Source organism: Chryseobacterium sp. 22543 (genome assembly GCF_052044565.1).
In the GTDB taxonomy this organism is placed as follows: domain Bacteria; phylum Bacteroidota; class Bacteroidia; order Flavobacteriales; family Weeksellaceae; genus Chryseobacterium.
This window is the reverse complement of sequence record NZ_JBQENH010000003.1, coordinates 475,569-533,239: the sequence shown is the minus strand read 5'-3', so window position 1 is coordinate 533,239 and position 57,671 is coordinate 475,569. Positions and strand designations below refer to the sequence as shown.

47 protein-coding genes (1 of these 47 only partly in view) are annotated in these 57,671 nt (G+C 37.1%); 39 read left to right on the top strand and 8 right to left on the bottom strand.

The features are described 5' to 3' along the window. Positions 1 to 23: 23 nt before the first annotated feature. Positions 24 to 1,220, top strand: a complete 1,197-nt coding sequence (locus ACTJIP_RS13215; RefSeq protein WP_077417419.1) for an MFS transporter — start codon at positions 24 to 26, stop codon at positions 1,218 to 1,220. A 93-nt stretch (positions 1,221 to 1,313) separates the two neighbouring features. Here ACTJIP_RS13215 and ACTJIP_RS13210 read toward each other — a convergent pair whose 3' ends face one another. After that, positions 1,314 to 1,691: a winged helix-turn-helix transcriptional regulator gene (locus tag ACTJIP_RS13210; RefSeq protein WP_180563737.1), complete on the bottom strand. Its 378-nt coding sequence runs from the start codon at positions 1,689 to 1,691 to the stop codon at positions 1,314 to 1,316. 155 nt (positions 1,692 to 1,846) lie between these two features. On the opposite strand from ACTJIP_RS13210, the gene ACTJIP_RS13205 reads away from it, so the two are divergent. From ACTJIP_RS13205 to ACTJIP_RS13175, 7 genes are all read left to right on the top strand, one after another. Continuing rightward, entirely contained in the window at positions 1,847 to 2,791 is a 945-nt protein-coding gene (locus ACTJIP_RS13205; RefSeq protein WP_257468908.1) for an alpha/beta hydrolase, read from the top strand. Further along, complete coding sequence (locus ACTJIP_RS13200) at positions 2,791 to 3,957, top strand: MFS transporter (RefSeq protein WP_440704692.1); 1,167 nt, start codon at positions 2,791 to 2,793, stop codon at positions 3,955 to 3,957. Before ACTJIP_RS13205 ends, ACTJIP_RS13200 begins: the two co-directional genes overlap by 1 nt. A gap of 74 nt (positions 3,958 to 4,031) precedes the next feature. Next, the gene (locus tag ACTJIP_RS13195) at positions 4,032 to 4,733 is read left to right on the top strand and encodes a DsbA family oxidoreductase (RefSeq protein WP_180563739.1); all 702 of its coding nucleotides are present in this window, start codon (positions 4,032 to 4,034) and stop codon (positions 4,731 to 4,733) included. 110 nt (positions 4,734 to 4,843) lie between these two features. Further along, positions 4,844 to 5,425 (top strand): 5'-methylthioadenosine/S-adenosylhomocysteine nucleosidase family protein, encoded by a 582-nt coding sequence (locus ACTJIP_RS13190; RefSeq protein ID WP_180563740.1) that lies wholly within the window; start codon positions 4,844 to 4,846, stop codon positions 5,423 to 5,425. Between the two features lie 17 nt (positions 5,426 to 5,442). Next, a complete protein-coding gene (locus ACTJIP_RS13185; protein ID WP_219072682.1) occupies positions 5,443 to 5,964 on the top strand; it encodes a GNAT family N-acetyltransferase in 522 nt (173 codons plus the stop codon). A gap of 67 nt (positions 5,965 to 6,031) precedes the next feature. Then, positions 6,032 to 6,607: a Crp/Fnr family transcriptional regulator gene (locus ACTJIP_RS13180; protein ID WP_077417410.1), complete on the top strand. Its 576-nt coding sequence runs from the start codon at positions 6,032 to 6,034 to the stop codon at positions 6,605 to 6,607. A gap of 128 nt (positions 6,608 to 6,735) precedes the next feature. Next, complete coding sequence (locus ACTJIP_RS13175; RefSeq protein ID WP_219072683.1) at positions 6,736 to 7,548, top strand: alpha/beta hydrolase; 813 nt, start codon at positions 6,736 to 6,738, stop codon at positions 7,546 to 7,548. Positions 7,549 to 7,877: 329 nt separating this feature from the next. Here the strand turns inward: ACTJIP_RS13175 and ACTJIP_RS13170 are convergent, their stop codons facing one another. After that, positions 7,878 to 8,975 carry a TauD/TfdA family dioxygenase gene (locus ACTJIP_RS13170; protein ID WP_219072684.1) on the bottom strand — a complete coding sequence of 366 codons (1,098 nt, stop codon included), beginning with the start codon at positions 8,973 to 8,975 and terminating at the stop codon, positions 7,878 to 7,880. A 217-nt stretch (positions 8,976 to 9,192) separates the two neighbouring features. On the opposite strand from ACTJIP_RS13170, the gene ACTJIP_RS13165 reads away from it, so the two are divergent. The 9 genes from ACTJIP_RS13165 to ACTJIP_RS13125 are packed head-to-tail and all read left to right on the top strand — an operon-like array spanning position 9,193 to position 22,882. Continuing rightward, entirely contained in the window at positions 9,193 to 10,719 is a 1,527-nt protein-coding gene (locus tag ACTJIP_RS13165; RefSeq protein ID WP_440704691.1) for a pyridoxal phosphate-dependent decarboxylase family protein, read from the top strand. Beyond that, a complete protein-coding gene (locus ACTJIP_RS13160; protein ID WP_440704690.1) occupies positions 10,691 to 13,093 on the top strand; it encodes a GNAT family N-acetyltransferase in 2,403 nt (800 codons plus the stop codon). Before ACTJIP_RS13165 ends, ACTJIP_RS13160 begins: the two co-directional genes overlap by 29 nt. Continuing rightward, positions 13,086 to 14,402: a lysine N(6)-hydroxylase/L-ornithine N(5)-oxygenase family protein gene (locus ACTJIP_RS13155; protein ID WP_077417400.1), complete on the top strand. Its 1,317-nt coding sequence runs from the start codon at positions 13,086 to 13,088 to the stop codon at positions 14,400 to 14,402. Before ACTJIP_RS13160 ends, ACTJIP_RS13155 begins: the two co-directional genes overlap by 8 nt. A 7-nt stretch (positions 14,403 to 14,409) precedes the next feature. Then, positions 14,410 to 16,221, top strand: a complete 1,812-nt coding sequence (locus ACTJIP_RS13150; RefSeq protein WP_440704689.1) for an IucA/IucC family protein — start codon at positions 14,410 to 14,412, stop codon at positions 16,219 to 16,221. Further along, on the top strand, positions 16,218 to 17,621 hold the full coding sequence (locus tag ACTJIP_RS13145) for an MATE family efflux transporter (protein ID WP_219072689.1): 1,404 nt from the start codon (positions 16,218 to 16,220) through the stop codon (positions 17,619 to 17,621). The genes ACTJIP_RS13150 and ACTJIP_RS13145 overlap by 4 nt, the downstream gene beginning before the upstream one ends. A 1-nt stretch (position 17,622) precedes the next feature. Continuing rightward, complete coding sequence (locus ACTJIP_RS13140) at positions 17,623 to 17,868, top strand: acyl carrier protein (RefSeq protein ID WP_047374822.1); 246 nt, start codon at positions 17,623 to 17,625, stop codon at positions 17,866 to 17,868. 4 nt (positions 17,869 to 17,872) lie between these two features. Beyond that, entirely contained in the window at positions 17,873 to 19,261 is a 1,389-nt protein-coding gene (locus ACTJIP_RS13135; RefSeq protein ID WP_440704688.1) for an AMP-binding protein, read from the top strand. Then, positions 19,248 to 21,692, top strand: coding sequence for a TonB-dependent receptor (locus ACTJIP_RS13130; RefSeq protein ID WP_180563748.1), 2,445 nt, complete (start codon positions 19,248 to 19,250; stop codon positions 21,690 to 21,692). The genes ACTJIP_RS13135 and ACTJIP_RS13130 overlap by 14 nt, the downstream gene beginning before the upstream one ends. Positions 21,693 to 21,694: 2 nt before the next feature. Further along, a complete protein-coding gene (locus tag ACTJIP_RS13125) occupies positions 21,695 to 22,882 on the top strand; it encodes a PepSY-associated TM helix domain-containing protein (protein ID WP_440704687.1) in 1,188 nt (395 codons plus the stop codon). A 360-nt stretch (positions 22,883 to 23,242) separates the two neighbouring features. Here ACTJIP_RS13125 and ACTJIP_RS13120 read toward each other — a convergent pair whose 3' ends face one another. After that, complete coding sequence (locus ACTJIP_RS13120) at positions 23,243 to 24,733, bottom strand: aminotransferase-like domain-containing protein (protein ID WP_180563750.1); 1,491 nt, start codon at positions 24,731 to 24,733, stop codon at positions 23,243 to 23,245. Between the two features lie 66 nt (positions 24,734 to 24,799). On the opposite strand from ACTJIP_RS13120, the gene ACTJIP_RS13115 reads away from it, so the two are divergent. The 5 genes from ACTJIP_RS13115 (at position 24,800) to bioA (ending at position 29,782) form a co-directional block, all read left to right on the top strand. Then, positions 24,800 to 25,423: a hypothetical protein gene (locus ACTJIP_RS13115; RefSeq protein ID WP_077417391.1), complete on the top strand. Its 624-nt coding sequence runs from the start codon at positions 24,800 to 24,802 to the stop codon at positions 25,421 to 25,423. Further along, a complete protein-coding gene (locus tag ACTJIP_RS13110; RefSeq protein ID WP_180563751.1) occupies positions 25,416 to 26,525 on the top strand; it encodes an aminotransferase class I/II-fold pyridoxal phosphate-dependent enzyme in 1,110 nt (369 codons plus the stop codon). The genes ACTJIP_RS13115 and ACTJIP_RS13110 overlap by 8 nt, the downstream gene beginning before the upstream one ends. Before the next feature lie 77 nt (positions 26,526 to 26,602). Further along, complete coding sequence (gene bioD / locus ACTJIP_RS13105; RefSeq protein ID WP_180563752.1) at positions 26,603 to 27,217, top strand: dethiobiotin synthase; 615 nt, start codon at positions 26,603 to 26,605, stop codon at positions 27,215 to 27,217. Beyond that, positions 27,217 to 28,200, top strand: coding sequence for a biotin synthase BioB (gene bioB, locus ACTJIP_RS13100; protein WP_077417385.1), 984 nt, complete (start codon positions 27,217 to 27,219; stop codon positions 28,198 to 28,200). Before bioD ends, bioB begins: the two co-directional genes overlap by 1 nt. A 289-nt stretch (positions 28,201 to 28,489) precedes the next feature. Then, positions 28,490 to 29,782 carry an adenosylmethionine--8-amino-7-oxononanoate transaminase gene (gene bioA, locus ACTJIP_RS13095; protein WP_440704686.1) on the top strand — a complete coding sequence of 431 codons (1,293 nt, stop codon included), beginning with the start codon at positions 28,490 to 28,492 and terminating at the stop codon, positions 29,780 to 29,782. Positions 29,783 to 29,902: 120 nt separating this feature from the next. Here bioA and ACTJIP_RS13090 read toward each other — a convergent pair whose 3' ends face one another. The 3 genes from ACTJIP_RS13090 to ACTJIP_RS13080 form a co-directional block, all read right to left on the bottom strand. After that, a complete protein-coding gene (locus ACTJIP_RS13090; RefSeq protein ID WP_440704685.1) occupies positions 29,903 to 30,454 on the bottom strand; it encodes a hypothetical protein in 552 nt (183 codons plus the stop codon). 39 nt (positions 30,455 to 30,493) lie between these two features. Further along, positions 30,494 to 31,945 carry a T9SS type A sorting domain-containing protein gene (locus ACTJIP_RS13085; protein WP_440704684.1) on the bottom strand — a complete coding sequence of 484 codons (1,452 nt, stop codon included), beginning with the start codon at positions 31,943 to 31,945 and terminating at the stop codon, positions 30,494 to 30,496. A 123-nt stretch (positions 31,946 to 32,068) separates the two neighbouring features. Beyond that, positions 32,069 to 32,383 carry a winged helix-turn-helix transcriptional regulator gene (locus ACTJIP_RS13080; protein WP_077417377.1) on the bottom strand — a complete coding sequence of 105 codons (315 nt, stop codon included), beginning with the start codon at positions 32,381 to 32,383 and terminating at the stop codon, positions 32,069 to 32,071. A 92-nt stretch (positions 32,384 to 32,475) separates the two neighbouring features. Between ACTJIP_RS13080 and ACTJIP_RS13075 the strand changes: the two genes are divergently transcribed. Then, entirely contained in the window at positions 32,476 to 33,246 is a 771-nt protein-coding gene (locus tag ACTJIP_RS13075) for an MBL fold metallo-hydrolase (protein ID WP_077417374.1), read from the top strand. Positions 33,247 to 33,302: 56 nt separating this feature from the next. Further along, positions 33,303 to 34,010: a DUF421 domain-containing protein gene (locus ACTJIP_RS13070; RefSeq protein WP_440704683.1), complete on the top strand. Its 708-nt coding sequence runs from the start codon at positions 33,303 to 33,305 to the stop codon at positions 34,008 to 34,010. A 12-nt stretch (positions 34,011 to 34,022) separates the two neighbouring features. Here the strand turns inward: ACTJIP_RS13070 and ACTJIP_RS13065 are convergent, their stop codons facing one another. Continuing rightward, positions 34,023 to 35,228 carry a CynX/NimT family MFS transporter gene (locus tag ACTJIP_RS13065; protein WP_232538951.1) on the bottom strand — a complete coding sequence of 402 codons (1,206 nt, stop codon included), beginning with the start codon at positions 35,226 to 35,228 and terminating at the stop codon, positions 34,023 to 34,025. Positions 35,229 to 35,299: 71 nt separating this feature from the next. On the opposite strand from ACTJIP_RS13065, the gene ACTJIP_RS13060 reads away from it, so the two are divergent. From ACTJIP_RS13060 to ACTJIP_RS13015, 10 genes are all read left to right on the top strand, one after another. After that, the gene (locus ACTJIP_RS13060) at positions 35,300 to 36,082 is read left to right on the top strand and encodes a helix-turn-helix domain-containing protein (protein WP_440704682.1); all 783 of its coding nucleotides are present in this window, start codon (positions 35,300 to 35,302) and stop codon (positions 36,080 to 36,082) included. Positions 36,083 to 36,664: 582 nt separating this feature from the next. Further along, complete coding sequence (locus ACTJIP_RS13055) at positions 36,665 to 37,273, top strand: hypothetical protein (protein WP_077417366.1); 609 nt, start codon at positions 36,665 to 36,667, stop codon at positions 37,271 to 37,273. Between the two features lie 85 nt (positions 37,274 to 37,358). Then, positions 37,359 to 38,534, top strand: coding sequence for an MFS transporter (locus ACTJIP_RS13050; RefSeq protein ID WP_077417364.1), 1,176 nt, complete (start codon positions 37,359 to 37,361; stop codon positions 38,532 to 38,534). A gap of 2 nt (positions 38,535 to 38,536) precedes the next feature. Continuing rightward, entirely contained in the window at positions 38,537 to 39,286 is a 750-nt protein-coding gene (locus ACTJIP_RS13045) for a siderophore-interacting protein (protein WP_440704681.1), read from the top strand. 53 nt (positions 39,287 to 39,339) lie between these two features. Beyond that, complete coding sequence (locus ACTJIP_RS13040) at positions 39,340 to 39,909, top strand: Crp/Fnr family transcriptional regulator (protein ID WP_077417360.1); 570 nt, start codon at positions 39,340 to 39,342, stop codon at positions 39,907 to 39,909. A gap of 123 nt (positions 39,910 to 40,032) precedes the next feature. Next, the gene (locus tag ACTJIP_RS13035; RefSeq protein WP_139348540.1) at positions 40,033 to 40,395 is read left to right on the top strand and encodes a hypothetical protein; all 363 of its coding nucleotides are present in this window, start codon (positions 40,033 to 40,035) and stop codon (positions 40,393 to 40,395) included. A gap of 270 nt (positions 40,396 to 40,665) precedes the next feature. Next, positions 40,666 to 45,003, top strand: a complete 4,338-nt coding sequence (locus ACTJIP_RS13030; protein WP_440704680.1) for a CusA/CzcA family heavy metal efflux RND transporter — start codon at positions 40,666 to 40,668, stop codon at positions 45,001 to 45,003. 7 nt (positions 45,004 to 45,010) lie between these two features. Next, a complete protein-coding gene (locus tag ACTJIP_RS13025) occupies positions 45,011 to 46,162 on the top strand; it encodes an efflux RND transporter periplasmic adaptor subunit (RefSeq protein WP_180563760.1) in 1,152 nt (383 codons plus the stop codon). 444 nt (positions 46,163 to 46,606) lie between these two features. Then, positions 46,607 to 48,415 carry a hypothetical protein gene (locus ACTJIP_RS13020; RefSeq protein ID WP_440704679.1) on the top strand — a complete coding sequence of 603 codons (1,809 nt, stop codon included), beginning with the start codon at positions 46,607 to 46,609 and terminating at the stop codon, positions 48,413 to 48,415. 539 nt (positions 48,416 to 48,954) lie between these two features. Beyond that, positions 48,955 to 49,899 (top strand): aldo/keto reductase, encoded by a 945-nt coding sequence (locus ACTJIP_RS13015; RefSeq protein WP_077417352.1) that lies wholly within the window; start codon positions 48,955 to 48,957, stop codon positions 49,897 to 49,899. Positions 49,900 to 50,060: 161 nt separating this feature from the next. Here ACTJIP_RS13015 and ACTJIP_RS13010 read toward each other — a convergent pair whose 3' ends face one another. Then, the gene (locus ACTJIP_RS13010) at positions 50,061 to 51,908 is read right to left on the bottom strand and encodes a chloride channel protein (protein WP_077417350.1); all 1,848 of its coding nucleotides are present in this window, start codon (positions 51,906 to 51,908) and stop codon (positions 50,061 to 50,063) included. A gap of 172 nt (positions 51,909 to 52,080) precedes the next feature. Between ACTJIP_RS13010 and ACTJIP_RS13005 the strand changes: the two genes are divergently transcribed. The 5 genes from ACTJIP_RS13005 to ACTJIP_RS12985 form a co-directional block, all read left to right on the top strand. Then, positions 52,081 to 52,755: a response regulator transcription factor gene (locus ACTJIP_RS13005; RefSeq protein WP_077417348.1), complete on the top strand. Its 675-nt coding sequence runs from the start codon at positions 52,081 to 52,083 to the stop codon at positions 52,753 to 52,755. Positions 52,756 to 52,821: 66 nt separating this feature from the next. Beyond that, complete coding sequence (locus tag ACTJIP_RS13000) at positions 52,822 to 53,157, top strand: four helix bundle protein (protein ID WP_262484618.1); 336 nt, start codon at positions 52,822 to 52,824, stop codon at positions 53,155 to 53,157. Between the two features lie 53 nt (positions 53,158 to 53,210). After that, positions 53,211 to 54,497 (top strand): sensor histidine kinase, encoded by a 1,287-nt coding sequence (locus ACTJIP_RS12995; protein ID WP_440704678.1) that lies wholly within the window; start codon positions 53,211 to 53,213, stop codon positions 54,495 to 54,497. 77 nt (positions 54,498 to 54,574) lie between these two features. After that, positions 54,575 to 55,330: a COG4705 family protein gene (locus ACTJIP_RS12990; protein ID WP_440704677.1), complete on the top strand. Its 756-nt coding sequence runs from the start codon at positions 54,575 to 54,577 to the stop codon at positions 55,328 to 55,330. A gap of 51 nt (positions 55,331 to 55,381) precedes the next feature. Next, on the top strand, positions 55,382 to 57,671 hold the 5' portion of the coding sequence (locus ACTJIP_RS12985; RefSeq protein ID WP_440704676.1) for a TonB-dependent receptor domain-containing protein. It continues 131 nt past the right edge of the window; the window shows 2,290 of its 2,421 coding nt (coding positions 1–2,290); it begins with the start codon at positions 55,382 to 55,384; the stop codon falls past the right edge of the window.

The following is a 57,671-nucleotide window of genomic DNA, read 5'->3' as shown; positions in this document are numbered from 1 at the left end:
TTCAAATAAAAACTTTATACGTAATGCAGGAGAGTTCTTCCCAAGGTATTTCCCGGACTGTTATCTGGCTTATGGCCGTTATTTCCGGACTGGTAGTTGCCAACAATTATTATAATCAGCCTTTACTGGCACTTATTTCAGAAGAGCTGCAGGTTTCTGAGAGCGCAGCAAGTAAAATTTCTGTACTTACTCAGATCGGTTATGCATTGGGACTGTTGCTGATTGTCCCGTTGGGTGATAAGTTTTTCCGTAAGAAATTGATTTTAATAGACTTGTTTCTTGTTTTTGGATCCCTTTTGTGGATGACCTTTGCCACTCAATTGTGGATGCTGTATGCTGCCAGTCTGCTGATTGGAGCTACATCGGTTATTCCACAACTGTTTGTTCCTATTGCAGCAGAACTTTCATCAGATAAAGAAAAATCGGCCAATATCGGATTGGTAATGTCCGGACTGTTACTGGGAATTCTTCTTTCCCGTTTTGTAGGAGGTATAGTAGGTGAAGTCTGGGGCTGGCGAGCGATGTTTGGTATTGCGGCAGGACTTATGATCCTGGTATGGCTGGCTGTATATAAAATGCTTCCTGAGCTTTCACCTAATTTTAAAGGAACTTACAAAGAGTTGATGCGTTCTGTTGCTCAACTTGCCAGAACACAACCCGTTCTTCAGCTGGCATCTTTCCGCGGGGCAATGGCATTTGGGTCTATGTGTGCATTGTTTACAACTTTGGTTTTTCACATGGAGAAACCACCTTTTAATGCCGGATCATCTGTTGTAGGAAGTTTTGGATTAGCAGGAGCTGTAGGTGCTTTAGCTGCCGCAAAAGTGGGAAAGCTTCAAAAATATCTGGATATTAACCGCATTATATTATATTCTTTATTGATCGTTATCGGAAGCTGGGGCTTTACTTATTTTGCCGGAGAAACCTATTGGGGACTCATTGTAGGAGTAATTCTTGTAGACCTTGGGGTGCAGTCCAGCCATATTATGAACCAGACCAATTATTTTCTGATCAAATCAAATGCTGTAAACAGACTGAATACAGTGTATATGGTGTCTTATTTCATCGGAGGCTCACTCGGAACCTGGCTGGCATCCGTTGCATGGCAAAAGGCTCAATGGAGCGGCGTATGTCTTGTAGGAACGGTATTTGGGGTATTGGCTTTGATCGCTCATATTTTGTTTTCAAAAAGGGTAAATAGAGCAAACGCAGAGATGTAATTGTTATATTTCTAAGACGTTTAAGGATCGGGATTTTATCTTTGATAAAATCCCGATCCTTTTATTTTCAAACCTATTTAATTTCGAAATCTCTTATTCTTCAATTGTTTCCAGTGCAAGCATCATTTCCCTATGCTTTCCTCCCCATTCATCAAGCTGTTTCCATATAGGGATCAGCTCCCGGGCAATATCTGTAAGCTCATAATCTACTCTTGGAGGAACTTCTGCATAAACAGTCCTTTTTACTAAGTTTTCTTTTTCCAATTCTCTCAGCTGTAGGGTAAGCATTCTTTCCGTTATTCCTGAAATAGAGTTCCTAAGTTCGCTGAAACGTAATTTTCCGTCTTTTAGTTTGTTTAAAATAATCAGTTTCCATCGGCCTCCGATTTTACATACAGCATAGCTCAGGTCACATCCTTGTATATACTGTCTGTTGATATTATTCGTCGAATTTTCTTTTAGCTTTCCCATTACTTACAAATTTGTTAGTACCATACATTTAGCTGTATACAGTGCAAATGTAAGGTTTGAGATTTAATTTTGCACGTAGAAAGCAGAAAATATGCGGCAGTAAGGAACAATAGCGCTCACGTTCCCTGCAAAAACAATAGTAACTTAAATAAAAAATGAAAATGCAGTTAACCTCTAATATAACACAGATTTTAAATCATTTAGAAAAAATACAACCTTTCAATTCACAGGATTCTTTAGACGGAGCCCGTAAATACCTTGAAACAATGTCTCTTCAGCTTAGTGGTAAGAAAGAATCCGTTTCAATGATCGAAGAATTGGATATCCAACAGGAAAACCATCAGATTCCCATTCGGATTTACCGTCCTAACGGAAAGGATGTTCAGAATTCATCGGCTATTATTTATATTCACGGAGGCTGGTTTATAGCTGGAGGATACGAAACCCATGATGCGGTAGTCCGTAAACTGGCTAATAAAACCGGATCTGTGGTTATTTTTATAGATTACCGTCTTGCTCCGGAACATCCTTTTCCAGCGGGCTTAAACGATTCTCTTGACGGTATAAAGTGGGTAATAGCCAATGCAGAATCTTTAGGAATAGATCCTGACAAAATAGGAATTATAGGAGACAGTGCCGGCGGAGCATTGGCTACTGCTGTTTCTACCCAAATGGGCAAACATTTGAAATTTCAGGTGTTAATTTATCCTGCAGCCGATAATCAGCTTAGTTCAAAATCATGGGAAACGTATGAAAACGGACCGGTTCTTAATAAACAGGGGGGTATAGAAGCATGGGACTGGTATCTTCCCAACGAAGAAAAAGATAATCCTTTGGCGATTCCTGTCTTAATACAAGATTTTAAAGAAACTCCACCTACTTTAGTCATTCTTGCAGAACATGATCCTTTGCTTGATGACGGAAAACAGCTTTCTGAAAATATGAAAAATGCAGGCGTTGCACTTACAACAAGTTTCTACAAAGACATGGTTCACGGATTTATGCATATGGGAGAAATTCTGGAAGAAGTAGAGTCTGCCGTAAGTGAAATGGCTGCTTTTGCTCATCAAAATTTAAATTCTGTTGGAGAAAAAGTATAATGAAAAAATACGCATACATTGGATGTCTGGGGTTTATAGCCGTTATTACAACAGAATTTGGGGTCATCGGAATTCTTCCACAAGTTGCAGAACATTATAAAATCAGTATAGACAAAGCGGGGTATCTGTTGAGTGCTTTTGCATTAATTATCGCTCTTACAGGACCTTTCATGACCTTACTTACCTCAGGTTTTGATCGTAAAAAAATAATGCTTACAGCCATTTTCATGTTTCTGATAACAGGATTTGTGTCTTCTTTTTCACCTCCTTTCTGGCTACTGATGCTGGTTAGGATTTTACCGGCATTTCTCCAGCCTGTATATATTGCAACAGCGTTATCTGTGGCCGTCTCCCAGGCTGATGACCGGAAAAAAAATGAACTGATGGGAATTGTATTTAATGGAGTTGCCATTGCTATGGTTACAACGGTTCCTTTTGCCACATGGATTGCGGGGCTTTGGTCCTGGGAGTACTCATTTATGATACAGACTGCAGTAAGTCTGATTGCTTTAGCAGTCATTTACTTTCTTCTTCCTGCGATGCCTGTAAAAGAGAAAAAATCTTATGGAAATCAGGTCAGAATCCTGAAGCAGCTTCCATTTATTCTGAGTACACTGGCTAACTTTTTCATGATTACCGCATGGTTTTCTACCTACAGCTATTTTGCAGATTATCTGAATAAAGCCAAAGGGATGGATATTTCAATGGTAAGCTATATGCTTTTGTTATTTGGAATTATTGGAGTGATAGCTAATGGAATTGCCGGGAAAATGCTTAATAGAAATGTGGCAGGAACTACCGCTATCTTTCTTTCCGGAACCATTCTGGTACCCATTCTTCTCTATTTTTCTGATGGAAATTTATGGGCAACGATTGCCGTTATCGGAATCTGGGGATTTCTGTATTCACCTAGCTTTCTGAATGCATCTACCTATATGATCTCTTCAGCACCGGAATCACTGGAATTTGCTAATAGTCTTGCCACATCGTTCGGAAATCTGGGTGTGACAGTGGGAACTACAATCGGAGGATGGATAATCGTTACAAAAGGAGTAGAGTATATTCCATGGATAGGTGTTGTTTTCGGGCTTCTTGCATTTCTGATGATGATCTTAAGAGGGATATTCGAAAAGCGCAGCCAGGTATTGTCCAGCTGTCAGAATTAAACTGTAATAATTTTTGTTACATTAAATAAAATACATTACCTTTGTTCTATTAATTTGAATTAAAATTAAATACAATGAAAATAGAAATCTGGTCGGACGTAATGTGTCCGTTTTGTTATATCGGAAAAAATAATTTTGAACAGGCTTTAAACAAGCTGCCTTTCAAAGATGAAGTAGAAGTGGAGTGGAAAAGTTTTCAGCTGGATCCAACTTTAGATCAAAAAAAAACTCAGGATACTATTCAATATTTTAGAGAAAAGAAAGGAGTTCCTGAAGCTCAGGCTACACAAATGCTTAGTCAGGTTACCCAGATGGGAAAAGAAGCCGGAATTGATTTTGATTTTGGAAAAACTCTGATTACCAATACTTTCAGTGCCCACAAATTGCTTCATTTGGCTAAAAAGCACAATAAGTCCAATGAAATGGAAGAGGCATTATTTATCGCTCATTTTATTGACGGAAAAAATGTAGGAGATACTGAAGTTTTGGTTGCTCTTGCAGAAAATTTAGGAATTGATAAAGAGGAGGCAAAACAGGCGGTTACAACAGATAATTTGGATTATGAAGTCAATCAGGATATTCAGGAAGCAAGAAACAATGGGGTTTCCGGAGTTCCTTTCTTTGTTCTGAATGGTAAATATGCAGTTTCCGGAGCTCAGCCTGTAGAAGCGTTTGAAAATGCACTTCAGCAGACTTACAAAGAAACCGTAAGTCCATTTAAGGATCTTTCCGGTGGCAGCGGAGCTTCCTGTGATGCTGACGGATGCAGTATTTAAGATAACAGAACCCCAAAACAAATAAATTGTTTTGGGGTTTTTAATCTAATATATTAGAAGAAACGTATCTTTGTAATGCAGTGCCACAGCTGTATAAATCTGATTTCTCAATGATAAAAATTAACAACGAAACTCACTATTCAATTGATGACACCCTTTTTGTTTTTGCATTGGATTCTGAAGCAGGAACCGTATTTAATGACAAAAATAAATTAATTACAGGCATCGGAAAGGTAAACGCCGCCATCGAATTAACCAAAGAAATTCACGCAAGAAAACCTAAACTGATTGTAAATTTAGGTTCTGCAGGAAGTAAAGGATTTCACAAGGGAGAAGTAGTATGCTGTACAAAGTTCATCCAAAGGGATATGGATGTAAGAGGACTTGGATTTAAATTGTATGAAACCCCTCTATCCGGAGTTCCGCCTGTATTGGAATATGGTCTTAAAATGGATACTTTGAAAGAAGGAATTTGCGGCAGTGGTGACAGTTTTGAAATGAACCACTCCGAAACCGATTATAATATTGTAGACATGGAAGCCTATCCACTGGCATTGATTGCTCAAAAGGAAAAGATCCCGTTTCTATGCTTGAAATATATTTCTGATGATGCCGGAAGTGACGCTGCAGACGATTGGAGCGTACAGGTACATCTGGCTTCTGAAGCTTTTAAGAAAATTCTTTTCTCATAACATTTATTCTTACGATCATGAGTTCAATTATCATAAACAAAGCGGTGGCTGAAGACTTAGAAACTTTACAAAGCTTAGGAATTCAGACCTTCTCAGAAACATTCGCTGAAGATAACACAGAAGAGGCTATGAAAAAGTATCTGGAAGAAAGCTTTAATACTGAAAAGATAAAATCTGAGTTGAATAATCCTGACTCCTCTTTCTATATTGCCTGGGAAGAAGACAATCCGGTAGGTTACCTGAAAGTCAATTCCGGCAAAGCGCAGACAGAACTTCAGGACGAAACCAGCCTGGAAATTGAAAGAATCTATGTGAAGAAAAGCCATCACGGGAAAAAAGTAGGACAGCTTCTTTATAATCAGGCTTTAGATACTGCTCAGCAACTTAAAAAAACTTATCTGTGGCTGGGTGTATGGGAAGAAAATCTGAGAGCTTTACATTTCTACAGAAAAAACGGATTCGTTGAATTTGATAAACACATTTTCAGACTTGGAGAAGAAGAACAGACTGATCTGATGATGAAAAAAACATTGGATTAAACCTTTTTTGCCCACAGATAGCACAAATTTTCAAAGATAATTGCGTGTTAGGATAAAATATTACCAAATGAACATTTCAGAATTTGTAAAGCATATCAATCAGTATTATCCTTTATCCAAAGAAACGATTCAGGATTTACTGGATATCTGTACGGAAGAATACTATCACAAAAATGATCTTCTGCTGGAATCCGGTTCTATGGCAAGGTATTATTATTTTATCAAATCAGGATTGATAGGGTATTATACAGTAGATGAACAGGGAAATAATATTTATAAAATTTTCTTTGAAGAAAACAGTTTTGCAGCTTCTACAGCCGCCATTATAAAAAATGAACCGAGCGATTTCAATATTATTGCACTGGAAGACTGTTCAGTGATACAATATCCTGCAAAAGCCTATCGTGAACTACTTGAAAAGCATCATGATCTGGCTCTTTTTCATATGTATTATCTGGAAAAAAACTGGGTAGTGAAAAAAGAACCTTTGGAAGTTTCCCTGAAATACGAAACTGCAAAAAAAAGATATTTACAGTTATTTGAAAATAAATCATTGTATAACAGATTAAAACAGCATCATATTGCTTCTTATCTTGGAATAACGCCTACACAGCTTAGCCGGATCAAGAAGGATTTAAATTAAAAAGCTTCAACATATGTTGAGGCTTTTTTTCTTTTTCTGTTGCAATTTTGTTTTATCATAAGATCATTGGTACATTATATGTTTTATAATAAAAACCTTTGATTATCATTAATTAAACCTTTTTTAACATGAAGAAGCTCATCAAAATTGTATTTGTGCTGGCTGCATTTATCCCATTATCAGCACAAAAAATTATTCATCAGGAAATTTTCAGTCCGAAAATGAATAAAAAAATCAAAACAGTTATCATTACACCCAATCTTCAGCCTAATATGAAGTATCCGTCTGTCTATATTCTTCATGGTTTCAGCGGTAATCCGGACAGAATTATGAAACAGGATATTCCTGATCTGGTTAAAAAAGCTCAGGAATTGAAAACAATCTATGTACTTCCGGATGGAAATTACAGTTCGTGGTATGTAGACAGCCCGGTTGTTAAGGATTCTCAATATCAGACTTTTATCGGAAAAGAACTGGTAGAATTTATTGATAAAAATTATCCTGTGAAATCTGAGAAAAAATTCCGGGGAATTATGGGATGGAGTATGGGCGGCTATGGGGCAGCCAATATTGGAGTTACTTATAATAAGACATTTGGTATTGTAGGAAGTTCTTGTGGAGCTCTGGATTTCAATTCGTTTGGGGAAGGATATCAGAAATATATGGTGAATAAAGTTCTGGGGCCACTGGAATCGATCAATCCCATTTTTCTTACTGACAGCAAAATAAAATTAATGACCGAGGCTGGACAGCAATATATTTTCGATTGCGGTACAGAAGACACTCAAATGATCAACATGAACAGAAATTTTCATAAAAAACTGACAGAAATGAAGATCCAGCATCTCTATACCGAATCTTTGGGAGGCCATGTTCCAGAATATTGGAGCAGATCATTGTCTGAGCAATTGTCTTTATTTGATAGATTTTTTAAACAGTAATTGTCACAAAAAAGCAGTTTAAACTTTTACATTAATTATTTTTAACCACAAAAGACACAAAAGTTTTTAATACTTAAATTTTTAGAGCCAATTTTTATGCATAATAAGTACACCTAAGTTTTGCGAAAATCTTTGATTTTCATCTTAATGTGAGCCTTTCTACAGCATTATTTTAACTTACTTAATTAAACTAAATTGTTTTAATATAGAAGCTTTTGTGACTTTTGTGGTTTTGTAAAGTTTTTAAAATTTATAAAAAATCCTTTTTGAGCCAGGCCCAAAAAGGATTTACGATTGATTGATGTTCAAAATGCTAACTAACCAGCATATTAAAATTGTTGAAAGTTTTTACCCAAATGCTCTTCTATAACGAAGAACGGATCTTCCGTAAGGGTATGAGCTCTCATATCAATAAGGCTCACTTTACTCATCATACGAAGCATAATTCTTCTCTCACACGGATATTCTATTCCGTCAATATTTCTTACTCCTGCCCGGAAAGCAGATCTTCCGTGAGCACATAAGTGATTATTAACCAGAATAACATCACCTGCCTGAGGTGTAAATCCCGAATAAATCAAGTGTCTGGCTTCTTCCCAGAACTCATGCAGTGTACTTTGCGCTTCATCCGATTGTCTTATGCTGGAATTGAAAAGCTGTTCCGCAGCATCAAATCGCATAAACGGAAGACTATAATTTCCATACAAAACAGAATCTAATGTCTCTTCTTCACTATTTCCCGTTTCCAGGTTGGCATCTTTCGGGATTTTATAAATACGATCAAAAAGAGGTCTGTAATTTTCACCGATAGACTCATGAGAGCGGATTGAGTAAAGAGTAGAAGGAACCTGTTCTTCATTTCTCACATACATAAAGCTTAAATAATCAGCCTGATGTTTCAGAAAAGCATCTTCGGTATGTACGTACAAATCTGTTGAAGATCCCGATCCTGTCTGTGTTTCTTTCATCTTTTCATCAGGAATGATGGCATGGATCAATCCACCTCCTTTACGCTGTGAATAATATTGTACAGGCTTTGATGGCAGCGCTCCATGAATAAGAGCACACGCAAAACCATATAAATTAAATTTTGAATAATCTGCCGACTGCCAATTGGAAGGCGTAGAACCTATATTCTCCTGATCTATATCCATTAATCCGGTAAAGATCAATGCACCATATTGATTTTTTGAAAAGTCACTTGCAAAATCAGCCGCTAAATTTAAAATTCTCTCTGGTAAAAAATAAGACGCCAGCTGATGTACATGCTTAATAAAATCACGGTTTTCATATGTTTCATACTTTTTCTGAAGATGGAGTGCCGCATCTTTTATCATTCTTCTCTCCTGTGAGGTGACCTCTATGACCGTAGGAAGCAGTTTTACCACTGTTGAACAGTCTTTATCTAAAATTTCTGTAGAATTCATTAAAAAAAAATTTGGTGTTAACTAATAATTTTTATATTTGTTTTTAATTATTCTAAATAATAATAACCGAGTCAAATTTATGAATAATTACTCAACCACCAAACAAAATTTAAAAAAAATGTAAAAAATAAAAACCTGACTATCAGATATATATAATCGTATATCAAAAAAAACCACAACAACTCACAGATTTAAAAAATCACATTACAAAACTTTTATGAACAACAATTTAATTTCCCTAGAAGAGCTCGCAAGCACAACTTCACCTCACATTTCGGGGAATTTTGGGAATATTTTTCATCCAGACAATTATGATCATTATCGTAATGCTGTCAACAGTACTTTAGACCTGGTTCAGGAATTCCTTTACAGAAACAACAAGCCTTTCAGTGGTATAGAAGCCAAAACAATGAAAGGAATGGTACAGCAGATCGACCTTAATCAAAAACTTTCCAATTATAATGAGCTTCTGACGGAAGTAGACGAAATCTATGTAAAACATGCCACAGCTTTTCACCTTCCTCAGTATGTAGCTCACCTTAACTGCCCGGTAGTTATTCCCGCATTGGCAGGAGAAATCCTTGTAAGTGCTATCAATTCTTCACAGGATACTTATGATCAGAGTGCCGGTGGAACATTCATGGAAAGAAAACTGATTGACTGGACTGCGGGTCAAATTGGATATAATACGAGTGAAAGCGATGGCGTTTTCACAGCAGGGGGCTCACAGAGCAATTTAATGGGATTGGTCATGATGCGTGACTGTTTCTCCCATAAAAGATATAATCACAATATTAAAATGGATGGTCTGCCAGCAGAGGCGAGCCGTTTCAGGATATTTGTTTCAGATAAATCTCACTTCAGCAATTTGAAAAATGCTTCTATTATGGGACTGGGTGAGAAAAGTATTGTTAAGGTTCCTACCGATGAAAGATTCCGTATGGACATTTCTCTTTTGAAAAAATACATTAAAAGAGAAGAACAATTAGGAAATATTCCAATTGGAATCGTGGCTACCGCAGGAACAACAGACTTTGGAAATATCGATCCATTAGAAGATATCGCAAATATTGCAGAGCATTATAACATTTGGATGCACGTAGATGCAGCTTATGGTTGTGCTTTATTATTAAGTGATAAATACCGTAACCTGATTAATGGTATTGAGAGAGCAGATTCCGTAACGATTGATTACCACAAATCATTCTTCCAACCCATCAGTAGCAGTGCCTTTATTGTTAAAAATAAAAAAGAACTGTTGATTCTTAAACATCACGCCGATTATCTGAATCCGAAAGAAATGGATGAAGAAGAAATTCCGGCACAGATCAATAAATCTATTACGCAGAGTACCCGAAGATTTGATGCTTTAAAACTTTGGTTTACCATAAGAATGATGGGAAGAGAGCAGCTGGCAGAATATACAGATACCGTTATTGATCTTACCAAGGATGCGGCCGCAATGATTACTGAAGATGCAGATTTTGAACTTCTTTCAGATTCGGATTTAAGTGTTCTTGTTTTCAGATATGTAAATCCGGAAATCAGTGATCTGAACGCCCTGAATCAATACATCAAGATGAAACTTTTCTACAGCGGAGAAATCCTTGTAGCAAGTACAAAAGTGGATGGTAACTTCTATCTGAAGTTTACGTTCCTGAACCCGATTACGACGACTGAAGACATTCATCAAATTCTCACCACAATCAAAAAACATGGAAAAGACTTTAATTCAGAAAAATAAAACGGGAGCCCGGGAAATTACCCTCAGAATTCTGCTGAACGGAATGCTGAGAGAACTGGGAAACGGAAAATTCTATCAGGGAGTTCCGAAATATGATCTTCTTACAGCAAAAGCTCTTCAGAACAGCAATTATTCGCTGTATATGAGGTTTGAAATGAAGAAAAGCGGGCTATTTTTATTTGCTCCGGTTTCTTATCGTTCTGAGACCCTTTTTCATGAATACGAACCTGTTTTATGGGCTGTAGACCACAAAAATCAAGAGGTTTTTGAAGTTAATGATGAAAAACTGACTGAACTGGTTTACAAAGAGTTTTCTGAGACGACTAACGAAAGTGGATTCAGGCAATTTGTGGAAAGAATTCAGAGCAGCTTAAGAAATCTTGAATTAACGACAGAAGCATGCCTTCAGGACGATCAGCTTTTAACATATTCTTTTCTTGAATCTGAACAAATGCTTCCTGCAGGACACAATCTGCATCCTTTCACCAAATCAAGAATGGGCTTCTCTGAAGAAGAACAGTTTTTATATGGCCCTGAATTCGGTAAAGGATTTCAGCTGGATTATTTTCTGATTCACAAAGACTGTATCACGGAAAAATCTCTTCCGGGGATTTCAGCAAAAGAAATCTTCGAAAAATGGACTTCCTTACCGGAAAGCTACGATTTTGAAAACACAAATGATTTTTATATCGTTCCATGCCATCCATGGGAAGCAAAGTATCTTCTATCAACCGAAGAATACCCTGAAATGCTTGGATCCGGGAAAATTATTCATATCGGACCACTGGGTGAAGATTTTTATGCAACATCTTCTATCAGAACGGTATACAATCCGGACTTCAGCTGGATGCTGAAATTTTCTCTGCATGTTTTAATGACAGGCTCTGTAAGAACAAACAGCTTAAAAGATCTCAACAGAGGATATGCTTCCGCAATCTGGTGGCAGCATGAAAAAGCCTCATTTGAAAAAACCTTTCCCAACTTTAAATTATTGCTGGAACCTTCCACATTAAGTGTTCATTACGAAGGAAAGAATATGGACAGTCTGAATATACTGCTCCGTGAAAATCCTTTTTCAAATGAAGATAAAGTCATTTTATTAGCAAGGCTTTGCCAGGATGAATCTACAGATGGATTCAATTTTACGACCCATTTCTTTAAGAATGTGGCGAATCAGCTGGGTATAGATGCTGAAAAAGCAGCAATTATCTGGTTTGAAAAGTATGTGAATCTATTGCTTTCCCCTTTAAACAGATTGTTCAATCAATTAGGGATGGCTCCGGAAGTTCATCAGCAAAACCTTCTTGTTCAGCTTGATCATCAGCTTTTACCGCAGTCTATCTACGTAAGAGACGGACAGGGATATCTTATTAAAGACAGTTTCAAAGAACAATATCAAAACCTGATTAAAGATTATCCTGAAGTTGAAGATCTTTTCATCAGAGATGAACGCCTTCTGGATATTGTTTCCCATCATCTTTTGGTAAGCAATCTGAGTGCTTTGATCTCATCAATAGGTAAAACAGGGTTGGTTAAAGAAAGAAAACTGATCCATATTCTGTACAGAGAATTTGAAAACCTTCATGAATCTGAGCCTTCTTCATTGACAGATTATGCATTGAATCAAAGATATTGGGCAGTAAAATCAAACCTTCAGTCGGCGGTGTCTGATGTAGATGGCGGAGTGAATGCGGCCTCTATTTCTTATGCTAAAGTTCCAAACCTTCTTCATAAACATTTCTTCTCAGATCAATTGATCCATCCTCAGGGAAAAGAAGTTTTCTTTAAAAGATATTTCCAGAAAGAAGATGTAACCATGAGTATGCGTCCTATAGATCTTGAAAATGACCTTGAAATGCTTCATGAATGGTTTAATCGCGAACATGCCGTAAAAATCTGGCAAATGAACTGGCCTATTGATGAATTGGAAACGTATTACAGACTGATGCTTCCAAGTGATGAAGCCCACAGTTATATCATTGCAGGTAATGATGAGCCTTCCTGTAATATAGAGGTGTATTGGGCTTGCAGAGATATTGTAGGCGATTATTACGAAGTGCTGCCTACAGATTACGGAACGCACCAGTTCATAGCACCTACTGATCCTAAAAAGAAATTTGTATCTCCATCTACACAATCTATGGTTGACTATGTTTTTGCACAGCCGCAGGTAGGTAAAATGGTAGGAGAAGGGTCTGTAGACTCACTTGCTTCTATGATGAACAAAGCCCATGTAGGTTTTAAAGTAGAAAAAGTAATTGAAATGCCTCATAAAAAAGCCAATCTGAACTTCTGTTACAGAGAATGGTACTGGGAAAAATTCCCACAGAATAAAGAGGTAAAAATCACCACAAACATCACAAAAAATGACTAACGAAGCCGTATACAATGTAATAGGCATAGGTATAGGCCCTTTTAATCTGGGACTTGCCGCATTATCCAATCCGATTCCGGAACTCAAGACCCTTTTCCTGGACCAAAGAGATGGTTTCGATTGGCACCCGGGATTGATGATTGACCATGTAACCCTGCAGACTCCATTTTTGTGCGACTGTGTATCCATGGCTGATCCAACCAATCCTTTGAGTCTTTTGAACTATCTGAAGGAAACCGGAAGATTGTACAAATTCTTTATCCGTGAAAGCTTCTTTATCCCAAGAAAAGAATACAACCGTTATTGCCAGTGGGTTATCGAACAACTTCCAGAGTGTCGTTTTTCAACGCAGGTGGTTGATATTACTTATGAAGATGGATTATATCTGGTGACGACAGTTCATACCAAAACCAAAGAAACTACGGTTTTCAAAACCGAGAGACTGATTTTGGGAACCGGAACACAGCCACATATTCCTTCTTTCATTCCGAAAGATGATTCCAGAATCATTCATACAAGTTCTTATCTGTATAGAAAAGAGGAACTTTTATCTCAAGGAAAGAAAATTGCCATTATCGGTTCTGGTCAGAGTGCTGCTGAGGTATTTTATGACCTTCTTCAGAGCAGAAATGAAAACACACAGTTGGGTTGGTATTCCCGCCCGGACAGATTTTTCCCTATGGAATATTCTAAACTGACACTGGAACTTACATCGCCTGATTATGTAGAATATTTCTACAACAGAAATGAATCTGCCAGGAAAACCATTTTAAGCAAACAGCAGGCTCAGTTTAAAGGAATCAATTACGATCTGATCAATGATATCTATGATTTTATTTACGATCTGAATATAGACAATGCTGATCCTAATCTTAAAATCATTCCTAACAGCCAGCTGAATACAGTAGACAATAGCAATCCTGATTTTATCAATCTTGAGTTTACACAGCTGGAGCAGGAAGTTCCTTATGATCAGGAAGCCGATTATGTGATTCTTGGAACCGGATACCGTTATCATGAGCCTGCATTCTTAAAGAATATTCAATCCAGAATCAAGAGAGATTCCAGCGGATTGTTTGATGTCAACAGAAATTATTCAATAGATCATAACGGAGGCGAAATCTATGTGCTTCACGCTGAAGTTCATACTCATAGCTATATTTCTACCGACCTTGGAATGGCTGCTTACCGTAATTCCTATATCATCAATGATATTCTGGGAAGAGAGCATTATAAAATTGAAAAGAAAATTGCTTTCCAGGACTTTGATGTAGAAAAATATGCTGATTTACCAACTGCCAAAATTTAATCATAAAATGAACACCAACTTAAAAAATACAGTAAGCCAGGAAAATTGGAATCAGGCTAACAGAAATCTAATGGCCAAAACCATCGCAGAACTGATGCACGAAGAGCTTCTAAAGCCCGTAGTAACCTTTGAAGATAAAGACGGATATACTGTTTTTAAACTTGAAACCGGACTTGAAAATATTACGTACAGCTTCCGCGGACAGGAGAGAATGATGGATTACTGGCATATTGATAAAGACAGCATTACAAAAACTGAAACCGGTGAAGACCTGTCATCAGTAGATGTAGCGGCTTTCTTTCTGGAAATGCAGTCTGTATTTGATTTAGATCCTTACACGATTGCAAGATATACGGAAGAGTTGCTGCATACATTATATTGTGATGCTTTAATTTTATCAAGAGGAGTAATGTCTTCAAAAGACCTTGCTGATGCAGATTATCAGACTGTGGAGCACAATATGACCGGACATCCGTGGGTTATTGTGAACAAAAGCAGACTTGGTTTTTCTCCAAGAGATCTTAAAACATTTGCCCCTGAGGCTGATGAAAATTTAAAAGTAATCTGGTTAGCTTCCCATAAAAGCAGATCATCATTTCAATCTTTGGAACATATTGACAGAGAGCAGTTTTATCGTTCTGAAATAGGAGATTTGCTGTATAATGAGTTTCAGCAGCAATTGATAAGCGAAGGAAAAATTGTTGAAGACTATCATTTTATCCCGGTACATCCATGGCAGTGGGAGCATAAGCTTCAGATTCATTTTGCGGGAGATATTGCTTCCGGACTTTTAATCCAATTGGGAGAGGGTAGTGATACGTACAGTCCACAGCAGAGTATCCGTACTTTGTTTAATGTAGATCATCCAAAGAAAAGATATTTGAAAACAGCTGTCTCTATTTTGAGTACAGGAAATATCAGAGGACTGTCTCCTAAGCAGATGAAAATTGCTCCTGCCATTACCGATTGGGTAAAAGGCTTAATTAAAGACGATGCTTACCTTGAGAATAAAGAGACTATTTTCTTAGGAGAAGAAGCCGCTATCACTTATTTACATCCACAGTATGGAGCTATCGCCAGCGTTCCTTACCAATATAATGAATTCCTTGGAGCATTATGGAGAGAAAGTGCTGAAAACTATCTGAAAGAAGATGAGCAAATGGTAACCATGGCTTCTTTACTGTATGTAGACGAAAATGGAGTTCCATTGGTTCAGGCATTTGCAGAAAAAGCAGGCCTGAGTATTGAAAAATGGATTGAAAGCTATCTTGACGCTTATCTTACGCCATTACTACACATCTATTACACGCATTCATTATGTGTAACGCCACACGGAGAAAATATTATGGTTGTTTTGAAAAACGGAGTTCCACAGAGAATTGTGATCAAAGATTTTGTGGATGATATCGTTTTAACAACTGAAGCCAGAGAAAAGCTTCCTGCTCACCTTGCAGATGGCCTGATTCAGTCTTCAAACAAAGAAAATATCCCGTTGTTTATTCTGCTGGGAGTTTTTGATGCCTTCTTCAGATATCTTTCAAATGCACTGCATACGTATTCAGACTTTAAAGAAGAAAAATTCTGGGAACTGGTTCACAACTGTGTAGAAAACTATAAAGCTGAGAATACGCATCTCCAGGAAAGATACGAAAAGTATGACCTGTATGTTCCTGCATTCAAAAGATTCTATATCAACAGTCTGCGTCTGAAAAACAATGGTTACAGCGAAAATAAGGCATTTGCGATTCCAAGAAAAGATGGAGCATTGCCTAATCCGTTGTATCAGATTGCCAATAAAAATTCAGTAGCAGCAGTATGAGGAAATTCCTGCATATACTAAAAGAAGGAGCGGTTTTTGCCTATGGAGCTATAGCCGGGAAAAAGGTCGAATTGACTTCCGGAAGCATCAACCGTTCCATCTTTAGCCTTGCCATTCCCATGGTAATGGAACTTGTCATGGAATCTGTTTTTGTGAGCGTCAATCTATTGATTATTGCAAAATTAGGAGACAAAGTTCTGGGCCTTGTGGGAATTACAGATAACTACATCAACTTTGCTTATGCCATAGCAGTAGGGTTAGGCATTGCTGCAGCTACTCTCACAGCCAGAAGAGCAGGTGAAAAAGATCAGGAAGGAATGGGCAGAACCGCTCAGTATATTATCCTTCTCGCCTTGTTTTTTGCTGTGCTTATTGGTGGTATTTCCTGTTATTTCTCCGCTGAAATTGTTGATTTCCTTGGTGTCAACGCCAATGCCGTAGTTGATGGAGTATCTTTTTCAAGACTGGTCTTTCTGAGTATTGGGCTTGTGATTCTCCGCCTGTCGGTGAACGGACTTTTCAGAGGTGCGGGTGATGCAGATATTGCAATGAAATCACTTTGGATCTGCCATATTTCCAATATCATCTTTGCCGTGATTCTTGTTTTCGGATTAGGGTTTATCCCTGCTTTCGGGTTGATGGGATTGGCTTATGCTACGGTTTTATCAAGAACGTTAGGAGTCTTATACCAGGCTTTTATATTTCTGTCCGGTAAAACCAGTATCAGCATCAGAGTTCCTTTTCGGCTTGATATACCATTGTTGCAGAAGATTCTGAAAATAGCCTTTGGAGGATTGGTTCAGTATATCATTCCAACATCCAGCTGGCTGATTATGGTGAAGATCATCTCTACCTTCGGAACAACAGCTCTTGCAGGATACATTATTGCCCAGCGTATTGCTTCAGTAGCAACGATGCCTGCCTGGGGAATAGGAAATGCAGCAGGAGTTCTTACAGGACAGAATCTGGGTGCAGGAGAGCCTGAGCGTGCAGAAAAAACAGTCTGGAGAGCAGGAACAATCAACATGACTTATCTGGTAATAGTAGCCTTATTCTGGCAGATTGCAGCGGAATATGTGGTGAAATTTTTCACTACAGAACCTGAAGTCGCAAGATATGCAGTTCAATACATCCATGTGGTTTCTATGGCTTATTTGCTATTAGGATTCACCATGGTGATCAGCCGTGCTCTGAATGCGGCCGGAAACATTCTGCAGGTTACACTGCTGTACCTCGTCATGTTTTATGTGATTCAGCTTCCTTTGGCCTATCTCTTAGGAGTAAGGTTTCAGTGGGAACTGAGAGGAATATTTACCGCTATCGTTTCTTCGGAAATTGTCTTAGCCGTGTTATTCCTAATGATTTTTAGAAATGGAAAATGGAAAACTATAAAAATTTAAAATGAACACTACAGAAGAATTTTATGAAATTATCGCCTCTGCCATCGCCATAAAAAAAGAATTGGTAGATGAAAAACTAACGTATCAGGAAATCCCGGAATGGGATTCTATGTCTCATCTTCTTATCGTAGAAGCGCTTGAACAGTTTTATCAGATCAAATTTGATTTTAACGATATTCTTGAGATGGGAACCGTCGGGAAGATTCGCGAAAAAATGAAAAAATACGAAGTATTCGTAGAAAACTAAGCATATGAAAATTTTAGAAAATGTAATTGCCAATAAGAACTTGGGGTTTACAGATGCTTCCACCGGTACAACAATACCGGTGGGAACACTGTACCGGTCTTTAGGCTTAAATCCGGTAGAAAAAGGGCTGCTCTTTTTGTACAATGACAATCAGCTGTCCAGTATTGAGGTACTCCTCAATTTTTACGGAACAGCGCACACCATTGCGGTACTGGGACAAAAGCTGCATGAAGAATTCAAAGAACGTATCGAGGCAGAATACCGTCCGAAATATATCTTTGATCCGCAAAGAGAAGCTATTGAAGGATACAGCCTGAAAGAATTCTCAGACCACATCAGAATCTTTGCAAAGGATGACTATAAGAGTGAAGTTACAATTCATCCTGACATTAAAATCCTTTTGAGTACTTCAGGGACAACAGGTGTTCCGAAACTGGTTAAATTATCAGATGAAAGCCTTTATCAGAATGCTTTGAGCATCCTTCAGTATATGCCTGTTCAGGAATCCGATGTGGTTCCTTTAAACGTTCCTATCAACTTTGTATATGGATTCTCTATTTTCACCACCAACTGTATGCGTGCCGGAAGAATTGTCTGTACAGATAAAGACATTATGCAGAAAGCATTCTGGGATGAAATGGAAGAGTATGGCTACAGTACTTTGGGCGGAGTTCCTTTCCTTTATGAGAACCTGAACAGAATAGGATTTTTCAGAAAAGATTCTCCAAGCCTAAGGTATTTTACTCATACCGGAGGCGTAATCAATGCTGAGCTTAGAAAAACCATTTTCTCTTATTGTCATGAATTTAAAAAAGAATTCTTTGCGCAATATGGTCAGACCGAAGCAGGAGGAAGAATGGCTTATCTTACCACAGAAGGATTGCTGGAAGCTGAAACTTCTATCGGAACTCCGGTACACAACGGAAGTTTCAGAATTGATACTGAAACCGATGAACTTCTCTTCTCACACATGAGTATTTTCGGAGGTTATGCCAATAAACTGGAGGATCTTGCCACTTATGAGCAACCTTCCGTACTCCATACCGGAGATACCGCCAGAAAAGGGGAGAACGGAATTTATTATATCACAGGAAGAATAAAGCGTATCATGAAGCTTTTCGGAATACGCCTTAATCTGGATGAGGTAGAATTCATTCTTAAAAATGAAATGCAGGGCAATACCTTCGTATGTCTGAATGCCAATGATAAAAAAATCGTTGTGTTGTATGACAATCCGGACATTGATCCTCAGATCATCACCGAAACCATTAAAAATAAACTGCGTATCAACCCGCAATATGTACGCGTCGAACTTATAGAATCATTTCCATTATCACAAAACGGTAAAATAAACTATCCCCTGTTACAAAACTTACAGCATGAAAACATCTAAAACCCTTATATTACTTCTTGGTCTTGCTTTATCTTCAAACTCGCTTTCTGCACAACAGGGCGACAGAATTCATGGCAAGATCATGCTGACAGAACAGGCACCAGTAAAAAATGCAATTTTAAGACTTGTCAATACGTCTTATCAGGCAAAAACCAATAATTTAGGAGAATATTACTTTGAAAATGTACCACCTGGAGAATATACGCTTCAGGTGGTTTTAAATGACATCGAACTGATGAGGGAATCTATCCATATTCAGAAAGATGTCCACGAAATTCCTGCGATTTATGCCCCATTACACAATAATGTGATTGAGGGAATCACTGTATATGCAGTGAGCAGAAATAAATTTCTGGATAGAGACAGCACTTCAGTAGCTAAAATGCCTCTGAAAGTTCTTGAAAATCCACAGGCTTATACAAGCATCAACCAGCAGATCATGAAGGAACAGCTTACTTACGATATCTCGGAAGTACTGAAAAATGTTCCGGGTATGGTCAAAATGCAGGGAAGCCCGGGAAGAGGTTCAGGAGACGGAAGTTTCTATTACAGCCTTAGAGGTTTCCCAACCAAAGTATCCATGGTAGATGGTGTTCCGGCAAATACCAATGGTGAGATAGATCCTGCCGACATTGAGCGTCTGGAGGTGATCAAAGGGCCTTCAGGAACTCTATATGGAGGTGCTGTAACTTCTTTTGGAGGTCTTATCAATGCAGTAACCAAAAAACCAAAAGACTATTTCGGTGGCGAGGCTTCTTATCTGATGGGAAGCTACAATCTGAACCGTGTAACCGCTGATGTTTATGGTCCCATTACAGAATCCCGAAATATACTGTTCCGCTTAAATGCAGCGTATCAATATCAGAATGGTTTCAGAGATTCTGAATTCAGAAAATCATTTTTTGTAGCACCTACGATAAGTTATCAGGTTAATGACAGACTTAAATTTAACCTTGGAGCTCAGATTTACAATTATGAAGGAACCAATACACCGATTATTTTCCTTCCGAGAACAAGAGCTTATTTTGCTCATAATCCCGATGAACTTGGCTTCGACTGGAAAAGATCTTACTCCAATAATGATATGACCTTAAAAGCTCCGTCAATCAATGTAAAAGCAGAAGCTGTCTACAAAATTGCAGATAAATGGACTTCACAGACCTTGCTTTCAAGAAACTTCAGAAAAACAGAAGGTTTGTACCAATATCAGTTTATCAGAGGAAATACCAGTGATGCGATGTTAGAACGTAATGTGCAGTGGCAGAATTCAGAAGCTTCTTCTACAAGTGTTCAACAAAACTTCAATGGAGAATTTAACATCGGAAAAATAAAAAATAAAGTCTTGATAGGATTAGACTATCTTAACCAGACAATTAATAATAACCATTCTCCAATTGTGGTATTCGACAATGTGGATGGACAAAACCTGACAGGCAGCTATGGAAGTATTTCCAAAGATCTTGCTCTTCAGAAAATTCAGGCCGCTACCCAAGCCGCTATTCTTGCTGGTAAAACACCTTTGGTAAGAAATACCACTGCATCCAACCTGTATGGGGCTTATATTTCAAATGTAACTCACATTACTGACCGTTTGACTACATTGATCAGTTTGCGTATGGACCATTATGAAAGCAAAGGCCAGCTGAATCTGAACGATAACAAACGTGCAGGAGAATTCAACCAAACAGCGTGGTCTCCAAAAGTAGGTGTTGTTTACCAGATTCTTAAAGATCAACTCTCTGCTTATGGTAACTATATGAATGGTTTCAGTTATACAGCACCTGTTACGCAGCAATTGGCTGATTATAGCGGAGATATGAAACCACAGATGGCGAACCAGTGGGAAGTAGGAATCAAAGGAAACCTTTGGAGAAACAAGATTAACTTTACCGTTTCATATTACGACATTCTTGTTGACAATATCCAGAGAGGAACCGGAGTCATCCGTGACGGAAAAGAATACAGTATTGTTATTCAGGATGGACAGCAAAGAAGTAAAGGGATTGAAATCGAAACCATCATGAATCCTGTTCAGGGATTGAATATTATGGCGGGATATGCCTACAACCACAGCAGATATGAAAAAGCAGATCCAGCTGTAGATGGCCGCCGTCCGGAATCTGCAGGTCCAGCGAATGTATTCAATTCATGGATCAGTTATATTCTTCCTATCAGAGGATTTCAGGGACTTGGAGTTGGCTTTGGGGTAAACCGTGTAGGAAAACAGATTACCGGAAACAAGGTAGTTACCGGACAGTTTGCATTTCCTGCCTATACTTTAGTGAATGCTTCCATTTCTCTTGAAAAAGAAAGATACAGATTAGGATTTAAAATGAATAATCTGGGTAATGTACAATATTTTGCAGGGCAGGGAGTGGTAGTCGCACAGATGCCTCGTAATTTTGTTGCTGAGGTTAGCTTTAAATTTTAAGAATGAAGTTAAAGTTTAGAAAAATAGCATATCAGTTACATCTATGGCTCGGACTAACGTCCGGGCTTATAGTTGTTATTATGGCTGCTACAGGATGTATCCTGGCTTTTGAAGAAGAATTAAAACACATTGTTCACCCCAACAGATATTTCGTTGAAAACATCGGTAGAAAAAAACTTGAATTATCTCAACTTACGGAAAAAGCAGAAAAAGCACTTCCTGAAGGGTTGAAAGTCAAAAGAGTGGTAATGTCTTCCGATCCCTCGCGAACCTATGTCTTCCGAACGCTGAAAATGGATGAGGAAGCATGGACGTATTGGGGGACTTATCTTTATTATTACCGGATTTATGTAGATCCCTACAATGGAAAAGTGCAGGAAGTAGAAGATGCCAAAAAAGATTTCTTTGAAATTGTGCTGGATCTCCACAGAAGACTTCTGCTGGGAGAAAAAATAGGAAAAACAATTACCGGTTATTCCACATTGATTTTTGCAATTATCCTTTTATCGGGGCTTGTGATATGGTATCCCCGTAAAATGAGTAAAACCATGCTGAAAGGAATGTTTTTCATTAAAACATCAGCCAATTGGAAAAGGATCAACTATGACGCTCATAATGTGCTGGGTTTCTATGCTGTGATTCCTTTACTCTTAATCTCTTATTCCGCATTGATATGGAGCTTTGAAGATGTAGACAAATGTGTAAAGAATACACTGAACGGAAACACTACAGAAAAGAAAGCCAAAAGTACCATCCCTTCCGAAGAACTTTCAGACCGGAATAACATCCTCAATCTGATTGGAAATACCATGGAAAAAGGACTGAAAGATAAGAAGTCAGCACTTATCAATTTTCCAAGATCGGAAGAGGGAACGTATTATGCTGAACTTACTTATGATGGAAGACAATACAGAAATGAACATTTTAATTTTGATCAGTATTCAGGAGATATTTTAAAATCTCAATCTTATAAAAACAAAAATATCGGATATGGAACCGCATTAAGAGAAAGAAATTATGATCTTCACACCGGAAGTATCCTGGGACTGACTACCAGAATTATTTATTTTCTGGCGGCTGTTATCGCACTATCACTTCCCATTACCGGATTTATCATTTATTTGAATAAGAAAAAGAAGAAACCAAAACATAAGAAAAACAAAGTAATTTTTCCTTCTCATTATCAGTAAAGGCCTCTGGAAAGAGGCTTTTACTTTTTTTTAAAACCACAAAAGTCACAAAAGTTTTATTTTAAAAACACATTAGTTCACTTAAGTAAGTTTAAAAAGATACCGCAGAAAAGTTCACATAAGAAGAAAATCAAAGATTTTTTCAAAACTTAGGTGTACTTTATTATGTATGAAATTTAGCTTTAAAAAACTTAATCGGTTAAGAACTTTTGTGACTTTTGTGATCAAAAATAATCAATTTAAAAGGTTAGAACTTCATATTATCCAGTATCAATTTTATCGAAGATAAAATCCTCGCGCCTTAAAACACATTGTTTTGGCCCTTATTTGCGCCTTCGCGTTTTCCAACTAATAAAATAATCAGTTTATCAATCCCTTCACATTTTTTGAAAAAACCTCAATCCCTTTGTTCATCTCTTCAAAATTAAGATCACCAAACCCCAGTCGCATGGCGGTAAGACCTTTATTCTGATACAACAGTGTTTTAGGAATGAAAAGATTATCTTTTGCACAGTTTCGGCTCAATTGCATCAGATTCAGTGGAATATTCCATTCCAGCCAAATGGCAAGACCGCCCGAAGGTTTCTGAAAGGAGATAAAATCACCCAGGTTTTCTTCCAGAAGCGCAGAAAAATAATCACGCCTTTCCTGATAAACTTTTAAAGATTTTTTCAGATAGCGGTTGATTTCCCCTTCTGCAATCATTTCTCCAAGGGCTCTTTCCATTAGAATATCACCCTGACGATCGATAATTCCAAGGTATTTACGCATTTCTGTCATCAGATTTTCAGGAGCCACGATAAATCCTGTCCTGAATCCCGGAGCCAAAGATTTCCCGAAAGAACCGATATAGATCACCATTCCGTTCGTATCAGCACTGGCTAAAGGAAGAATGGGGCTTTTATCGTAATGAAATTCATAATCATAATCATCCTCCAGAATAATAAATCCATATTCATTCGCAAGTTCCAATAATTCAAATCTTCTCTGAGCGCTCAAAGCAACAGTAGTAGGATAGTGGTGATGAGGTGTCAGATAAAGCATTCTTATTTTCTGCTTTTTACAGGCTTCTCTTACACTTTCTACGATAATTCCTTCCTCATCAATAGGGATAGAAACAATATCAACCCCCGCTTTCATAAAAATCATATTGACGGAAAAATAACTTAAAGCTCCTACTAATACAATATCGCCAGCCGAAAGAAGAATTTCGGAAACAATATAAATACTCATTTCAGTACTTCTGGTAATGAGCAGATTGTTCTTGGAAATAGGGAGTCCACGGGAGAGATTCAGATATTGTGATAAATGTTCTTTAAAAAACTCACTTCCATCATGATTATAATGTCCTAAAGCCTTCTGATTGGATTTACGCTTCAGAATAGAACTGTAAAACCGGGAATGCTGCCCGATCTGCGTCAAACGGATATCAGGCACTCCATCATTAAAGACATATTCACAGTCCGAATGTTCAAAAGGGTTATCAAGAATATTGGATGTTTTGAATGAAAAACCGGTCGATATTGGATAGTTTTGAAGGTTATTTTCCTCAAAATCGTTCACTTTTACAGGTTTTTCCTGATCCTTTCCAATGACAAATGTTCCTTTATTCGGAAAACTCTCTGTCCAACCCTGAGCCGACAATTCATCATACACAGTAACAGCTGTATTTCTATGGATTTCCAGCATTTCACTGAACGTTCTTGTTCCCGGAAGTTTCGTTCCAAAAGGTAAAAAGCCTCTTTGAATAGCATTGATCAACTGATTCGCAATCTGCAAATAGATAGAAGTCTCTGATTTTCTATCAATCTTTATAAAACTTTCGTAAGGAATCTTAACCGGACTATCCATAATATCAAAACTGGCACCATACAACCATCCGGCAATATACTACTTTTGACATCAAAATAAAAATCTATGGAATTTCATCATCTGTTAAAAAAAATTGTACAGGAAGGAAGTACCCACGCCAAATGGCTGAATACACTTTCTTTCATGGAAAATGCCGGTGCAAGAAAAATATCAAAATGTGAACATCCAACTCTGGTTTCTCAGATCCAGCTGAAACATGCTGCTGAAGAGCACCGCCATGCTTATTATCTAAAAAAACAGATCGGGAAAATAGATCCTGAATTATGTAAAACCTACGAAAGTACAGAACTTCTGGCTCCCATAGCAACAAGCCAATATCTTCACTCATTGGATATTAAAGCCTGCCGTTATCTTCAGAAAGCTTTTAATCTTAATAAAACAGATATTAAATATGCTGCATACCTTTTTGTAACCTATGCTATTGAGGTACGTGCTGATGAACTTTATCCTGTCTACCAGCAGGTTCTTACCGAAGCTTCTTCCAGAATTATGGTAAAATCTATTATTCTTGAGGAAGAAGGCCATCTTGAAGAAATGATCAACCAGCTTAATGAATTTTCACCAGACTGGAAAAAGCATGCAGACCATGTTTTAACAATAGAAAAAGACCTGCACGAAGAATGGATTAATGCTGTTACAGAAGAAGTAGCTCAGTTGAATTATGCTTAGTAATAGCAATCGCTTTCAGGAATCTCTTAACAAAAGAAAAGAGGAAGGAACATTAAGACGTTTGCGACTTCAATCTGATGGAATTGATTTCTACTCCAATGACTATCTGGGATTTGCAAAAAGTAAAGAACTTCAGCATTTACTACTGCAAAAGATTACAGATAATCCTCAATTGCTTTCAGGAAGTACAGGTTCGAGGCTCATTAGTGGAAACAATGATATTGCGGTTTCTGTAGAAAATTATATTGCTCAGATGCATCAGTTTGAATCTGCATTACTTTTTCCGTCTGGATATAATGCCAATCTGGCCTTGTTTTCTACGCTTCCCAGCCGTCATGATATAATTATTGTAGACGAACAGATTCATCGGTCGGTACATGATGCCTGCAAACTGTCGAATGCTAAAAAATTAAAGTTCAGGCATAATGATCTTGAGGATCTTGAAAACATTTTAAAAAGACAGGAAAACCAATGCTATATTGCCATAGAAAGTCTTTACTCTATGGAGGGAGATTTTGCTCCTATTCAGGAAATTGCTGAGCTTGCTGATCAGTATAATGCCTATTTGATTGTTGATGAAGCCCATGCATTTGGAGTTTTCGGATATGGATTGATTGAAAAATATCAGTTACAACATCAGGTTTCAGCAGTTGTGGTGACCTATGGAAAAGCACTCGGATCCCATGGAGCAGCAATCCTCTGCAATGAAACAGTAAAATCTTATCTGATTAATTTTGCGAGTCCGTTCATTTATAGCACATCCGCACAGGATTTTCAGTGGATGAGTATAAAAACAGGATATGAATTTTTAGATCAAAATCATGACCTGGCGATAAAACTTCAGGACAATATTAAAATTTTCCGAAGCCAAAATCTAGAGTCTCCATCAATGGAAACAAGCCCGGTTCAGGCTATTGTAATTCCTGATAATCAAAAACTGAAACAATTACAGGATACTTTATCTGAGGAAGGATTCTTAGCCTATGCGATATATAGCCCCACAGTAAAAGAAGGAAGTGAACGATTGCGGATATGTCTTCACAGCTTTAATACAGAAAAGGAAATTATAAAACTGACAGGAATCATTAAAGAATTTATTTAAAAGAAAAGAGGAGAAATAAAGCAATTTTCTCGAAAAACTTCCAAACCCCGGAACACGAATCCCGAATCTCGAAACACATGAAATTATTTATAACAGGAATAGGAACCGAAATCGGAAAAACAGTCTGCTCGGCTGTTTTGGTTCAGCATTTTAAAACAGAATACTGGAAACCCATACAGTCCGGAGATCTGCAGTATACGGACAGTGATAAAATTGAAGCATGGACAGACACGAACTTCTGCCATCCGGAAACTTTCCGATTACAGCTGGCCGCATCACCACATCAGTCCGCAAGAGAAGAAAATATTACCATAAATCTGAATGATTTTCAACTCCCAAAAACCGGAAACCCATTGATTGTAGAAGGAGCAGGAGGCCTTATGGTGCCCTTATCTGACTCTACATTCATGATCGATCTGATAGAAGAATTAAACCTTCCGGCTGCATTGGTAGTCAGAAATTATCTCGGATGTATCAATCACAGCTTATTATCAATCATAACATTACAACAGAGAGAGATCCCATTGGAATATTTAATTCTTAACGGAGATTTCCCGGAAGATACAGAAAGAGTAATCTGCAGTTTTATTGAAAAAGAAACAAAAATTATAAAGATTCCCGAAATCAACACTACTGATAAGGAATCTATAAAACATGCTGCAAAGCAATTAACAATAACAAAAATAGGATAATGGATACAAAAACAACATTGAGAAATACCTGGACTAAAGAAGAGATTGAGGAAATTTATCATCTTCCTCTGATGGAACTGATCTATAAGGCAGCCACCGTACACCGCGAATGGCATGATCCTTCTGAAGTACAGATCTCCACTTTATTATCCATCAAAACCGGCGGATGTCCTGAAGACTGTTCATACTGCGGACAGGCAGCCCGTTATCACACGAATATCAAAGTACAGGCTTTGTTGCCAACTGAAACTGTAATTGCCCATGCTCAGAAAGCAAAAGATTCCGGATCTTCAAGATTCTGTATGGCTGCAGCATGGCGTGAAGTTCGTAATAACCGTGACTTTGACAGGGTGATTGACATGGTAAAAGGCGTAAATGATCTAGGCCTTGAAGTTTGCTGTACACTGGGAATGCTTACTGAAGAACAGGCTATCAGACTACAGGAAGCAGGATTATATGCGTACAATCACAATCTTGACACCTCTGAGCAATATTATGAAGAGATCATTTCTACCAGAACATTTGACAACAGGATCAATACCATCAACAATGTAAGAAATGCAGGAATCACCGTGTGCTCCGGAGGAATTATCGGACTGGGTGAAACCCACAGAGACAGAATTTCAATGCTTCTGACATTAGCAACAATGCCAAAACATCCGGAATCTGTTCCTATCAATGCATTAGCAAGAGTAGCAGGAACACCTTTAGAGGATAATGAAAAAGTAGATACCTGGGAAATGGTAAGAATGATTGCTACCGCAAGAATCGTAATGCCGTCTTCTATGGTAAGATTAAGTGCCGGCCGTATAGAAATGTCTGAGACAGAACAGGCTTGGTGCTTTATGGCAGGAGCCAATTCCATTTTCACAGGAGAAAGAGAAACATTATTGGTAACGCCTAATCCGGGAGTTTCTGAAGATATGCAGATGCTTCAGACATTAGGATTGAAACCTATGATGAAAAAGGAAACCTGCTGTTAGATAATTATGAATTATGAATGATGGGCTGGATCATTAGTATTATCGCTTTTATTATAACATTGATAAATACCTTAATCAATATTTAACGCTAAGATTCGCAAAGAAATATTGATTAAATGTAAAAATATTTCGTTCGCAAAGGCATTCTATTCAGCAAGGCAGAATGTTTATTATTGCTTAGTGAAGCGCCTTTGCGAACTTAAAAACAGCATACAAATTAAAAAACTTAGCGATCATAGTGTTAAAATTAAAGTACTACGTCACTCATTTTTACTCTTTACATCAATATATGAATACAATAACAAAAGAAATCAGCCTGCAGCAAAGAGATAAAGCGGTCAACTGGCATCCGTATACGCAGATGAAAACAGCTGACGATATTATTCCTATTGTAAAAGGAAAAGGAATTTACCTGTATGATAACGAAGGGAAAAAATATCTGGATGTCGTTTCATCTTGGTGGGTGACTTTGCACGGCCATTCTCACCCTTATATTGCACAACGTGTTTTTGAACAGTTAAATACACTGGAACAGGTTATTTTTGCAGGATTTACCCATGAACCCGCTGTAAAGCTTTCTGAAAATTTACTCAAACTTCTTCCGGCTGGCCAGAAAAAGGTCTTTTATTCGGATAATGGCTCTACAGCAGTAGAAGTTGCTTTAAAAATGTGTATTCAATATGCATACAATAAAGAGAAAAAGAAGACGAAGATTTTAGCTTTTAAAAATGCTTATCACGGAGATACTTTCGGAGCCATGTCTGTAAGTGGAAAAAGCTTCTGGACAAGACCTTTCGAAAGCATGCTGTTTGAAGTTGTTTTTATTGATACACCCAATGCAGAAAACCTGGAAAGCCTGCAAAAACAGATTAAAGATCTGGCTGATGAAGTGGCTTGCTTTATCTATGAGCCATTAGTTCAGGGTGCTGCAGGAATGTTGATGCATAAAGCTGAAGACCTTGGCCAGCTAATGAAATTCTGCAGGGAAGAGGGGATTCTTATGATCCAGGATGAAGTTTTTACAGGATTCGGAAGAACAGGTAAGCTTTTCGCAGCAGACTATCTTACAGAAAAACCGGATATTATGTGTTTTTCAAAAGGACTTACCGGAGGAACTATGCCAATGGGAATCACGACTTGTTCTGATGAAATTTACAATGCCTTTCTTTCAGATGATCGTCATAAAACCTTATTTCACGGGCATTCGTTTACAGCCAATCCTTTAGCCTGTACAGCGGCTCTTGCCAGCATGGAACTATTACTTACAAACGAAACTCAAATGAATATCAACCGCATCACTCATCAACATTCAGAGTTTGCAAAAGCACTTGCTTTTCATCCTCATGTAGAAAAGGTTCGTCAGATCGGGACTATTTTAGCTTTCGATTTTAAAACCAGGAATGGTACTTCTTATTTCAATGAAATAGGGAAGAAGCTTTACAATGAATTCTTAAAAAGAGGGATTATTATGAGGCCGCTGGGGAATGTAATCTATCTGGTTCCGCCATATTGTATTACTTCCGAAGAATTGGATTTTGTATATCAGAATATTATGGAAGTTCTGGATCAGTTTAGAGATTAAACGATCTCTTCAGGTAATAATTTTTTTTAATTTTTTTAAACCTTATAGATTTTGGAAATCTATAAGGTTTTTAGGGTTTTATATTCAGCGTTTTATTTTCGCAATAATTGCCTGATTGTCTTAGAGCTCTTGCTCAGCTTTCTTTAAAATACCAATCAACTCTTTCAATTCTTCTTTACTGAATTCAAGCAAATTCTGATTATAATGGCTTGACGGAATTTTTATATAGTTGACCCAGGATGAAAGTTTCTTACGATAAACACTCCCAAATTCAATATTGCTCATGGTGACAAATTTATATTTGGTTTCCTGATTCGATTTTTCATTTTCTTTCTGTTCCACAGTATGAAGAGCCTGGATAAGCTTCCCCAATTCATTTTTATCAATCGTAAGGGTCTTTTTCGATATTTGGTCAAAAGTTTCATATTCATACATTATCCCCAGAAAAGTTTCTGATAAGTTATCCGAAGCGTCTTTTGTTTCAATTTTTTGAATATTCAGGTTTTTAAACTTACCTACATTAATGATTTTCTTCTCAATTAATGTCCCTTTTCTAGAATTGATGGGAAGTCCGCGAGATGTTGTTGTAGATCTTTGAACAGGAGGTGGTGCAATTTGAGCAGCTGCCCATACACCTGATACACAGGAAATCATAATGATGATTCTTTTCATTGATAGAATTGTTATTAGTTTTTTAAATATATATTTTTTCTACTTCTTAATTAGCTTTTTTGTGGAAAATCTTCCATTTTCAAAAATAGTTTTTACAAAATACACTCCTTCAGAAAGGTCAGAAACATCAGCATTATTTTCTATTACAGTTTTTAATAATTTTCCACCAACAGAATAGATCTCTATTTTATCAATTTTTTCTTTTGATTGATAAGTTAAATGATTTTGTACTGGGCTTCCAAAAGTAATTTCAGGATTATTTTTTACCGTTCCTTTTGTTGCTAATGTAGCAGTACCGTTTATAAGATATTTTACAATATTTAATGTTTCTCCATCGGTGCTCACAATGATATTATTATCAAAAACCTTTATTGCGTTAATATTATGATAGACTAAATTAGGATCATTTTCTATATATTCTCCAAATACAGGATCAACAGTTCCATTTTGATTTAGCTTAGATATATAATAATAAGTGTAGCCACTATTATTAAGGTCAGCAAAGCCCGCAATATAATAAGAACCATTTTTTTCATAGATATCACGGAATTCAAGTCCAACAATACCATTATAATTAAATGTGGTATCTGGTGTACCATCGGCATTAAGCCTTCCTAATGCAGGTGGTGTCTGCCACATTAAATCATTCTTTGCATATACAATTTTATTGGCAGAATCTACTTTTACAATACTGGGGTCACCACTAAACAAAACTTCTCCATTGTTACCAAAACTAGTCATAGGCTGCCCGTCAACAGTGTATTTTTTTATTGTACCATTTCCAAAAAAAAGAAGATTAAGCTGGTTATCTAAAATGATCCGAGGAAGATAAGGACTCTGAAAAGGATTCTGTTGATAAGTCAGTATTTCTCCGTTATTCCCAAAGCTATTGTCTGATGTACCATCCGAATTTAATCTTAATGTATGAGTTTTCCCGTCAGTTTGTCCAAAAGAATCCATACTTATTCCTGAAACAAGAATTTTATTTCCCTGCTGTATAAGATTAGTTAATTCAAAAGAAACTGATAAATTAGCTAATACCTTTATTCCTCCATTTCCAAATGAAGGGTCTAACTGCCCATTCGGAAGTAATCGAATTACATCCAAATAACACATATTGTTTGTAGAACCATATCGTTTGAGCAGTAAAGTTAATTTATCATCTGCATGTCTTATAAATCCAGCAAGAGAACCATCATTGTAATTCAATGCAATGTTGCCATTCGTGCCAAAAGTCATATCTAAAGAGCCACTGTAATTTGTCGCTTTAGAAATAATTAATTGGTTGGTGCCGGTATTATAGGATTTATAGAATACTGAATTTGTCGCTGCAGTCAATTCTCCTGCATAAGAGCTTCCCGTTCCTAAATATGAGCTTCCTGCTGGAAGGGTATAAATCCCGTTCGAAGCAAACGCAGGATCTTTGGAAATAATTTGTGCAAAAGAAGCTTGTGCCACGAGAGTAAGCACAAATAATAATTGTTTTTTCATTGTTTGGTTTTTTTAATAAAATTTTGAGGTTATAATGTAACCTGTGTAAGTATAATTTTTAGGTTGTGTTTTCAAATGTATGATAAAATTTTAGAAAAGTAAAAAAGTGCTCAGATTTTTGCTTTACTCCAGTCCATTTCCCCATGAATGAAGTTCAGAAAGAATAGGGCCAAGCTTTTGACCTTTTTCGGTTAACTTGTAATATACTTCAGGCGGAAAATTATAGACTTCAATCCGTTCAATAATAAGGTCGTCTTCAAGCTGCTTCAATTGCTCTGCAAGTACTTTCTTGGAAACCCGGGGCATACTTCGCCAAAGTTCTACAAAACGTACTTTATCTTCTTCAAAAAGGTTATGCAGAATCAGTGGTTTCCATTTCCCTGAAAGAATATTCAGGCTTCGTCTCAATCCACAGTTTTTAAATTCTTCAAAATTCATATGTCAGTTGAATATTTATGGTTAACCTTTTGGTAACCTTCGATTGTTTTACCCCGATCGGGCAATAGCTTTGCTGTACAAACTTAGTCAAAATGAAATTACAATTATGGCGCAATGCAACATTGCTATTGAATATTGATGGAATTTCCATCCTCGTAGATCCAATGCTTGGGGAAAAAGGTTCTCTTGGTAAATTCCCAATGGTAGACAACGAATTACTGAATCCTCTGGTAGATCTGCCTTTTGGCAAGGAAGAATTAAATCAAAAACTTGAAAAAGTAGATGCTATAGCTGTTACCCATCTTCATCCTGATCATTGGGACACTAGAGCTATTGAACTTCTTGACAAAAATATTCCGATCATCTGTTCATATCTCATTTCAGAACAAATTGCAGAACAGGGTTTTACAAATATTACCTCTGTTAGTAACAGCGTACAATGGAGAAATATTGAGATAACTAGTACCAAAGGACAACATGGAACGGGAGAAATCGGAGAGAAAATGGGAATTGTAAATGGTTTTGTTTTTAAAACAGAAAATAAATCCGTTTATATCGCAGGAGACACCATCTGGTATAATGAAATTGCTCAGGAAATTGATAAACATGAACCACAACATATCATTGTTGCAGGTGGAGCCGCCACTTTTTCAGTAGGAGATCCTATTATTATGACCAGTGAAGATATTATAAAAGTCTGTGAACACGCTCCCGAATCTACAGTTTGGGTAACTCATCTGGAAGCGGTAAGCCATTGCAAAGAAGACAGAAAATTTATTCAGGGAAAAATAACGGAAAAAGGACTCGAAAACCAATGTTTTATATTGAAAGACGGAGAAGAGGTAAGCCTGAAACAGATATGAAATAAATAACAGGAGTTATGGCTTATTTTTTGAATATTTCCTGATAAATAATTGGTATGCTGTCAGCTTTTCTCTTACATCTTGATTGGAAAGAATTATTATTGGGACACGAAGAGTGGTCTTTTCTTTTAGAGATCATTCTTCGTACCATGATTATGTTCCTTGCTATTATCATAGGACTTAGAATTTTAGGAAAAAGAGGGGTAAAACAGCTCTCAATCTTTGAATTGGTAGTCATTATTGGCCTGGGATCGGCAGCAGGAGATCCTATGTTTAATAAGGATGTCGGAATTATTTCATCCCTTATTGTTTTTATTGTTATTATTCTTCTATATTCTATTGTGACCCATTTTATCGGAAAAAGTAAACGTTTTGAAAATCTGGTAGAAGGAAAATCCATCTGCCTGGTAGAAAATGGCGAATTTTCAATTAAAAACTTTCAAAAAGAAAACCTTGGGAGTGACGAATTCTTTGCAGAGTTGAGACTAAAAGGAATTTCGCAACTTGGACAGATTGAAATGGCTATAGAAGAAATATCAGGAGAGATCAGTGTATTCTTTTTAGAAGATGAATCTGTAAGATATGGGCTTCCTATTATGCCAGGCTCATTACTTAATCCGTTACAATATATTCATGAGGACAAACATTACTCTTGTATATTTTGTGGGTATACAGAACATAAAAAAGCGGGCAATGCCGGACGCTGCCAAAAATGCCAAAAAGAAGAATGGGTAACATCCAGCAATAAAAGACGTGTCACCTGACCTTTGTCCATCCTAATCCTCAACATATTTATTTCTCGCAGCCTTCATTCCAAAATACAACATCAATATTACCGCAAAACTTAATAAATAAAATGAGCTGTTCCAGGAAACATCCCAATCATGCAGTTTTCCAAATAATGGAGGCCCAAATGCAGCAATCAGATATCCGACAGACTGAGCCATTCCGGAAATTTTAACAGCATTGATACTGCTTTTCGTTCTCGTTGAAAAAAATAGGATAGATAAACTGAAAGACAAGCCATTAGAAATCCCTATGATCACAGCATTCACATAAATCCACTGAGATTTAAGGAACACAAACATCATCGTACTTCCAAACATCAGGGTGCATATAAAAAGAATCATCAGTCTCTGATCTTTCATCTTACTGGCAATAATCGGGCAGCAGAACGTCACAGGAATCATCGTAATCTGAATCACAAAGAAAACCCAGCCGGAGCTTTCTCCCTGCATATGAAAATCTGCAAGAAATGAAGGCAGCCAGGCTACCAGACAATAATAAAATAAAGACTGCAGACCCATAAAAATACTGATGTTCCATGCCTGAGCAGATTTGAACATATTAAAATCAGAAGTACTGAGTGCCGTTTTAGGAAGATTTGGATTTCTTTTATTAAAGATAAATTCCAATACTAAAACAAGAAAACCCAATGCCGCAATAACCAGCCAGATTCCTAAAGAACCTTTCCATCCAAACCCCGTCAGTTCCCCGATCTTCACACTAAAACCAGAAGCCAGGGCCGCCGTAAGATTCATGGATACAGCAAAAATTCCAGTCATAAGACCAATCTGCTTCGGGAAATTATTTTTAACGTATCCCGGAGTGACCACATTTCCAATGCATATCCCTAAGCCAATAAATATAGATCCTAAAAATAACAGCCAAAGAGATCCGCTGATTCTTAAAAATAAACCAAAACTTAAAATAATCAGAGAATACATCAGAAGTTTACTGATTCCGAACTTATTAGAAAATCTACTGACCAATACAGAGCAGGCTGCAAACATAAACAGTGGAATAGAGGTAAGCAGACTTACCTGAAAATTATCAAGTTTCAATGCATCTCTTACTTCTCCCAATACAGGAGCAACTGCCACAATTGGTGAACGGAGGTTGCTGGAAATTAATATAACTACCAGAACGTTAATGATTAACAAAACATACGAAGCATTCCTTTTTACTTCATTCTTCATCATAATAAAAACTTTTCTGCAAAATTAATATAGTAATTTTGTTTAATTTTGCCAAAGTTTTAACCTAAAACGACATGAATGCCAACAACAGCATAAAAATAGATGATCTGAAGAAACCTTATTTTGTATGGTTTGAAGAAAACTGGGTTCATGATGATGTCCTTCACCATCATCAGAAAGGTCAGCTGGTATATGTGGAAAGTGGGTTCCAATACATCACTATTGAAGAAAAAATCTATCTTCTCCCACAAAATCATGCCGTATGGATTCCTCCAAATGCAATTCATAAAACTAATTCACATTCCGAAAAGATAAAACTGATGATCATGTTTGCTGATATCAGTACAAAAAATCCCTTTTATCATGAGGTTAATGTATTTTCTGTTCCACCGGTTTTAAAAGAAATGATAAAATATGCGGAAAAATGGTCTAAGCAAATGATTTCTGATGATGATGAAAATCTATTTCTCAAAGCATTGTTCAACGAACTTCCGCGATTTGTTGAACATTCCTTAACGCTCCATATCAGTCTTCCAAAAGATCAACGCCTTACAAAAGTTATTGAGCATCTTCATCATCACTATCGGGATGAAATTAAGATGGAAGATCTCAGCGATACAGCACTTTTGTCTTTCCGTACATTGGAACGTATTTTCAAAAAAGAAACCGGACTCACTTTAAGTAAATACCAGCAGATGCTTCGTATCATTAAAAGTCTGGAATTTCTGAGTGCTGGGCATCTTACTATTTCAGAAACAGCTTATGAAGTAGGGTACAAGAGTGTACAGGCCTATACCAGAAGTTTTCTGTCTGTAATGCAGTTCAGACCTACAGATTTTATTAAAACAATTAAATAGACGTTTAGAGCACCTGCAGAAGCCGGTCGAAATATAGCAAAAAAGAGACTTATTGAGATCTTAAAACTTTGAACATTACTTTGTATAAAAGCAATTGACTTGTTTGAAAAAGAGTATAATTCACATTTTACATCATTTTCCACTTCAACAGCCAATATTCAATTATGATACTATTGAAAATAAAAAGGTCTCCACGAATGGAGACCTTAAAAAAACACAAATGATGAAAAAAAATTATTTCGATCCACAAATATAAGTAAAAATCATGTTATGCAAAACATCATAAGCTTATTTTTTTTAATAATTATTTATTTTAAGTAAAAATAATTATTCTCTAAATGATTTTGGTTTTCTTTAGGATTCCGAAATTCTTTACACAAAAACATATCCTGTTAAATATAATTCGCGCCCTGATGAATTGTATGCCGTTTTTTAGCATGAACAGAATAGTTGTGAGAAGTGAATTATTATAAAAATAAAGCTACTTTAAAACAATACTCAAACAATTGTTTAACTTTTTTGTGACTCTACTCATAAAAACCTATAGAATTTTTGCTGTATTTTCTCCAAAAAACATATTCCATGAAGCCAAAAAAATTTAAAGGAGTCCCAAAACAAAAATTCGGAGGTTTCCATGATACAGAAACCAGAAAAATATTTGATCAGGATTCCATGTCGTTAAAATTTGAAACATTAAAAGAGAGATTTTTCTCAGTCAATAAGTGGCAAAGTTATTGCGGGGAGGCATTTGCAGCATTTAAGCTTTACGATTTCAATGGTCATCCTGTGGATCGTGAACCACAGAAAGGAGATTTTATAAGGATTGATATTCCGGGACCGGGAGAACCTGAAGCCAAAGGATATGATTGGGTGGAAATTACAGATATCTGTTTTTATCAGAACAGTTTTGCCGAAAGTATAACAATGACCTGCAGACCATCCAGAAACCCTGAAGATAAAAAAAACCACCATATTGCTCATTTTTACAGCTCCGGAGCAACCTCTACCTTTATGATATCAAAAAGTCCTGCTCATGTAAAAGCCGCAGTATACGGACGTAATGAAAGACCTAATCTGAATGCTAAATTACTTGATGTCATCAGGAATCTTGTCACCGCCGCAGGAGGAATGATGGGAACTGCTAAAATACAATGGAAACAGCTTACCGACAGTTTATTGGATTTTGAATAACCTTTTTTTACCTTTTTTGATCTAGATCAAAGTTTGGTATTTGTTGTACAGGGACATTTGCACCTGAATATTTTAAACAAAATTTATGAGTACAACATTAGAAAGAGGGCAGACGATTAATTTCTATCAGGCGACTGCTCCCATTATCATTTCGGTATTTGGAGTTTATCTTACCATAGGAATTGCCCTGGGAGCACTTCCCGGGTTTGTCCAGAACACATTAGGTTTTGACAGCATTATTGTGGGGCTTGTTATTGGTTTGCAGTCGTTGTCAACACTTTTGACGCGTGCCTATTCCGGGAAAATTACAGATACCAGAGGAGCCAAGAAAAGTAAAATGTCAGGTGTGGTATTAGCTGTTATTGCCGGGATTGTTTATATACTTGCAATACTATTTCAGGGTCATCCGCTGATGGCACTTCTCTTTCTGTTAGCAGCAAGAATCCTTCATGGTATTGGCGAAAGCTTTCTGGTTACCGGAGCATTGACGTGGGGAATAGGGCTGGCAGGCCCCTCTAACTCTGGAAAAGTAATGACCTGGAACGGTATTGCTATGTATGCAGGAATTGCAATTGGGGCTCCTGTCAGTATCTGGTTGAGTAAAGAATACAATATGCTGCCTGCTTTCATCCTTATAGCCTTACTTCCGCTTGTAAGCTGGCTTTCTACCGCAAAACTTCCTTCTATTCCTGTAGATAAAGATCATGTACGAACGCCTTTTTACAAGGTAATCGGGGCAATATCGGGGCAGGGACTGAGTCTTGCTTTTTCATCAATGGCTTTTGGATGTATTGCTTCTTTTATTGCTTTATTTTTCTCACAAAAGAATTGGGGAGATGCTTCACTTGCTTTTATGGTTTTCGGAATATGTTATGTTCTTACCAGAATTTTCTTTGCTTCATTTCCGGATAAATACAGAGGTTTTAAGATTGCTTTGATCTCTCTGATCATCGAAGTGGCAGGACAGCTGCTGATATGGACATCTGTTTCCAAAACATTAGCCATTATCGGATGTGGATTAACTGGGATTGGATTTTCATTGGTCTTTCCGGCATTGGGAGTTCTTGCCATTCAAAAAGTAAAACCACAAATGAGAGGAACAGCATTGGGAGCGTATGTTGCTTTTGTTGATCTTTCCTTAGGATTGGCTGGACCTATTGCCGGGCTGATTGCAGGCTGGTTTGATTATCAGGCAGTATACCTTTTCGGGGGAATCAGCTGTATGGTATCAATGATTATTTTATTATTTAATAAAAAATAAAAATGGAAAATTCTATCATTACTCAAGCAGAGAAAACAAAAAAAATACGTTCTGCATTTATCATTAAAAATAAACAGTATCTCACCCCACATCTTATCCGTGTGGTATTTGAAATGGATGACAATCAGGCTGAACTGCTTGCCAATGTGCGTTCCGGTTCAAATAATAAAATCTTTTTTCCAACTAAAGAAGGAAGAACTCCTTTAATCAGAACATATACTAACAGAAAAATTGACTTGGAAAACCGGGAATTGAGTATAGATTTCGTTGCCCATGGTGATAACGGGCCCGCTTCTGCATGGGCATTACAAGCGAGTCCTGGTGATTCATTGGAAATAGGGATGAAAGAAAGTACAAGGCCTTTAGTTCCCGATGCTGATTTTTATCTGCTGGCGGGAGATGCAACAGCATTACCTGTCATTTGTGCTATTGCCGAGCAGTTTCCTCCTTATGTATCCGCAAAGATCCTATTAGAGGTGGCAGGCAAAGAAGATGAACTTATTCTGTGTTCCGCAGCAGATATATCAGTAGAATGGCTTCACAATCCTCATCCGGAAGAGGGAAGCCGGCTTGCAGAAGCTGTAAAATCTGTTCAGTTTCCGCCCGGAGTTTTGAAAGAATATGTGTATATCGCTGCAGAATACACAACAGTTCATGAACTTCGTAATTATTTTAAAACAACCCTGCAATGGGATCCCCATGGTCTATATATCTGCTCGTACTGGAAAGCCGGACAGGCAGAAAATATATAGACCGTTTTGATAAAAATAGTAAGCAAATCCTTTTTATCATTACTTTTGCTTACATGCAGGAACTTTTAGCTTCATATATTAAAAATAGAATATCAGTAACGGATGAAGAATTGAATACCATTCTTTCTTATTTCAAACACGTTCAATTAAAAAAGAATGAAACACTCCTTACCAACGGACAACACAGCCAACGGACATTTTTTGTTGTAAACGGTTGTCTCCGTATATTTTTTATTAATGAAGAAGGGCAGGATTCCACGCGATATTTTGCATTTGAAAATCAGTTTGCAACAGCATTAACCAGTTTTATTACTTCTGAGCCCTCCGACGAATTTATTCAGGCCGTGGAGGATTCAGAAGTATATTACATTAGTCATGAAAGCTTTTACCATCTCCTGGATATTATTCCGCAATGGGAAAAATTTTACAGGATATATCTGGAAACAGCGTATGTGAGTAATACGAAGAGACTGATGTCTTTCCTTGTTCAGGATGCTCTTGAAAAGTACCGCCAGCTGCTGAATGAAAATCCTGTTGTAGTAAGGAGACTTTCTAATAAAATGGTAGCTTCCTATCTTAATATCTCTCAGGAAACTTTAAGCAGATTGAAATCAAGACTTTGATTTTTGTTTGACAAATCTAATAATATTACAAAGAGCTTTAAACCATTTTTAAACGGAATAAAATTCTCAAAAAATTAATACCAGAGCCTTCTCAGGAAAAATTTAAGCCTTATATTTGCACTCATGTTAAAATGGTTCTCCATATTATGCTCAATGATGTATGTGCTGGCTACCACCAATGCGGGGGAAGTACTGAAGGTGCCTATGTTTGTGGAACATTTTATGGAATACCACGGAAGCTTATCAGAGTTTGTCATGGAACATTATGATAATCACAAAGAGGATTCTGACTGGGATACTGATCAGAAACTGCCATTTATCAATCCTCCTATTGTATTGACTGTACATGCCCAGCTTCCGGAACTTACATTTGAAATAAAAAAACCTAAAGAAATTACTGTTTCCAAGAAAAACAGTATCTACAAGGAAAAAGATTTCTCCAATCATTATCTTTCCCAGATTTTCCAGCCTCCGCGGCTTTCATAACTGATTTTACACTGACATTGCTTTAGACTTAAAGCAGTCCATTTATTATTACATCAATTTAACCTATCGTGCATTATAACTCTGTTTATGATGTCTTTACTAAACTTTGTTTAAATTTTTCAGAATGATAAGTTTACAACAAAGCACATGATTATCAGGGAGATATTCTTACTGAGTGATATGATATCTTCTGTGCTTTTGTAATTGTACAAATAAAGACTTCAGCAGCTTTTATAAGATATTCCGGGTTATCAATTAATAGTTTTTTCCATGTTAAATAAAATTATTGAGTTTTCTGTAAAGAATAAACTCATCATTGCTCTGTTTACAGTGGGGCTTGTTCTTTTTGGGGTCTATGAAACCACCAAACTACCCATAGATGCTCAGCCGGACATCACCAATAATCAGGTACAGATTATTACGACTGCTCCTTCTTATGGTGCAGCAGATATTGAACGCCTTGTTACATTTCCTATCGAACAGGCTACCAGCAATATCAGCGGAATTACAGAACTTAGAAGTTTCTCACGTTTCGGACTGTCATTAGTAACGGTAGTTTTTGATGACAATACGGATGTCTACTGGGCACGCCAGCAGGTTCAGGAACGTTTGCAGCTTGTTCAGGACAATATCCCGGCCGGAATCGGAAAACCGGAACTGGGACCTATTTCCACAGGATTGGGAGAAATTTTCCAATATGTGGTAAGGGCCAAAAAAGGATATGAAAATGTCTATGATGAAACGGAACTCAGAACCATTCAGGATTGGGTGGTCAGAAGACAGCTTCTGGGAACTAAAGGAGTCGCCGATGTCAGCAGTTTCGGAGGAAAACTGAAACAATATGAAATCGCCATTAATCCCAACAGACTTCAGGCATTCAATATCAATATCAACGATGTTTTTGGAGCGTTGGAGAAAAATAACCAAAATACCGGAGGTGCTTATATTGAGAAGAAAGAAACCGTTCTTTTTATTCGCAGCGAAGGGCTTCTGGGAAGTACGGAAGATATCGGAAGTATTCAGGTGGCAGAAACCAAAGAAGGTATTCCGGTACACATTAAAGATGTTGCTTCCGTAAAGATAGGGTATGCAACAAGATATGGTGCTATGACCTATAATGATACAGGAGAAGTATCCGGAGCTATTGTCCTGATGCTGAAAGGGGAGAATGCCAATGTAGTGATTGGAAATATTAAAGAAAGACTGGAAAAAATACAGGAATCATTACCTGAAGGGGTTGTCATTGAACCTTTCCTTGACCGTGCTAAAATGGTAAACAACACCATCAGTACAGTAAAAACAAACCTGATGGAAGGCGCTTTGATTGTTGTTTTTATTCTGGTTTTATTCTTAGGAAACTTCAGAGCAGGATTATTGGTAGCTTCTGTAATTCCTTTAGCGATGCTTTTCGCTATCATTATGATGAATATTTTTGGGGTAGGAGGAAACCTGATGAGTCTTGGAGCGCTTGATTTCGGACTTATCGTAGATGGAGCCGTTATCATCGTGGAAGCGGTACTGCATCAGCTGGCCCACAAAAAGCATTTCGGAAAAGATAATATGCTCAGCAAAAAAGAAATGGATGACCAGGTTTCTGGTTCTGCGACCAAAATGGTTAACAGTGCCGTTTTTGGGCAGATCATTATCTTAATTGTATATCTTCCGATTTTTACACTTCAGGGCATTGAAGGTAAAATGTTTAAGCCAATGGCCCAGACCGTTGCATTTGCCCTGATTGGCGCATTTATTCTTTCCCTTACTTATATTCCTATGATGAGTTCTCTGGTATTGAGCAGAAAGAAGAAAGAAAAAGAAAATATTTCAGACCGTGTAATGGGAAAAGTAGAAACTGGCCACCAGAAATTCCTGATAAAAGCCCTTAAATATAGAAAAACCATTATTCTGGGAGTGTTAGTACTGTTTGTTGGTGCTGTTTTTACCCTTTCCAGAATGGGTGGGGAATTTATCCCATCTCTTGAAGAAGGTGACTTTGCCGTTGAAATGAGGATTCTTCAGGGAAGCAATATCAATGAAACCAAAAAAGCAACCAGTCAGGCAGCTAATATACTTTTAACCCAGTTTCCTGAAATACAGAAGGTGGTCATGAAGATTGGTAGTGCAGAAATTCCTACGGAACCAATGCCAATGGATTCCGGAGATATGATCATTGTCTTAAAACCTAAAAAAGAATGGACTTCTGCAAAAACATTTCCAGAACTTTCTGATAAAATGAGTAAAGCACTGAGCGTTATTCCGGGATTGACAACCAGTTTTCAGTTCCCGGTACAAATGCGTTTCAATGAGCTGATGACCGGAGCAAGGCAGGATGTGGTATGCAAAATTTATGGGGAAGATCTGGACAGCCTTGCTGCCTACGCAAAAAAGATGGGAAGCATTATCAACACGGTAAAAGGAGCTCAGGATCTTTATATAGAACCCGTTGTGGGAGCTCCACAGGTTGTTATTGATTATAACCGTTCGGAACTGTCCCGATATAATATTTCCGTGGCAGATATCAACAGGGTTATCAATATGGCTTTTGCCGGTCAGACAGCAGGTGCTTTATACGAAGGAGAGAAGAAGTTTGATATTGTAGTCCGGATGGATAATGAACATAAAAAAGATATCACAAGTATCCGGAATCTTTTGATACCTACCGCTTCAGGAGAGCAGGTTCCTTTATCACAGCTGGCCAAAGTAGAGCTTAAAAACAGTCCGAACCAGATCCAGAGGGAAGATACCAAAAGAAGAATCATCGTAGGGTTTAATGTAAGAGGAAGGGATGTTCAGAGCATCGTGGAAGAACTTCAGCAAAAGGCAGGTAAAAGCCTGAAACTATCACCCGGATATACCGTTTCTTATGGAGGAGCTTTTGAAAATTTAAATGAAGCCAAAGCCAGACTCGGAGTAGCAGTTCCTATTTCATTAGTAATGATTTTCCTGTTGTTGTTCTTTGCTTTCGGTTCTGTAAAACACAGCTTACTGATCTATACCGCCATTCCATTGTCTGCGATAGGAGGTATTTATTTTCTGGCATTGAGAGGAATGCCTTTCAGTATCAGCGCAGGGGTAGGATTCATCGCTTTATTCGGAGTAGCAGTACTTAATGGAATTGTTTTGATATCAGAGTTTAACCGATTGAAAAAGAATGGAATAACAAACACCAACAGAATTGTACTGATGGGTACAAAAATCAGACTTCGTCCGGTGTTAATGACAGCTTTTGTGGCTTCGTTAGGATTTCTTCCTATGGCGATCAGTAATGGTGCTGGAGCAGAAGTACAGAGGCCTTTGGCTACCGTTGTAATCGGCGGTTTGATGCTTGCTACACTTTTAACCCTTTTTGTACTTCCTATTCTCTATGTTTTATTCGAAAATATTAATAAAGATAAAATGAAATTCTCTAAAAAATTCAACTATAAAAAACTGTCCGTTTTCCTACTGCTGATCTCTTTCGGAAGTTTTCAGGCTCAGGAAAGCATTACTTATGACCAGGCTTTGGAAAAGGCCTATCAACAAAACGGAACCCTTAAAAACTCAAAATTAGTATCAGATTATCAGGAAAAACTCAAAGCCAGCTATCTGGATATTCCACAAATGGAAGTTACAGGCGGATTTGGACAGATTCAGGGAGAGGAAACCGACAATTCTTTCGGAATCTCTCAAAGATTCAGTTTTCCTACGGTTTATTCAAAAAGAAAACAAATGCTGGATGCGGAATGGTCTGCGGGTATCATCAATCAGAATCTGACCAAAACACAGCTTACGAAAGAGGTTACAGACGTTTTCTACAGAATATTAGTGCTTCAGGAGAAGAAAAAAGTATTGGAATATATCAGCCAGATGTACAATAATTTTGCTGACAAGGCGGGATTAAGATTAAAAAAAGGAGAAGCCAATATTTTAGAGGAATCAACCGCTGAAATCCAGAAAGAACAGGTACAAGTACAGCTGAACACTCTTGAGAATGATCTAGATATCGCAAAACTTCAGCTTCAGGTATTACTTCAGTCTGAGAATCCTTACCAGCCGATTGCTGATCAACCGACAATGAATATGGGTATTCAGATTTCTGAGGAAATGGTAAAACAACATCCTGAACTTCAGTATCTGCAGCAACAGATTAAAGTAGGAGAGGCGGAAGTACAGCTGGAGAAAAGCAAACTGCTTCCGGATCTTCTTGTTGGATATACCAATCAGAGTATGAAAAACATCAATAATAACCGTTTTAATTCGGTTCAGGTGGGCGTAGGAATTCCATTGTTTACAAAAGGGCAAAGAGCTTTGGCAAAGGCTGCACAGGCAAAAATTGCAATATCCGAAAATCAATACCAGCGAAAAGAAATTGAGCTGAAAAACAGATTGAGACAGCAACTGAATAATTATATGAATCAACAGAGAATCATTGAAAATTATCAACAAAAACAACTTCCGAAATCTGAAATCATTTTAAAAACAGCACAGAAACAAATGGAAGTAGGAGAAATTGATTACCTGGATTGGGTAATATTGGTGAACCAGGCCGTAAAAACCAAAGCAGACTATATTGATCAGCTGGAAAAACTGAATCAGATCAGTGCCGAACTTAATTTCTTAATTTCAAAATAACAACGTCATGCAGTTCAAGAATATATCTATATACAGCCTTACTTTAATCCTTACTTTATCTTCATGTTCAGGAAAAAAAGAAGAAGAAAAAACGGTTTACGAAAACACAAAATTTACCAAAAACAATGAAAATTCGGTTCATCTCACGGAAAAACAAATTCAGTCTGTAGGAATTACCACCACATCTATTCAGAACAGAAATATGGAAAAGCTGGTACGACTGAACGGAAAAGCAGAAATTGCACCTTCACACATCAGTTCGGTTTCCAGTATTATGGGCGGGCACATCAAATCTATTAACATAATTAATGGAAGCCATTTCAATAAAGGACAGGTTCTTGCTGTTGTGGAAGATCCACAATTTATACAGCTTCAGCAGGATTATCTGGTGACAAAAGCACAGCTTGAAGCCGCAAGACTGAACTTTAACCGCCAGAAAGACCTTAATACAAGCAAAGCCAGCAGTGATAAGACGATGCAGACCGCTCAGGCAGATTATGCTACCCTGAATGCTACTTTAAAGGGGCTTGAAGAAAAGTTGAGAATCATTGGAATTAACGCCAGAGGTTTACATACTGGAAATATCAGAAGTAAGATTAATATCTATGCCCCATTTACCGGTTTTGTAAGTAAAATTCTTGTGAACAACGGACAATACATCAATCCGGCAGATACTTTGTTTGAGCTGATCAACCCCGCAGGATTGCTTTTGGAATTAAAGGTTTTTGAAAATGATGTGAATGATGTGAAAGCAGGACAGGAAATTGTAGTGTACAACAATCAGAATCCGGATGTGAAATCCAACGCAAGGATTGTCAGTGTAGTTCCAAGCATTGAAAACGGGGGATCTGCAACTGCCGTTGCTAAATTGTCTTCGGTAAATTCTGAATTTGTAAAAGGAATGTATATCAATGCTGAAGTTAATATCAACAGCCGGTACACACAGGGGCTTCCTAATGAAGCGGTAATATCTTTTGAAAATAAAAATTATGTTTTTGAAGATCTCGGAAAATCGAATTATAAAATGATTCCTGTTGTAACCGGAATTTCTGATGACCAGTTTACAGAGATTGTAAAAGCAGATGCTTTAATGGATAAAAAAATTGTACAGAAAGGTGCTTACAGCCTTCTGATGATGCTTAAAAACAAGGCAGAATAATTTAAGCCTGACTAATTTTTTTTATTTATTTAAACGAAAGTCATTAAAGCGTTCATTTTGAAATACTTTAGTCACAATAATACTACATAAAAGTTGATATAAGATGAAAATCAAAGATTTTCATAAAACTTAGGTGTACTTATTATGCATAAAAGCTGGCTCTTAAAAAGCCTAAGTGTTCAAAAACTTTTGTGTCTTTTGTGGTTAAAATAAAATCTACTACAAAACGAAAAGATCAGTCAGCCGGCTGATCTTTTTTATTTGAATGACTATACTTTATATACATAGCTATAAAACCAATTAAAAAAAATGATATTTGACATGTTTTTCATTTTGTAAAATATTATTTAATGCATAATTCATTTTAAAATAATATATTTAAGAAGTGAATAGTTTTTAAAGGATTTTTTAGATGAATAAGAAAAGAACTTTTATCGAAAATTTATGACAAAAAAACCTTTGCACAATTTCCATATTCCGGTAATGGGACTGGCTTACACCATAGACAGCCCGATCCGTGTTGCACAATATGGAATTTCTTCTGTGATCTCTATCATTGATGATGAAATCCTTGAAAAGATGAAAAACTTTTATAATAAGAAGTTTAATCTTGACTATTTTGGAATCTCAACAAAAGCAGATGATTACAGGGCAAGAAGAGTTACTGCCTATCTGGATATGGTGGATGATATCGTGAATGAAAAATTTGAATCTTTCAAACAGGAAATCAGCAAAAACAAAGAGGCTTTAAAGGACTTCATGGCCATACTTCCGAATACTTCGGATCTTAAAACAAGTCTTCAGAATCTCATTAATCAAAAAGATAACTGGAGCTCCAATATCAAAAACTTCATAGAATCTAACTTAAGACCTGGAAGTATTGACGTCAATATCATGACGAAAGTGGATAAGGACAATTATCAGAACAACGAGCAGCTTCCGGTAATGTATAACGATGCCCATGCTTCACTGCGGGGATTTGCCAAAAGCAAACTGTCATCATCAATGGTTCTTTCAGCAGGAATGAATCCTCGTCTGTATAGTTATATGGAAGAGTTTGAAGACTTTTTCCCGGATGAAAACGGAAAGATCAAAAAGAAAATCATTCTTAAAGTAAGCGACTTCCGTTCTGCAATGATCCAGGGAAACTTTCTGGCTAAAAAAGGACTGTGGGTTTCAGAATACAGAATAGAATCCGGGCTGAACTGCGGCGGCCATGCTTTTGCAACCGAAGGAATGCTTCTTGGGCCTATCATGGAAGAATTTAAGCAGAAAAAAAATGATCTGATACAGTCAGCGCATACGTTAATGACAGCTGCTTTGGAGCAAAAAGGAAAGCCTTTGGTTTCTGAGCCTTTGGAAATGAAAATTACCGTTCAGGGTGGAGTAGGAACTTCCGAAGAACATGAGTTTCTATTGGTTCATTATAAGGTAGACAGTGTAGGATGGGGCTCGCCGTTTTTACTGGTCCCTGAAGCCACTTCTGTAGATACGGAAACCCGAAATCTGCTTGTAAAATCAAAAGAACAGGATTTGTATCTGAGTCATATTTCGCCTCTGGGAGTGCCTTTCAATACGGTAAAAGGAACTTCTAATGAACTATTGAAGTATGAAAAAGAAGCTAAAGGTAAATACGGCAGTTCGTGTCCGAAAAAGCTTCTGGCATTAAGCAAAGAATTCTCACCGGAAGGAACCTGTACCGCTTCTAAAAAATATCAGGATATCAAACTGAAAGAATTGTATACTGACCGGGAAACCTTAACAGAAAAAGAGTTTGATAAAAGAAAGTCTCAAATAACCGATAAAGCCTGTCTGTGTGTAGGACTTGTGAATGCAGCATATATGGAGCAGAATCTTGAAATCAAAGGAGAAAAACAGGGGGTTGTGATATGTCCCGGACCCAATATTGCTTTTTTTGATAAAGAAGTTTCACTTTCGGAAATGGTAAAACATATTTATGGAAATACCAATATTCTTTCCCATACTCAACGTCCAAATATGTTTATCAATGAACTGAAAATGTATGTTGACTATCTGAGAAAGGAAATTACAGAATCTTCAGTACAGATTACCCATGCCCAAACAAAAAAATGGAATGCTTTCAAGAAAAATATACTTGAAGGAATAGAATATTATCATGATCTTTTTATAGGGTCATCATTCTTCAGCAACGGATTATCAACCATCAATCTGCAATTACAGGAATATAAACTTCAGCTTACTGCTATTGATGTTCCGCAGGTTGAAAAATAACCGTATTTTTTAATTGATAGATAATAAAAACAGCTTTCAACGCGGAGGCTGTTTTTGTTTTTTTGAGTTGTTCTGTTGGAGAAATATAAAATATAAATGCAGGCAATCAAATATTTCCAACAAAGCATGTATCTTATTTTTACAATACACAATTTTATCGGAGATAAAATCCTTGCGTCTTTGTGATCTTTCAACAATCATATTTTATGAAATGATTAGGAGTTGGAAAAACGCAAAGGCGCAAAGATTTATAATATTACTGTAGAATGTAAGGCGCTAGAAAATCAAAGATTTTCAGCAAGCGTGTGTCTAATTTTTACGGTATATAATTTTATCGGAGAAAAAATCCTTGCGTCTTAAAAACGATGTTGCAGGTAAGAATTATTTGCGTCTTTGCGTTTTATAAAAAAATAATAGTCAAAAAAACTGAGGAAACATCCGTGTTTTCATTTATAATAACTATAGACGGAATGGCTATTTTGAATATCCTTTGGGCATAATATTCCTTACCTTAGATCCTACTTAGTAAAATTATTTTTATGGAAAAAAGAAAGATCAAAAACACCGATTTAACGATTGCACCAATCAATTTCGGAGGAAATGTTTTTGGATGGACCCTGGATGAAAAACAGTCTTTTGATATACTGGATCGCTTTACAGAAGCAGGATTCAATTTTGTAGATACTGCAGACACCTATTCATGGTGGGTGAACGGGAAAGGAGGACAATCTGAAGAGATCATTGGAAAGTGGATGAAAAGCCGTTCTAACCGTAATGATATCGTTTTGGCAACAAAAGTAGGTTCTGAAACCAAAGAACATGGCTATGATATCAGCAGAAAGCATATCTTACAATCAGTGGATGAGTCACTGAAAAGGCTTCAGACCGATCATATTGATCTCTATTATACTCACTTTGATGATAATATCACTCCGGTAGAAGAAACGCTTTCGGCTTATGATGAGATCATTAAGGCTGGAAAAGTGCGCTATATTGCGGCTTCCAATTTATCACCGGAACGTTTAAAAGCTTCATTTGAAGCTGCTGAAAAGAATAATCTTCCTAAATATGTTGCATTACAGCCTCATTATAACCTGATGGAAAGGGAAGGTTTTGAGGGAAATTATGCACCTCTGGCAGAGCAGTTCGATTTAAGTGTATTTCCTTACTGGTCTCTGGCAGCTGGTTTCTTAACGGGTAAATACCGTGATGAAGCAGATCTTGCAAAAAGCGCGAGAGGTGAAGGGGTAAGAAAGTATTTAAATCCTAAAGGACTTGAAGTTTTAAAAGCTCTGGATCAGGTAAGTTCAAAACATAATACCACTCAGGGAACGGTTTCTCTGGCATGGCTGTTATCCAATCCTTTGATCACAGCTCCTATTGTAAGTGCTACAAGTGCATCACAGCTTGAAACGGTATTCAATGCTCCAAAACTTATTCTTGATCAGGAAGATATTGATCTGCTGAATAGTGCAGGCAACTAATTTTCAACTTTCATTATAGACTAAAATTTAATCCGTTCATTGCTGAACGGATTTTTTATTTCGACAATGCTTAACCACCCCGTCAAAAATTCTTTGAATTTTCGCCCTCCCTCCAATGGAGAGGAATTTTAGTTCTTCGATTGTGATTATTCAGTTATTAATTAATCAGAATATTCCTTCAAAAGCTGTCTGTAGCTCATCAGTATTGAGGATTTTGAAATAAAGCCTATAAAATCATTATTCTCACTCACTACAGGAAGATTCCATACCCCTGTATCATCAAAAGTCTGAAGAATCTCCAGAGGTTTATTATCACGGTGAAGTATAGCTGGTGGAGCTTTCATAATCTGAATGACCAGCTGAGAAGCATCCATTTCTTTGTTAAAAAGATAAGGTCTTATATCATCCAGGGTAAGAATTCCCTTTAGCTTTCTATTTTCATCCACAACAGCAAAAATATTTTTATCTCCATTCTTTACCATTTCAAATAATTCAGTAACAGAAGCATTTTCATTAATGGTCTGAGAATACTGATCTATAAAATCTTCTGTTCTCAAGGCAAAAAGGAGGTTTTTATCATGTTTATTGGTCAAAATCTTTCCTTCATCTGCTAAAGATTTCAGTTCCGGAGAGATTGGGGAGAACCATTTGGCAATAAGGTAAGATATCACAGAAGCGATCATCAGGGGAATAAACAGATCATATCCGAAACTGGATTCTGCAATCAGAAATATTGCAGTAAGCGGAGCATACAGTACACCGCTCATTGCCCCAGCCATTCCTACCAGAACAAGGTTGGTCACCGGAACATCTGTAAAGCCTAAATGCTGACAAACCAAAGCAAATAAGTACCCTAAAGTTCCTCCTGCAAAAAGAGACGGGGCAAAATTACCTCCGTTACCACCACTGAAGATGGTAAAAGAAGTGGCAAATGCTTTTAAAAGCAATACCAGAATTAAAAATACAATAATCGTCCAGTCTCCGATCTCAAAATACCTGAAAAAACTGTTTTCAATAATAGAGTGGGTATTTCCGTTGGTAAATGCTTTCACTGTTTCATAACCTTCTCCAAATAATGGTGGAAAAAGAACACACAACAATGAAAGTACAGCGCCACCAAACATTGCTTTACGCATTCTGGAAAGCTGAAGTCCTTTTATAAAATGTTCTACTTTTTGGGAAATAATCACAAAATAACGGGCATACAAACCTGTTACAAGTCCTAAAATAAGGTAATAAGGGACATTTTTATAGTTGAACGGATCTCTTGTATAAAACCTGAAAAGAACATCTTCCTGAAGCAAAATCCTCGACAAAAGACTTCCGCAGACTGCAGCCACAACCAAAGGAATAAAATCTGTAAAAACCACTCCGGTCAACAGAATTTCAAAGGCAAACATAATCCCGGCAATTGGAGCATTGAATGCAGATGCAATTCCTGCTGTAGCACCAGCAGCCAGCAATAAAGTGCGTTCTTTGTAACTTAATCTGTAGGTCTGCGCATAGTTTGAACCAATAGCAGCTCCGGTAACAGCTATAGGACTTTCCAATCCTGCCGAACCTCCCAATCCTACGGTAACCGCACTCTGTATCACCTGGGAATACATTTTAACGGAAGCTACGATACTGGAATTCTGTGCAATTTCATAGAGTATAGCCCCGATACCTTTACGATCCTGTCCTTTGAACAACGTCAGAACGATCATCGTGGTCAATACAATTCCTAAAAAAGGAAAAACAATATAGAATAATATCTGATATTCAAAGTGGACTTTGGTAGTAATGAAATTGTGTATATTGTGTACCAGCGTTTTCAGAATAACTCCTGCAAGACCCGCCGTACAGCCTACCAGAATTCCGGAAAGAACAAGAAACTGATTCCGGCTCAGCCTGTTGTTCAGCCAATGCAGAATAAGCTCATAACTGCGCGCTTTTTCTAATCCATATTTTTGGAAATCTCTTTTAAATTTAAGGAAGCTCAGGTACTTTTTTTTGTTGTGAATTTTCACCTTAGAAACATTTTATGCTATCATCAGATTGATACAGCTCCGTAAATTTATGAAATATATCACAAAAAATACCCTTTTGAAGATTTACACTTGTTTGTGATTTATATTTTTGTAATTTATGTTTTAATTTTAAATTCAAAATTTCTTCAAAATTTAATGATAGTTTTATGGCATGAAAATCCTAATCGTTGAAGACGAAGCAGCGCTTACCCAAAGTATTGCCGAATATCTGTCCGGAGAAAACTATCTCTGTGAAGCTGCCAGCACATTCAGTGAAGCGATGAGTAAAATAGAGACATTTGACTATGACTGTATTTTACTGGACATTATGCTTCCAGACGGAAATGGTCTGAAAATACTTGAAGAATTAAAAAAGCAGCAGAAGCAGGACGGAGTCATTATCATTTCTGCCAAGAATGCTCTGGACGATAAAATTGAAGGTTTAAAACTGGGTGCAGACGATTATCTTACCAAACCATTTCACCTCTCAGAGCTTATGGCAAGAGTATATTCTATCATTCGGAGGAAGCAGTTCAGTAGTTCCAATGTAGTAAAACAAAATGAACTTCAAATTGACCTGCTTGCTAAAACAGTTGCTGTAAACGGCGAAACGATTTCATTAACAAAAAAAGAATTTGATCTCTTAATTTATTTTATCGGTAACAAAAATAAAGTCATCTCCAAAAGTACATTGGCGGAACATCTTTCCGGAGACCTTGCAGATATGCTTGACAATCATGACTTTGTATATGCTCATGTGAAAAACCTCAAGAAAAAACTGTATGATGCCGGATGTGAACATTATCTGAAAACAGTATATGGAACGGGGTATAAGTGGGAAAGCTAGGTTAATTATAAATTATGAATTAAAAATTATAAATGATGAGTTATTATAAGCGAAAAGAAAAATGTGTTGAAAGATAAAAGTTTTAATTTTGCAATAAGAATTATTAATCTTTATAAATATCTCTCAAGTGGCAGGAGTGAATATGTTCTGAGTAAACAGTTATTAAGAAGTGGAACAGCAGTAAGAGCTTTAATAAGAGAGTCACAAAATGCGGAAAGTAAAGCAGACTTTGTTCATAAACTCGCTATTGCTCAAAAAGAATGTGATGAATCTATTTATTGGATTGAGCTTTTATATCATACTGAATATTTATCATCCAATGAGTGTCAAAGTATTCATAATGAAGCTATTGAAATATCAAAGATAATCAGGAGCATCATCATTACATCAAAAAATAAATAATCTTTCATAGAGCCCAACAATTCATAACTCATAATTTTTAATTCATAATTATCTTGAAGCCTTTACTTACCAAAACGACAAAACCTTTTCTCATCTATGTACTTATTGTGCTGATGATAAGTATTCCTGTGTATTATTTTGTGGTGGATACCATCTGGAAAAGTGAACTGGATGAGCATAATCAGATTATTGTTGAGAAGACGGCTTATGAGTTCAACCAGTTGAAACTGTCTGAGGAAGAATTAGACAAAAGTCTTGCACTGTGGAATCATATCCAGCCTGAAACGAATATTGAGAAAATTTCAGCTCAACAAATAAAACGGGACACAGTTTATACTTACGAAAAACACTTACCTTTTATTTCGGAACAAAAAAAAGAGCGTTACAGATGCCTGAGAAAAGTCGTTTATCTACAGAACAAACCTTATCTTTTTACGATACAGACCAATATTGAGGAATCTCATGAAACAATAGCTGTAATTGCAATGATTACCATATTTTTCTTTGTAATCATAGTGTTAGGGCTTTTATATCTGAACAGAAAACTTTCTTCATCTATCTGGAAACCGTTCAGGAATACATTGGATCAACTGAAAACCTTCAACCTTAACAGCCAGAATACCATACAGTTTCCGGTTTCTGACACCACAGAATTTGAAGAACTTAATCAGTCTCTCTATAAACTGATAGAGCGTAATATTTCTACCTATAAAACCCAGAAAGAATTTACAGAAAATGCTTCCCATGAGCTGCAGACACCGCTGGCCATTATTAAAAATAAGCTGGATCTTTTACTTCAGGATCAGGATCTTACTGAAAAACAGTACAAAATCGCTGAAGACATAAACAAGGCTCTTACAAGAAGTTCTCGCATCAATAAAAACCTCTTGCTGCTTGCTAAAATTGATAATAATCAGTTTGACAGTTCAGAGATTATTTTGTTTGATCATTTGCTTCAACAAAGTATTGATACTCTCCAGGAACATATTGAGCAAAAAAATATTTCCGTTCAGGAAAAGATAGTAGATAATGTACAGGTGAATGGAAACAGTATTCTGACTGAGATACTGATCAACAATCTCATCATCAATGCAATCCGCCATACAACTCCCGGAGGTTCTATTTCTATACAATTGGCAGATTCTTCTTTTGAAGTTTCCAATTCGGGTACTGAAAAGCTGAATATGGATTTGCTTTTCAAAAGATTCTCTAAGCTTTCAACGGATAACAGCGGAAGCGGGCTCGGACTCTCTATCATCCATGAAATCTGCAGGTTTCATCATTGGACTATCAGCTATAGGTTTGAAAACAAACATCACATCTTCACTGTTAAATTATAGTTAAAAAATTTCACGGCTCAGGCAATTCTAAATTTCTTCTAAATCGGTTTGCACCTTTGTATTGAAAACAAAGCAAAATGAGAACAGCAAACAAAGTAGCAGCCGTTACACTCCTTTTCTGGCTTATGAAAATTGTAGCCACTACATTGGGAGAGACCTTGGGAGATTTTATTTCTATGACCCTTAATCTGGGATATGTTGTAGGAATTTTGGTTACGCTGATGTTTTTCATCCTGATACTTTCGGTGCAGCTTCGTGTAAAAAAATATATTCCGGCAGTGTATTGGGTCGTGATTATCGGAACAACCACTTTGGGAACCGAAATCTCAGATTTTATCGACCGTACTTTAAAAACAGGATATCTGGCAGGAAGTCTGATTTTATTTCTAGGCCTTTTAACTTCCTTATTCTTATGGTACAGAAAATATAAGAACCTGGAGGTTTATCCGATTTTTGAAAGAAATAAAGAATTCTATTACTGGACGGCTATTTTATTTTCCAATAGTCTGGGAACAGCTTTTGGGGATTTTCTGAGTGATAATTTAGGACTTGGATATATGTCGGGAGCTTTGTTTACAGGGCTGATCGTAGTAGTGGTAGTGGCACTTCATTATTTTACGAAAATCAATCATGTTGTTCTGTTCTGGATTGCTTTTGTTTTTACCAGACCCTTTGGTGCTACATTCGGAGATCTTTTGACAAAGCCTTTAGCTAAAGGAGGTCTGGACCTTGGAACTCTCAATGCTTCCCTGATCTCTCTTACACTGATGGTTTTCATGATCATTATTTCACAAAGAAAACACAGCCGGGAATTACCTCTTCAAAAGGAATAACTAATGTTTCCCTTATAACAAACTTTTTAAAGAAAAATAAAGATTAGCAGAATGAATAAAACAGCCTTGTTATTTTTTCCAGCCAGTATGGTAATTTCCTCCCTTGTTTCTGCACAGACAACCTCTGTAACGGCATCTGGAAGAATCATCAATAAAGATAAAACAGCAATACCTTACGCCCATATTATTTTAAAAAAAGAAAAAGACAGCACTTTTACAGCCGGAACCATTACCAATGAGGAAGGACGATTTTCCATTACAGGCATAAAGCCGGACCATTATCTTCTGGAAACTTCCATCACCGGATATAATACGTACACACAACCCGTTTTCATAGGAACCCTTTCAGAGTTTCTGGAAATACCAACTATTGAACTGGCTCAGAAACAGGAAAATGAAACAAAAATTGATGCCATCACCATTACCGCTTCTAAAAAAAATGAAATAGACAGCCGCCTTGATAAAAAAACGTATTCCGTAGCAGACAATATCAGCCAAAGTGGCGGATCGGTATTACAAAGCATGCAGAACCTTCCCGGAATCACCGTACAAGATGGTAAAGTACAGCTAAGAGGGAATGATAAAGTTACGGTGCTCATTGACGGTAAGCAGACTGCTCTCACGGGATTTGGAAGCCAGACAGGATTGGATAATATTCCGGCTTCTGCTATTGATAAAATTGAAATCATCAACAATCCTTCATCAAAATATGATGCGAATGGAAACGCTGGAATCATCAATATTATCATGAAAAAGAATAAACAGAACGGATGGAACGGAAAAGCAGGATTTACAACAGGTTTAGGCTCACTTTGGGTAAGAAAAGAAAACCTTCCTACAATAAGACCGCAGTATACACTAACGCCTAAAATAAATCCCTCTCTATCATTAAATTACAGAAAAAATAAGGTGAATGTATTTTTGCAGGCCGATAATTTATACACCGAAACACTTAATAAAAATGAATTTGTAACCCGTACTTATGATAATGGAACAGTCATTAATTCTCAGCTGAAAAGAAACAGAAATACAAATTTCTTTACCACCAAAGCCGGAATAGACTGGACTATTGATCCGCAAAATACAGTAACTATTTCAGGAATGTATGGAAGCGAAAAGATTATCGATAGGGGAGATCAGCCGTTTTTCAATGGAGATAGATCCCAACGTCTGCGCCTGTGGCAGTTTTTGGAAGATGAGCTGAAAACCACTGTGATGGGAACCGCTTCTTATCAGCATAAATTCAAAGATGCCGGGCATGTTTTAAATGTAGGATTCAATTATACTTTCCACAGAGAGGATGAAAAATATTTCTATGATAATTATCTTCCTTCCTCCGCAGGAACTGATGCTTTCAAATTATTATCTGATGAGCAGGTCTATGATTTCAATGTAGATTATATAAAACCTTTAAAGTACGGACGAATAGAGGCCGGAATTAAACTGAGAAACAGAAGCATTCCTACCAATATGAATTTTATTCCCGGTACCAACTCTGTTCTCGATATTTCTGCGGGTGGGAAAGCCGATTATAAAGAATTTATTCCTGCGGTGTACGGAAATTATGTTTTTGAAAATGAAAAATGGGAAGCAGAACTGGGATTGAGGCTGGAATATGTAAAAATTCAATATGATGTAAATCCTAATCACCCAACTTATAAAAGTGACGGATATAATTATACCCAGCCATTCCCGAATTTCAGACTTGCTTATAAACTTGATGACCGTAATAAGTTCTCGGTATTTTATAATAGAAGGGTAGACCGTCCTAATGAAGTTGATATCCGTATTTTTCCAAAATATGACGATGCAGAAATCATTAAAGTAGGAAATCCTGCACTGCGTCCTCAGTTTACAAATTCTATTGAATTGGGATACAAACACAATTGGGATAACGGATATTTATATGCTGCATTATACCACCGCTTTGCTGCCGGAACCATCACAAGAATTTCAAGTATTGTCCCGGACAGCACTCTTATTTATGCCATATTCCAGAATGCCGGAAAAAGCTATAATACAGGACTGGAAACAATATGGAACCAAAAGATCTCAGATGCATATTCCTTCAATGTCAATGGAAATTTATACCGTAATCAGATCAATGCATTTACTGTAGAAAATCTGTACCCAGAACCTAATACTTTCTCCGCCGACGAGCAGACTGCTCTATCAGGAAATATCAAGATGAATAACGTTTTTCATTTTTCTAAGGGATTGAATATGCAGTTTACACTTGTTTATTTAGCTCCGGATATTATTCCGCAGGGAAAAATAAAATCAAGGTTTTCAATGGATGCAGGAGTGAAAAAAGCCATTCAGAAAGGGAAGGGTGAATTGT

Bases quoted from the DNA above. Each gene is read 5' to 3' on its own strand.
- ACTJIP_RS13215 (WP_077417419.1), top strand. From the start codon at position 24: ATGCAGGAGAGTTCTTCCCAAGGTATTTCCCGGACTGTTATCTGGCTT.
- ACTJIP_RS13210 (WP_180563737.1), bottom strand. From the start codon at position 1,691: ATGGGAAAGCTAAAAGAAAATTCGACGAATAATATCAACAGACAGTAT.
- ACTJIP_RS13205 (WP_257468908.1), top strand. From the start codon at position 1,847: ATGAAAATGCAGTTAACCTCTAATATAACACAGATTTTAAATCATTTA.
- ACTJIP_RS13200 (WP_440704692.1), top strand. From the start codon at position 2,791: ATGAAAAAATACGCATACATTGGATGTCTGGGGTTTATAGCCGTTATT.
- ACTJIP_RS13195 (WP_180563739.1), top strand. From the start codon at position 4,032: ATGAAAATAGAAATCTGGTCGGACGTAATGTGTCCGTTTTGTTATATC.
- ACTJIP_RS13190 (WP_180563740.1), top strand. From the start codon at position 4,844: ATGATAAAAATTAACAACGAAACTCACTATTCAATTGATGACACCCTT.
- ACTJIP_RS13185 (WP_219072682.1), top strand. From the start codon at position 5,443: ATGAGTTCAATTATCATAAACAAAGCGGTGGCTGAAGACTTAGAAACT.
- ACTJIP_RS13180 (WP_077417410.1), top strand. From the start codon at position 6,032: ATGAACATTTCAGAATTTGTAAAGCATATCAATCAGTATTATCCTTTA.
- ACTJIP_RS13175 (WP_219072683.1), top strand. From the start codon at position 6,736: ATGAAGAAGCTCATCAAAATTGTATTTGTGCTGGCTGCATTTATCCCA.
- ACTJIP_RS13170 (WP_219072684.1), bottom strand. From the start codon at position 8,975: ATGAATTCTACAGAAATTTTAGATAAAGACTGTTCAACAGTGGTAAAA.
- ACTJIP_RS13165 (WP_440704691.1), top strand. From the start codon at position 9,193: ATGAACAACAATTTAATTTCCCTAGAAGAGCTCGCAAGCACAACTTCA.
- ACTJIP_RS13160 (WP_440704690.1), top strand. From the start codon at position 10,691: ATGGAAAAGACTTTAATTCAGAAAAATAAAACGGGAGCCCGGGAAATT.
- ACTJIP_RS13155 (WP_077417400.1), top strand. From the start codon at position 13,086: ATGACTAACGAAGCCGTATACAATGTAATAGGCATAGGTATAGGCCCT.
- ACTJIP_RS13150 (WP_440704689.1), top strand. From the start codon at position 14,410: ATGAACACCAACTTAAAAAATACAGTAAGCCAGGAAAATTGGAATCAG.
- ACTJIP_RS13145 (WP_219072689.1), top strand. From the start codon at position 16,218: ATGAGGAAATTCCTGCATATACTAAAAGAAGGAGCGGTTTTTGCCTAT.
- ACTJIP_RS13140 (WP_047374822.1), top strand. From the start codon at position 17,623: ATGAACACTACAGAAGAATTTTATGAAATTATCGCCTCTGCCATCGCC.
- ACTJIP_RS13135 (WP_440704688.1), top strand. From the start codon at position 17,873: ATGAAAATTTTAGAAAATGTAATTGCCAATAAGAACTTGGGGTTTACA.
- ACTJIP_RS13130 (WP_180563748.1), top strand. From the start codon at position 19,248: ATGAAAACATCTAAAACCCTTATATTACTTCTTGGTCTTGCTTTATCT.
- ACTJIP_RS13125 (WP_440704687.1), top strand. From the start codon at position 21,695: ATGAAGTTAAAGTTTAGAAAAATAGCATATCAGTTACATCTATGGCTC.
- ACTJIP_RS13120 (WP_180563750.1), bottom strand. From the start codon at position 24,733: ATGGATAGTCCGGTTAAGATTCCTTACGAAAGTTTTATAAAGATTGAT.
- ACTJIP_RS13115 (WP_077417391.1), top strand. From the start codon at position 24,800: ATGGAATTTCATCATCTGTTAAAAAAAATTGTACAGGAAGGAAGTACC.
- ACTJIP_RS13110 (WP_180563751.1), top strand. From the start codon at position 25,416: ATGCTTAGTAATAGCAATCGCTTTCAGGAATCTCTTAACAAAAGAAAA.
- bioD (WP_180563752.1), top strand. From the start codon at position 26,603: ATGAAATTATTTATAACAGGAATAGGAACCGAAATCGGAAAAACAGTC.
- bioB (WP_077417385.1), top strand. From the start codon at position 27,217: ATGGATACAAAAACAACATTGAGAAATACCTGGACTAAAGAAGAGATT.
- bioA (WP_440704686.1), top strand. From the start codon at position 28,490: ATGAATACAATAACAAAAGAAATCAGCCTGCAGCAAAGAGATAAAGCG.
- ACTJIP_RS13090 (WP_440704685.1), bottom strand. From the start codon at position 30,454: ATGAAAAGAATCATCATTATGATTTCCTGTGTATCAGGTGTATGGGCA.
- ACTJIP_RS13085 (WP_440704684.1), bottom strand. From the start codon at position 31,945: ATGAAAAAACAATTATTATTTGTGCTTACTCTCGTGGCACAAGCTTCT.
- ACTJIP_RS13080 (WP_077417377.1), bottom strand. From the start codon at position 32,383: ATGAATTTTGAAGAATTTAAAAACTGTGGATTGAGACGAAGCCTGAAT.
- ACTJIP_RS13075 (WP_077417374.1), top strand. From the start codon at position 32,476: ATGAAATTACAATTATGGCGCAATGCAACATTGCTATTGAATATTGAT.
- ACTJIP_RS13070 (WP_440704683.1), top strand. From the start codon at position 33,303: ATGCTGTCAGCTTTTCTCTTACATCTTGATTGGAAAGAATTATTATTG.
- ACTJIP_RS13065 (WP_232538951.1), bottom strand. From the start codon at position 35,228: ATGATGAAGAATGAAGTAAAAAGGAATGCTTCGTATGTTTTGTTAATC.
- ACTJIP_RS13060 (WP_440704682.1), top strand. From the start codon at position 35,300: ATGAATGCCAACAACAGCATAAAAATAGATGATCTGAAGAAACCTTAT.
- ACTJIP_RS13055 (WP_077417366.1), top strand. From the start codon at position 36,665: ATGAAGCCAAAAAAATTTAAAGGAGTCCCAAAACAAAAATTCGGAGGT.
- ACTJIP_RS13050 (WP_077417364.1), top strand. From the start codon at position 37,359: ATGAGTACAACATTAGAAAGAGGGCAGACGATTAATTTCTATCAGGCG.
- ACTJIP_RS13045 (WP_440704681.1), top strand. From the start codon at position 38,537: ATGGAAAATTCTATCATTACTCAAGCAGAGAAAACAAAAAAAATACGT.
- ACTJIP_RS13040 (WP_077417360.1), top strand. From the start codon at position 39,340: ATGCAGGAACTTTTAGCTTCATATATTAAAAATAGAATATCAGTAACG.
- ACTJIP_RS13035 (WP_139348540.1), top strand. From the start codon at position 40,033: ATGTTAAAATGGTTCTCCATATTATGCTCAATGATGTATGTGCTGGCT.
- ACTJIP_RS13030 (WP_440704680.1), top strand. From the start codon at position 40,666: ATGTTAAATAAAATTATTGAGTTTTCTGTAAAGAATAAACTCATCATT.
- ACTJIP_RS13025 (WP_180563760.1), top strand. From the start codon at position 45,011: ATGCAGTTCAAGAATATATCTATATACAGCCTTACTTTAATCCTTACT.
- ACTJIP_RS13020 (WP_440704679.1), top strand. From the start codon at position 46,607: ATGACAAAAAAACCTTTGCACAATTTCCATATTCCGGTAATGGGACTG.
- ACTJIP_RS13015 (WP_077417352.1), top strand. From the start codon at position 48,955: ATGGAAAAAAGAAAGATCAAAAACACCGATTTAACGATTGCACCAATC.
- ACTJIP_RS13005 (WP_077417348.1), top strand. From the start codon at position 52,081: ATGAAAATCCTAATCGTTGAAGACGAAGCAGCGCTTACCCAAAGTATT.
- ACTJIP_RS12990 (WP_440704677.1), top strand. From the start codon at position 54,575: ATGAGAACAGCAAACAAAGTAGCAGCCGTTACACTCCTTTTCTGGCTT.